Annotated in this window: 58 protein-coding genes (1 of these 58 only partly in view); 25 read left to right on the plus strand and 33 right to left on the minus strand. The window is 63.8% G+C overall.

The features are described 5' to 3' along the window. From DBIPINDM_RS25995 to DBIPINDM_RS26010, 4 genes are all read right to left on the minus strand, one after another. A protein-coding gene (locus tag DBIPINDM_RS25995; RefSeq protein WP_258581877.1) for a hypothetical protein crosses the window boundary here: on the minus strand, nucleotides 1-637 show its start. Its footprint begins 1,442 nt before the window's first position; 637 of the gene's 2,079 nt are visible here — the first part of the coding sequence; its start codon is at nucleotides 635-637; its stop codon lies off the left edge, out of view. Nucleotides 638-700: 63 nt separating this feature from the next. Further along, nucleotides 701-3,520, minus strand: coding sequence for a DUF4159 domain-containing protein (locus DBIPINDM_RS26000; protein ID WP_258581878.1), 2,820 nt, complete (start codon nucleotides 3,518-3,520; stop codon nucleotides 701-703). Continuing rightward, nucleotides 3,517-4,473, minus strand: a complete 957-nt coding sequence (locus DBIPINDM_RS26005; RefSeq protein WP_258581879.1) for a DUF58 domain-containing protein — start codon at nucleotides 4,471-4,473, stop codon at nucleotides 3,517-3,519. Before DBIPINDM_RS26005 ends, DBIPINDM_RS26000 begins: the two co-directional genes overlap by 4 nt. Beyond that, a complete protein-coding gene (locus DBIPINDM_RS26010) occupies nucleotides 4,473-5,477 on the minus strand; it encodes an AAA family ATPase (protein WP_258581880.1) in 1,005 nt (334 codons plus the stop codon). Before DBIPINDM_RS26010 ends, DBIPINDM_RS26005 begins: the two co-directional genes overlap by 1 nt. Before the next feature lie 141 nt (nucleotides 5,478-5,618). On the opposite strand from DBIPINDM_RS26010, the gene DBIPINDM_RS26015 reads away from it, so the two are divergent. From DBIPINDM_RS26015 to DBIPINDM_RS26025, 3 genes are read left to right on the plus strand one after another with little or no spacing between them, the layout of a single operon-like run. Continuing rightward, nucleotides 5,619-6,248, plus strand: coding sequence for a DUF1285 domain-containing protein (locus DBIPINDM_RS26015; RefSeq protein WP_258589344.1), 630 nt, complete (start codon nucleotides 5,619-5,621; stop codon nucleotides 6,246-6,248). Then, nucleotides 6,248-6,880, plus strand: coding sequence for a CoA pyrophosphatase (locus DBIPINDM_RS26020; protein WP_258581881.1), 633 nt, complete (start codon nucleotides 6,248-6,250; stop codon nucleotides 6,878-6,880). Before DBIPINDM_RS26015 ends, DBIPINDM_RS26020 begins: the two co-directional genes overlap by 1 nt. Next, nucleotides 6,877-8,139 carry a CCA tRNA nucleotidyltransferase gene (locus tag DBIPINDM_RS26025; RefSeq protein WP_258581882.1) on the plus strand — a complete coding sequence of 421 codons (1,263 nt, stop codon included), beginning with the start codon at nucleotides 6,877-6,879 and terminating at the stop codon, nucleotides 8,137-8,139. Before DBIPINDM_RS26020 ends, DBIPINDM_RS26025 begins: the two co-directional genes overlap by 4 nt. A gap of 35 nt (nucleotides 8,140-8,174) precedes the next feature. Here DBIPINDM_RS26025 and DBIPINDM_RS26030 read toward each other — a convergent pair whose 3' ends face one another. The 4 genes from DBIPINDM_RS26030 to hemF form a co-directional block, all read right to left on the minus strand. Beyond that, nucleotides 8,175-9,140, minus strand: a complete 966-nt coding sequence (locus DBIPINDM_RS26030; protein ID WP_258581883.1) for a S8 family serine peptidase — start codon at nucleotides 9,138-9,140, stop codon at nucleotides 8,175-8,177. Between the two features lie 97 nt (nucleotides 9,141-9,237). Beyond that, a complete protein-coding gene (locus DBIPINDM_RS26035; RefSeq protein WP_258581884.1) occupies nucleotides 9,238-9,816 on the minus strand; it encodes a hypothetical protein in 579 nt (192 codons plus the stop codon). 299 nt (nucleotides 9,817-10,115) lie between these two features. Continuing rightward, on the minus strand, nucleotides 10,116-10,301 hold the full coding sequence (locus DBIPINDM_RS26040; RefSeq protein ID WP_202352913.1) for a DUF1059 domain-containing protein: 186 nt from the start codon (nucleotides 10,299-10,301) through the stop codon (nucleotides 10,116-10,118). A gap of 171 nt (nucleotides 10,302-10,472) precedes the next feature. Then, nucleotides 10,473-11,387 (minus strand): oxygen-dependent coproporphyrinogen oxidase, encoded by a 915-nt coding sequence (gene hemF / locus DBIPINDM_RS26045; protein WP_258581885.1) that lies wholly within the window; start codon nucleotides 11,385-11,387, stop codon nucleotides 10,473-10,475. A 169-nt stretch (nucleotides 11,388-11,556) separates the two neighbouring features. Here hemF and DBIPINDM_RS26050 point away from each other — a divergent pair, with 169 nt between their 5' ends. Continuing rightward, the gene (locus tag DBIPINDM_RS26050; protein WP_023770299.1) at nucleotides 11,557-11,814 is read left to right on the plus strand and encodes a hypothetical protein; all 258 of its coding nucleotides are present in this window, start codon (nucleotides 11,557-11,559) and stop codon (nucleotides 11,812-11,814) included. Between the two features lie 6 nt (nucleotides 11,815-11,820). Here the strand turns inward: DBIPINDM_RS26050 and DBIPINDM_RS26055 are convergent, their stop codons facing one another. From DBIPINDM_RS26055 to DBIPINDM_RS26065, 3 genes are all read right to left on the minus strand, one after another. Continuing rightward, entirely contained in the window at nucleotides 11,821-12,021 is a 201-nt protein-coding gene (locus DBIPINDM_RS26055) for a hypothetical protein (protein ID WP_258581886.1), read from the minus strand. 32 nt (nucleotides 12,022-12,053) lie between these two features. Then, entirely contained in the window at nucleotides 12,054-12,497 is a 444-nt protein-coding gene (gene soxR, locus DBIPINDM_RS26060; RefSeq protein ID WP_258581887.1) for a redox-sensitive transcriptional activator SoxR, read from the minus strand. A gap of 161 nt (nucleotides 12,498-12,658) precedes the next feature. Then, nucleotides 12,659-13,117: a tRNA (cytidine(34)-2'-O)-methyltransferase gene (locus DBIPINDM_RS26065; protein WP_258581888.1), complete on the minus strand. Its 459-nt coding sequence runs from the start codon at nucleotides 13,115-13,117 to the stop codon at nucleotides 12,659-12,661. A gap of 491 nt (nucleotides 13,118-13,608) precedes the next feature. Between DBIPINDM_RS26065 and DBIPINDM_RS26070 the strand changes: the two genes are divergently transcribed. From DBIPINDM_RS26070 to DBIPINDM_RS26090, 5 genes are read left to right on the plus strand one after another with little or no spacing between them, the layout of a single operon-like run. After that, nucleotides 13,609-14,004: a hypothetical protein gene (locus tag DBIPINDM_RS26070; protein WP_258581889.1), complete on the plus strand. Its 396-nt coding sequence runs from the start codon at nucleotides 13,609-13,611 to the stop codon at nucleotides 14,002-14,004. Between the two features lie 28 nt (nucleotides 14,005-14,032). After that, nucleotides 14,033-15,931 (plus strand): ABC transporter ATP-binding protein, encoded by a 1,899-nt coding sequence (locus DBIPINDM_RS26075; protein WP_258581890.1) that lies wholly within the window; start codon nucleotides 14,033-14,035, stop codon nucleotides 15,929-15,931. Further along, nucleotides 15,928-17,811, plus strand: a complete 1,884-nt coding sequence (locus tag DBIPINDM_RS26080; RefSeq protein ID WP_258581891.1) for an ABC transporter ATP-binding protein — start codon at nucleotides 15,928-15,930, stop codon at nucleotides 17,809-17,811. Before DBIPINDM_RS26075 ends, DBIPINDM_RS26080 begins: the two co-directional genes overlap by 4 nt. Nucleotides 17,812-17,815: 4 nt before the next feature. Next, entirely contained in the window at nucleotides 17,816-18,310 is a 495-nt protein-coding gene (locus DBIPINDM_RS26085) for a GNAT family N-acetyltransferase (protein WP_258581892.1), read from the plus strand. Between the two features lies 1 nt (nucleotide 18,311). After that, a complete protein-coding gene (locus DBIPINDM_RS26090) occupies nucleotides 18,312-18,623 on the plus strand; it encodes a DUF6665 family protein (protein ID WP_258581893.1) in 312 nt (103 codons plus the stop codon). Nucleotides 18,624-18,626: 3 nt separating this feature from the next. On the opposite strand, the gene DBIPINDM_RS26095 is transcribed toward DBIPINDM_RS26090, so the two are convergent. Further along, nucleotides 18,627-18,971, minus strand: coding sequence for a cupin domain-containing protein (locus tag DBIPINDM_RS26095; protein ID WP_258581894.1), 345 nt, complete (start codon nucleotides 18,969-18,971; stop codon nucleotides 18,627-18,629). Between the two features lie 315 nt (nucleotides 18,972-19,286). Between DBIPINDM_RS26095 and petA the strand changes: the two genes are divergently transcribed. From petA to DBIPINDM_RS26115, 4 genes are all read left to right on the plus strand, one after another. After that, the gene (gene petA / locus DBIPINDM_RS26100; RefSeq protein ID WP_258581895.1) at nucleotides 19,287-19,847 is read left to right on the plus strand and encodes a ubiquinol-cytochrome c reductase iron-sulfur subunit; all 561 of its coding nucleotides are present in this window, start codon (nucleotides 19,287-19,289) and stop codon (nucleotides 19,845-19,847) included. 17 nt (nucleotides 19,848-19,864) lie between these two features. Continuing rightward, nucleotides 19,865-21,205: a cytochrome b gene (locus DBIPINDM_RS26105; RefSeq protein ID WP_258581896.1), complete on the plus strand. Its 1,341-nt coding sequence runs from the start codon at nucleotides 19,865-19,867 to the stop codon at nucleotides 21,203-21,205. 27 nt (nucleotides 21,206-21,232) lie between these two features. After that, the gene (locus tag DBIPINDM_RS26110; RefSeq protein WP_095201907.1) at nucleotides 21,233-22,099 is read left to right on the plus strand and encodes a cytochrome c1; all 867 of its coding nucleotides are present in this window, start codon (nucleotides 21,233-21,235) and stop codon (nucleotides 22,097-22,099) included. Between the two features lie 132 nt (nucleotides 22,100-22,231). Then, nucleotides 22,232-22,927 (plus strand): acid phosphatase, encoded by a 696-nt coding sequence (locus tag DBIPINDM_RS26115; RefSeq protein WP_258581897.1) that lies wholly within the window; start codon nucleotides 22,232-22,234, stop codon nucleotides 22,925-22,927. 128 nt (nucleotides 22,928-23,055) lie between these two features. Here the strand turns inward: DBIPINDM_RS26115 and DBIPINDM_RS26120 are convergent, their stop codons facing one another. Next, nucleotides 23,056-23,715 carry a hypothetical protein gene (locus tag DBIPINDM_RS26120; RefSeq protein WP_258589482.1) on the minus strand — a complete coding sequence of 220 codons (660 nt, stop codon included), beginning with the start codon at nucleotides 23,713-23,715 and terminating at the stop codon, nucleotides 23,056-23,058. A gap of 20 nt (nucleotides 23,716-23,735) precedes the next feature. Here DBIPINDM_RS26120 and DBIPINDM_RS26130 point away from each other — a divergent pair, with 20 nt between their 5' ends. Both DBIPINDM_RS26130 and DBIPINDM_RS26135 read left to right on the plus strand, forming a co-directional pair. Then, complete coding sequence (locus tag DBIPINDM_RS26130) at nucleotides 23,736-24,218, plus strand: nuclear transport factor 2 family protein (protein WP_258581898.1); 483 nt, start codon at nucleotides 23,736-23,738, stop codon at nucleotides 24,216-24,218. A gap of 74 nt (nucleotides 24,219-24,292) precedes the next feature. Then, nucleotides 24,293-24,838: an adenine phosphoribosyltransferase gene (locus DBIPINDM_RS26135; protein ID WP_258581899.1), complete on the plus strand. Its 546-nt coding sequence runs from the start codon at nucleotides 24,293-24,295 to the stop codon at nucleotides 24,836-24,838. Nucleotides 24,839-24,957: 119 nt separating this feature from the next. Here the strand turns inward: DBIPINDM_RS26135 and DBIPINDM_RS26140 are convergent, their stop codons facing one another. The 5 genes from DBIPINDM_RS26140 to DBIPINDM_RS26160 form a co-directional block, all read right to left on the minus strand. Next, nucleotides 24,958-25,428 carry a MaoC family dehydratase gene (locus DBIPINDM_RS26140; RefSeq protein WP_258581900.1) on the minus strand — a complete coding sequence of 157 codons (471 nt, stop codon included), beginning with the start codon at nucleotides 25,426-25,428 and terminating at the stop codon, nucleotides 24,958-24,960. After that, nucleotides 25,425-25,895, minus strand: a complete 471-nt coding sequence (locus DBIPINDM_RS26145) for a MaoC family dehydratase (protein ID WP_258581901.1) — start codon at nucleotides 25,893-25,895, stop codon at nucleotides 25,425-25,427. Before DBIPINDM_RS26145 ends, DBIPINDM_RS26140 begins: the two co-directional genes overlap by 4 nt. 124 nt (nucleotides 25,896-26,019) lie before the next feature. Further along, nucleotides 26,020-26,994 carry a magnesium/cobalt transporter CorA gene (corA, locus tag DBIPINDM_RS26150; RefSeq protein WP_258581902.1) on the minus strand — a complete coding sequence of 325 codons (975 nt, stop codon included), beginning with the start codon at nucleotides 26,992-26,994 and terminating at the stop codon, nucleotides 26,020-26,022. A 184-nt stretch (nucleotides 26,995-27,178) separates the two neighbouring features. Then, on the minus strand, nucleotides 27,179-27,805 hold the full coding sequence (locus tag DBIPINDM_RS26155) for an HAD family hydrolase (protein ID WP_258581903.1): 627 nt from the start codon (nucleotides 27,803-27,805) through the stop codon (nucleotides 27,179-27,181). Between the two features lie 88 nt (nucleotides 27,806-27,893). After that, a complete protein-coding gene (locus DBIPINDM_RS26160) occupies nucleotides 27,894-29,228 on the minus strand; it encodes a uracil-xanthine permease family protein (RefSeq protein ID WP_258581904.1) in 1,335 nt (444 codons plus the stop codon). 123 nt (nucleotides 29,229-29,351) lie between these two features. Here DBIPINDM_RS26160 and guaD point away from each other — a divergent pair, with 123 nt between their 5' ends. Further along, nucleotides 29,352-30,716 (plus strand): guanine deaminase, encoded by a 1,365-nt coding sequence (gene guaD, locus DBIPINDM_RS26165; protein ID WP_258581906.1) that lies wholly within the window; start codon nucleotides 29,352-29,354, stop codon nucleotides 30,714-30,716. A gap of 65 nt (nucleotides 30,717-30,781) precedes the next feature. On the opposite strand, the gene ychF is transcribed toward guaD, so the two are convergent. Together ychF and DBIPINDM_RS26175 are read right to left on the minus strand one after the other, a co-directional pair. Beyond that, nucleotides 30,782-31,885, minus strand: coding sequence for a redox-regulated ATPase YchF (gene ychF / locus DBIPINDM_RS26170; RefSeq protein WP_258581907.1), 1,104 nt, complete (start codon nucleotides 31,883-31,885; stop codon nucleotides 30,782-30,784). A gap of 118 nt (nucleotides 31,886-32,003) precedes the next feature. After that, nucleotides 32,004-32,756 carry a tetratricopeptide repeat protein gene (locus DBIPINDM_RS26175; RefSeq protein ID WP_258581908.1) on the minus strand — a complete coding sequence of 251 codons (753 nt, stop codon included), beginning with the start codon at nucleotides 32,754-32,756 and terminating at the stop codon, nucleotides 32,004-32,006. Between the two features lie 169 nt (nucleotides 32,757-32,925). On the opposite strand from DBIPINDM_RS26175, the gene DBIPINDM_RS26180 reads away from it, so the two are divergent. After that, complete coding sequence (locus DBIPINDM_RS26180) at nucleotides 32,926-33,204, plus strand: hypothetical protein (RefSeq protein WP_258581909.1); 279 nt, start codon at nucleotides 32,926-32,928, stop codon at nucleotides 33,202-33,204. 47 nt (nucleotides 33,205-33,251) lie between these two features. On the opposite strand, the gene pth is transcribed toward DBIPINDM_RS26180, so the two are convergent. The 4 genes from pth to DBIPINDM_RS26200 form a co-directional block, all read right to left on the minus strand. Then, nucleotides 33,252-33,974 (minus strand): aminoacyl-tRNA hydrolase, encoded by a 723-nt coding sequence (gene pth / locus DBIPINDM_RS26185; protein ID WP_258581910.1) that lies wholly within the window; start codon nucleotides 33,972-33,974, stop codon nucleotides 33,252-33,254. A gap of 23 nt (nucleotides 33,975-33,997) precedes the next feature. Then, nucleotides 33,998-34,639, minus strand: coding sequence for a 50S ribosomal protein L25/general stress protein Ctc (locus DBIPINDM_RS26190; protein ID WP_096449327.1), 642 nt, complete (start codon nucleotides 34,637-34,639; stop codon nucleotides 33,998-34,000). Nucleotides 34,640-35,054: 415 nt separating this feature from the next. Next, nucleotides 35,055-35,858: an alpha/beta fold hydrolase gene (locus tag DBIPINDM_RS26195; RefSeq protein ID WP_258589345.1), complete on the minus strand. Its 804-nt coding sequence runs from the start codon at nucleotides 35,856-35,858 to the stop codon at nucleotides 35,055-35,057. Between the two features lie 206 nt (nucleotides 35,859-36,064). Continuing rightward, complete coding sequence (locus DBIPINDM_RS26200; protein ID WP_258581911.1) at nucleotides 36,065-37,132, minus strand: ROK family protein; 1,068 nt, start codon at nucleotides 37,130-37,132, stop codon at nucleotides 36,065-36,067. 365 nt (nucleotides 37,133-37,497) lie between these two features. Between DBIPINDM_RS26200 and DBIPINDM_RS26205 the strand changes: the two genes are divergently transcribed. The 5 genes from DBIPINDM_RS26205 to DBIPINDM_RS26225 all read left to right on the plus strand — a co-directional run bounded on the left by DBIPINDM_RS26205 (nucleotide 37,498) and on the right by DBIPINDM_RS26225 (nucleotide 43,588). Then, nucleotides 37,498-40,065 (plus strand): ATP-binding cassette domain-containing protein, encoded by a 2,568-nt coding sequence (locus DBIPINDM_RS26205; protein ID WP_258581912.1) that lies wholly within the window; start codon nucleotides 37,498-37,500, stop codon nucleotides 40,063-40,065. Continuing rightward, on the plus strand, nucleotides 40,062-41,051 hold the full coding sequence (locus tag DBIPINDM_RS26210) for an ABC transporter permease (RefSeq protein ID WP_258581913.1): 990 nt from the start codon (nucleotides 40,062-40,064) through the stop codon (nucleotides 41,049-41,051). The genes DBIPINDM_RS26205 and DBIPINDM_RS26210 overlap by 4 nt, the downstream gene beginning before the upstream one ends. A gap of 50 nt (nucleotides 41,052-41,101) precedes the next feature. Further along, complete coding sequence (locus tag DBIPINDM_RS26215; protein ID WP_258581914.1) at nucleotides 41,102-42,103, plus strand: rhamnose ABC transporter substrate-binding protein; 1,002 nt, start codon at nucleotides 41,102-41,104, stop codon at nucleotides 42,101-42,103. An 85-nt stretch (nucleotides 42,104-42,188) separates the two neighbouring features. Further along, complete coding sequence (locus tag DBIPINDM_RS26220; protein WP_258581915.1) at nucleotides 42,189-42,950, plus strand: glutamine amidotransferase; 762 nt, start codon at nucleotides 42,189-42,191, stop codon at nucleotides 42,948-42,950. Between the two features lie 17 nt (nucleotides 42,951-42,967). Beyond that, entirely contained in the window at nucleotides 42,968-43,588 is a 621-nt protein-coding gene (locus DBIPINDM_RS26225) for a nucleoside/nucleotide kinase family protein (protein ID WP_258581916.1), read from the plus strand. Between the two features lie 65 nt (nucleotides 43,589-43,653). Here DBIPINDM_RS26225 and DBIPINDM_RS26230 read toward each other — a convergent pair whose 3' ends face one another. From DBIPINDM_RS26230 to DBIPINDM_RS26260, 7 genes are all read right to left on the minus strand, one after another. Further along, the gene (locus DBIPINDM_RS26230) at nucleotides 43,654-44,466 is read right to left on the minus strand and encodes a 3-methyl-2-oxobutanoate hydroxymethyltransferase (RefSeq protein WP_258581917.1); all 813 of its coding nucleotides are present in this window, start codon (nucleotides 44,464-44,466) and stop codon (nucleotides 43,654-43,656) included. 10 nt (nucleotides 44,467-44,476) lie between these two features. Continuing rightward, on the minus strand, nucleotides 44,477-45,259 hold the full coding sequence (locus DBIPINDM_RS26235; RefSeq protein ID WP_258581918.1) for a hydroxypyruvate isomerase family protein: 783 nt from the start codon (nucleotides 45,257-45,259) through the stop codon (nucleotides 44,477-44,479). A gap of 1 nt (nucleotide 45,260) precedes the next feature. Then, entirely contained in the window at nucleotides 45,261-45,572 is a 312-nt protein-coding gene (locus tag DBIPINDM_RS26240) for a MocE family 2Fe-2S type ferredoxin (protein WP_258581919.1), read from the minus strand. A 112-nt stretch (nucleotides 45,573-45,684) separates the two neighbouring features. Then, the gene (locus DBIPINDM_RS26245; protein WP_258581920.1) at nucleotides 45,685-46,509 is read right to left on the minus strand and encodes an ATP-binding cassette domain-containing protein; all 825 of its coding nucleotides are present in this window, start codon (nucleotides 46,507-46,509) and stop codon (nucleotides 45,685-45,687) included. Beyond that, nucleotides 46,509-47,510 carry an ABC transporter permease gene (locus DBIPINDM_RS26250; RefSeq protein WP_258589346.1) on the minus strand — a complete coding sequence of 334 codons (1,002 nt, stop codon included), beginning with the start codon at nucleotides 47,508-47,510 and terminating at the stop codon, nucleotides 46,509-46,511. Before DBIPINDM_RS26250 ends, DBIPINDM_RS26245 begins: the two co-directional genes overlap by 1 nt. Before the next feature lie 256 nt (nucleotides 47,511-47,766). Next, nucleotides 47,767-48,747: a sugar ABC transporter substrate-binding protein gene (locus DBIPINDM_RS26255; RefSeq protein WP_258581921.1), complete on the minus strand. Its 981-nt coding sequence runs from the start codon at nucleotides 48,745-48,747 to the stop codon at nucleotides 47,767-47,769. A gap of 97 nt (nucleotides 48,748-48,844) precedes the next feature. Then, nucleotides 48,845-49,864, minus strand: coding sequence for a sterol desaturase family protein (locus DBIPINDM_RS26260; RefSeq protein WP_258581922.1), 1,020 nt, complete (start codon nucleotides 49,862-49,864; stop codon nucleotides 48,845-48,847). A gap of 271 nt (nucleotides 49,865-50,135) precedes the next feature. Here DBIPINDM_RS26260 and DBIPINDM_RS26265 point away from each other — a divergent pair, with 271 nt between their 5' ends. Then, entirely contained in the window at nucleotides 50,136-51,173 is a 1,038-nt protein-coding gene (locus tag DBIPINDM_RS26265) for a LacI family DNA-binding transcriptional regulator (RefSeq protein ID WP_258581923.1), read from the plus strand. 51 nt (nucleotides 51,174-51,224) lie between these two features. Here DBIPINDM_RS26265 and DBIPINDM_RS26270 read toward each other — a convergent pair whose 3' ends face one another. Next, on the minus strand, nucleotides 51,225-51,656 hold the full coding sequence (locus DBIPINDM_RS26270) for a MarR family winged helix-turn-helix transcriptional regulator (protein WP_258581924.1): 432 nt from the start codon (nucleotides 51,654-51,656) through the stop codon (nucleotides 51,225-51,227). Nucleotides 51,657-51,803: 147 nt separating this feature from the next. On the opposite strand from DBIPINDM_RS26270, the gene DBIPINDM_RS26275 reads away from it, so the two are divergent. Both DBIPINDM_RS26275 and DBIPINDM_RS26280 read left to right on the plus strand, forming a co-directional pair. Then, entirely contained in the window at nucleotides 51,804-52,661 is an 858-nt protein-coding gene (locus DBIPINDM_RS26275) for an alpha/beta fold hydrolase (RefSeq protein WP_258581925.1), read from the plus strand. Between the two features lie 241 nt (nucleotides 52,662-52,902). Then, nucleotides 52,903-53,280 carry a nuclear transport factor 2 family protein gene (locus tag DBIPINDM_RS26280; protein ID WP_258581926.1) on the plus strand — a complete coding sequence of 126 codons (378 nt, stop codon included), beginning with the start codon at nucleotides 52,903-52,905 and terminating at the stop codon, nucleotides 53,278-53,280. Nucleotides 53,281-53,415: 135 nt separating this feature from the next. Here DBIPINDM_RS26280 and DBIPINDM_RS26285 read toward each other — a convergent pair whose 3' ends face one another. Then, complete coding sequence (locus DBIPINDM_RS26285; RefSeq protein ID WP_258581927.1) at nucleotides 53,416-54,645, minus strand: MFS transporter; 1,230 nt, start codon at nucleotides 54,643-54,645, stop codon at nucleotides 53,416-53,418. Nucleotides 54,646-54,757 lie beyond the last annotated feature (112 nt).

The raw sequence follows: 54,757 nt of genomic DNA on the forward strand, positions 1-54,757 counted from the left end.
CCGGGCCGGTCTCGTTCTCCGTCGAAATGACGCGGTAGGTCATGTCCAGCGGCTTGCCGACGATGCCGAAACGCGGCGCGTTCTCGAAGCGGATGCGGCGGTCCTTTTCGTGGTCATTGCCGGTGATCAAAGCGTGCAGCGGGGCGTTGAAGTCGGGTGCGCCCGGGGGCGCGTCATGCACCTCGCCATCGGTGATCATGATGGCGCCGCCGATGCGCGACGGCGGCACGTCACGGAAGGCGCCTTCCAGTGCGCCGAACAGCCGCGTTTCGGTCCGCTCCTCGGCGGCGTCGGACTTGCCGGCCTCGACAACGCGGACGTCGAATTGCTTGAAGCGGCCGAGACGCTGCTGCAGCCCGGCCACCGCCTCATCGGTCTGCCTGGTGCGGTCGCCAATGTCCTGGCTCTGGCTGCGGTCGACGATGAGCGCAACGACACTCTTCAGCGGCTCGCGCTCCTCATTGAGGAACACAGGGTTGAACAAAGCGGCGGCAAGCGCCAGCAGGGCGACGAAGCGCAGGACACCGCCGCGCTGGCGAAACCACAGGCCGACAAGCGCAAGCAGCGCCAGCGGCACCAGAACCAAGGCCAGCAACGGCCAGGAGATCAGTGGTTCAAAGGAGATCGACCAGTTCATGTCTTACCCTCCCTCTTGCAGGGAGGGTCGATCCACTCAAGTCGAGCAACAAGGAGCCTCATCCTACTGCCCCAGCCGTTCGAGCAGAATGGGGACATGCACCTGGTCGGATTTGTAGTTGCCGGTCAGCATGTACATCATGATGTTGACGCCGGCGCGCAGCGCATAGATGCGCTGCATCGGGTCGGCCGGCACGGTCGGCAGCAGCGGATCGCCGTTCTCGTCGACCGCCCAGGCGCCGGCGAAATCATTGGCGGTGATCATGATCGGCGAGACGCCGTCTCCGGTGCGCACCGGCCGGTTGTCGGTGTTGCTGGCGTCGAGCGAGGCCTCGACCCAGAGCGGGCTGCCACTGAAGCGGCCGGGAAATTCCGGCAGGATGAAGAAGGATTTGGTCAGCACGTGGTCCGAGGGCACCGGCTCCAGCGGCGGCACGTTGAGGTTGCCGAGGATGTCGCGCAGCCGCTCGGTCGCCGGGCTGGTGGAATCGGCGCCGATGCCGTTGGCGAACTGGTCGCGCGTGTCGAACAGCACCGTGCCGCCCTGCTGCATATAGGCGTCGATGCGGGCGATCGCGGCCTGGCTCGGCATGGGGGCCGCCGGATCGATCGGCCAGTAGATCAGGGGATAGAAGGACAGCTCGTCCTTCGAAATGTCGACGCCGGCCGGTGCGCCGGGTTCCAGCGCCGTCTTCTCGATCAGGAAGCGGGTCAGGCCTTCGAGCCCGGCGCGGCTGATCGAATCGTCGCCCGGCACGCCGGTCAGCACATAGGCGATGCGGGTCTTCGAAATCGCCGTGATGGCCGCCTCGTCGCCCGGCTTGGCATCGTCGGCGCGGGCGAAATCGGCATGGCCGAACAATGCGCCAAGCGCAATCAGGACCGCTGCGGTGGTGGTCACCGCGCCGGCGCGGCGCGGCCGGCGCGAGAACAGGCCGCCCATCCAGAACACCGCCAGCGTGTCGAGCAGCATCAGCACCAGGGCGGCGGTGACCAGCGAACCCTTCAAATTGCGCGATTCATCGAAGGCGTACTGGATGGTGGTGACCGGAACAGTGAATTGCGGGCGGGCCAGCGGCACGAACGTGCTTGCGGCATCGAGCAGGTTATGGGCGAAAACGCCGGTTTCCGAGCCGTAGAGGCCGGGCGGGTTCTCGAAGGTCACCGGCGCGCCGGCTCCCGGCACCAGCGGCCGCGCATCCGGCGTCGGCGGCACCAGCGAGCCGTCTGCCGCGATCATGCGGTAGGGCGCCAGCGATGTGGCGGCGGCTTCGGCATTGGCGATCGCCGCGCCCTGGTTGCGCGACAGCTGGACGATACGGCGCAGCATCTCGACGAAGCTGCCGGATATCGGCAGGTTCGACCAGGTCGCCTCGGGCGTGACGTGGAACAGCACCAGCGTGCCCTTGCCTTTCTTCAGCCCGGTGACCAGCGGCGTGCCATCGGCGAGCGCTGCCCAGGTGCGCTCGACGATGTCGGGTGTCGGCTCGGCCAGCACCTGCCTGCTCACGGTCACTTCGGTCGGCGGCGCCAGGTCCGCGAACGGACCGGCCTTGGGAAATTCGGTGACCGGCTGCGGCGAGGTCCATGACAATGCGCCGCCGAGCGAACGCTCGCCGGTGCGCAGGCGAACCGGCAGCAGATCGTCATCATTGCCGGCGGCAGCCAGCCGCGAGCCGGCGAAACGCACCAGCGTGCCGCCATTGTCGACCCAGTCGACCAGCCTTTGCCGGACCTGCGCCGGAATGGTGCCGATATCGGCCATGATGATCATCGCCGGCTTCTGGTCGAGGATCTGCGGGATGGCGTCGGCGAGATCGGCGCTGGAGGGTTCGACCAGGTCGGCGAAGGGCTGCAGCGCGCGCCTGATGTAGTAGAGCGGCGACAGAAGCGGCTGCGCCTGGTCGGCCTCGGCCTGCGACAACAGCCCGACACGGCGGCGCTTGGAGCTTTCGTCCAGCACGCGCACCGCACCCGCCTGGCGCTCGCCGTCGAGCGCGATCGAGGCGAAGTCGTTGCGCAGCTCGAACGGCACCGCCATCGTACCGGTGGCGGTGGCCTCGCCCGGTGCGAAGGTCAGCGTCGCATCGGCGATGCGGCGTCCCTTGTCGTCGAAGGCGCCGGCGGTGACCTGTTCCGGCGCCGGGTCGCCGGGCGCGCGGATGGCGGTCAGCGCAAAACCGTCGACTTGGTTGTCGGCGCTGGTCAGGCCAGTCAGCGAAAGCCGGTCGGCGGTTGCCCACACGATTCGAGCGGCATTCTTCGACAACAGCGTGTTGAAGGCGGCCTCGTCGCCCTTGGCCGCGAGGCCGTCGGCCAGTACGGCAACGCTGGCGCCGGGCAAGGTCTCCAGCACGCCGGCGACGCGGGCATAGACGGCGGGCCGGTCGGTCGGGATCGGCCTCGGCTTGGCGGCGCGCAGCCGGTCGAGCGCGGCGGCGGCATCGAAGGGGCCGATCTCCGCATTGGCCTTTTCGGCGGTGAAGGCGATGATGACCGGCACGCCGTTCGAGCCGGCGTCCTTGATCAGCCGCTCGGCGGTGGCGACGCGCTTGTTCCAGTCGGCGGCGCTGGCCCAGTCATTGTCGATGACCAGCGCAAGAGCGGCACCCTCGGCCGGCAGTTTTTCGCGCGGGTTGAAGACCGGTTCGGCAAGGGCGGCGACGATGAGGCCCGCCATCAGCAGCCTGAGCAGCGTCAGCCACCAGGGGCTTTGATGCGGGGTCTCCTCGCGCTTCAGCACGCGCGCCAGGATCTTCAGCGGTGGGAAGATTTCGGCCTGCGGCTTGGGCGGCGTCAGCCTGAGCAGCCACCAGATCACCGGCAGCGCCAGCAGGCCCCACAGCACCATGGGGGCGCCAAAGGAGAGCGGCAGCCAGCTCATGCGACCGCCTTCCCGGCACGAGCGGAGGTTGGCCCGGCATGACCAGAGGTCAGCCCGGCATAACCGCCATCAGCGGTCATTGCCATGTGCAGGCGCACCAGTGCGTCGGACGCGAGCCGATCGGTGTGGTTGACGGTAAAACTCCAGCCGAGCCGCTTGCACCAGCCGGCCAGCTCCTGGCGGCGGGCGGTGTAGAGCAGGCGGTATTCGTCGCCGAGCATTTCGGCACGGCCGGCGGTCAGCTTGTCGCCGCTCTCGGGATCGGTGAACTCGGTGCGGCCGGCATAGGGGAAGGTTTCCTCGGCCGGGTCGGCGACCTCGATCAGATGGGCGCGCACGCCGTGGCGGGCGAGCACGTCGAGCCATTCCATCGTTTCCTCGACCGGATCGAGGAAATCGCTGGCGATGACGATGTCGCAGAAGCGCCTGATGTCTGTGAGGTCAGGCTTTGCCGGCAAGTCGCCGGCATGCATCAGCTGAGCGGCGATGCGCTCGGCGCCGTTGCGGGCGGTGAAGGGGTCGGTCAGGCCCGGCCAGGCGATGCGCTCGCCGCTGCGCGACAACAGCTCGGCCATGGCCAGCGCCAGCACCAGCGCGCGCGATTGCTTGGAAACGCTGGCGCCGGTCGATTTGTAGAGCATGGACGGCGAAGGGTCGGCCCACAGCCACACCGTATGAGCGGCTTCCCATTCGCGGTCGCGCACATAAGTATGGTCGTCGCGGGCCGAACGGCGCCAGTCGATGCGCGAGGAATCGCCTTCGACATAGGGCCGGAACTGCCAGAAATTCTCGCCAATGCCGCGCTTGCGGCGACCATGCCAGCCGGCGATCACGGTGTTGACGATGCGGCGCGCCTCGACCAGCAGGTCGGGCACCAGCGAAGCCCGCAACCGGCCGCGAGCGAGCGCGTCTCTCGTCTCCGTCGGTGCCTGGACCTCGCCAATACGCGCCATCAGATACCTTTGGCCAGCTTCGCCACCACATCGCGCACGCTGGTGCCTTCGGCGCGGGCAGCGAAGGTCAGCGCCATGCGGTGTTGCAGCACCGGCTCGGCCAGCGCGCGAACGTCATCGATCGAGGGCGCCAGCCGTCCATCGTAGAGCGCGCGCGCCCTTGTGCACAGCATCAGCGCCTGGCTGGCGCGCGGGCCGGGGCCCCAGGCGACATGCTTGTCGGTCTCGGCATTGCCCTGGCCGGGACGCGCCGAGCGCACCAGGGTCAGGATCGCCTCGACCACGCTTTCGGGCACCGGCATACGGCGGATCAGCGTCTGGATTTCCTTCAATCGCGCCGGCTGCAGCACGTTCTGCGCTTTCGCATCCTCGATGCCGGTGGTTTCCAGCAGGATGCGGCGCTCGGCCTCGATCTCGGGATAGAGGATGTCGACCTGCATCAGGAAGCGGTCGAGCTGGGCTTCGGGCAGCGGATAGGTGCCTTCCTGCTCCAGCGGGTTCTGCGTCGCCAGCACATGGAAGGGTGCTGGCAGGTCGTAGCGGGCGCCGGCAATGGTGACGTGGTATTCCTGCATCGCCTGCAGCAGCGCCGACTGGGTGCGCGGCGAGGCACGGTTGATCTCGTCGGCCATCAGAAGCTGGGCGAAGATCGGCCCGGAGATGAAGCGGAAGGAGCGCTTGCCAGTCTCGTCCTGCTCCATCACCTCGGAGCCGAGGATGTCGGACGGCATCAGGTCGGGCGTGAACTGGATGCGGCGCGAATCAAGGCCGAGCACGACGCCCAACGTCTCGACCAGCTTGGTCTTGGCGAGGCCGGGGACGCCGACCAGAAGCGCATGGCCGCCGGCCAGCAGCGCCACCAAAGTGCGCTCGACGACGGCCTCCTGGCCGAAGATCACCCGGCCGACCCCGTCGCGGATCCTGGAAATGTCGGCCAGCGCCTTTTCGGCCTCGGCGATCATGTCGGTTTCGCTGATCGGGTTTTCCTTGACCATCACGCTCATTCGGCTCGATCCCTTTGGTTGGAAATACCGGCCCGCACCATATCATAGGTTGCCGCGATTCGGCCTCGCGTAGCGCCTATGGTCGAACTTAAATCACAGACTTAGGCTGACAAGCGGAACAACAGTGACTATTTCGTGACGATGACGGAACACTACGAACATCGCGAACAAAGCCTTACGAGCGCTACCGAGGCGCGCGGCCTGGAGGCGCTGATCTCGCGCGCGGCGCGTGCCGGCAAGGGCGCAGCGCCCGTCGAGCGCTGGAATCCCGACTTTTGCGGCGATCTTGACATGGAGATCAAGGCCGATGGCACCTGGTTCTATCTGGGCACGCCGATCGGCCGCATGCCGCTGGTGCAGCTTTTCTCCTCCGTGCTGCGCAAGGACGCGGACGGCAGGACCTATCTGGTGACGCCTGTGGAAAAGGTCGGCATCCGCGTCGCCGATGCGCCCTTCATCGCCGTCGAAATGGATGTTTCGGGCAGCGGCGACGAGCAGATCATCACCTTCCGCACCAATGTCGGCGATGTGGTCGAGGCCGGGCCGGAGCGGCCGCTGCGCTTCGTCGACGAGAACGAGACCGGCGGCCTGAAGCCCTACGTGCTGGTGCGCGGCCGGCTGGAGGCGCTGGTGGGGCGGCCTGTCATGTATGAACTGGTCGGACATGGCGAGGAGATCGAAATCGGCGGCAATACGATGTTTGCCGTGCGCTCGAAGGGCGCTGTGTTCCCGATCATGCCGGCGGACCAGTTGAAACGGCTGAGCGCATGATGGACCAGGTATCACTGGCGCCGTTTTCGTCGGCGGATTTTCGCGCGCGCTTCGCCGCGCAGCCGGACGCGCATGCCGGCGACGACTATGGCGATCATCGCTTCAATCCCGGCCATCCACGCCTCAACCAGGGCAAGCCGCTGCGCAATGCGGCGGTGCTGATCCCGGTGGTCGATCATGATGGCGAGGCGACGGTTCTCCTGACCAAACGTGCCGAAAAGCTGCGCAGCCATTCGGGGCAGGTGGCCTTCCCCGGCGGCACCATCGACCCCACCGACGCCAGTCCGGAGGCGGCGGCGCTGCGCGAAACCTTCGAGGAGATCGGCCTTGGCGGGGACCGCATCGAGATCGTCGGCCGCATGCCCGACTACGTCGCCGGCAGCGGCTACCGCATCGCGCCGGTGCTGGGCATCGTGCAGCCCGGCTTCCAGCTGACTTTGAACGCCGAGGAGGTCGATGCCGCCTTCGAAGTGCCGCTGCGCTTCCTGATGGACCCTGTGAACCACAAGCGCGACAGCCGCATGTGGAACGATCTCGAATGGTTCTTCTACGACATGCCCTATGGCGACCGGCGCATCTGGGGTGTCACCGCCGGCATTATCCGTACGCTCTATGAAAGGCTCTATGCGTGAGTGTTTCGATCGCGGGCAGGGCCGACTGGCTCACCGACAAGCATTTGCAGCGCCTGCTTGCCGCCCTGGCTGAGGGCGGTGAGGAGGCGCGTATCGCCGGCGGCGCCGTGCGCAACACGCTGATGGGCCAGCCGGTCGCCGATATCGACATCGCCACCACCTGCCTGCCCGAGGAAACCATCCGCCGCGCCGAGGCGCAAGGTTTCAAGCCGGTGCCGACCGGCATCGAGCACGGCACCATCACGGTTGTTGCCGGCGGCAAGCCGTACGAAATCACCACCTTGCGCGCCGATGTCGAGACCGACGGCCGCCGCGCCAAAGTGTCGTTCGGCCGCGACTGGAAGCTGGATGCCGAGCGCCGCGACTTCACCATCAATGCGCTCTACGCCGAAGCCGATGGTACTGTCATCGACCTGGTCGGCGGCATCGCCGATATCGCGGCGCGGCGGCTGCGCTTCATTGGTGATGCGGAAGCGCGCATCCGCGAGGATTATCTGCGCATCCTGCGTTTCTTCCGCTTCTTCGCCTGGTATGGCGAAGGTCGGCCGGACGCCGAGGGGCTGAAGGCTTGCGCCCGGCTGAAGGAGGGCCTGGCCCAACTCTCGGCGGAGCGCGTCTGGTCCGAACTGAAGAAGCTTTTGTCGGCGCCTGACCCGTCACGGGCACTGCTCTGGATGCGGCAGGCTGGTGTCTTGACCGCCGCGCTGCCGGAAAGCGAGAAATGGGGCATTGATGCCATCCACGGGCTGAGCAAGGCCGAGAAGGATCTGGGCTGGGCGGCGGACCCGATGCTGCGGCTGGAGGCGATCGTGCCGCCGGATGCCGCGCGCATGAAGACGCTGGCCGAGCGGCTCCGGTTTTCGACCGCGGAATCAGACCGCTTGCGCCACTGGGCACTCTCCACCGCCGTCGAGCCGAAGACGACCGAAGGCGAATTGGCAAAAAGGCTCTATCGCGGCGAGCGGCAAGGGTTTGTCGATCGGCTGCGGCTGTCGCTTGCCGCCGCACGGGTGCGCGCCGTCGAGAACAATGACGCGCTGCTCGAAGCCGGCGGCTTTGCGCGCCTGCTGGCCTTCGCGCTTAAATGGGAAAGACCGGTGTTTCCGCTGAAAGGCGCCGATCTGACGGCGCTTGGCGCAACACCGGGGCCGAAGCTCGGCGAAATCCTCAAGAACCTCGAGACGGAATGGGTCGAAGCGGGATTCGCGCCGGATCGCGGCGCGCTGCTCGACCGCGCGGCAAAGGCGCTGGAAACCTAAAGCGCGTCGCGCTCGTCGAGCGAAATGCTGCGCGCCTATCTGATTGCCACCGGAGCCAGGGCGCGAGAAAGGCTCGCCTCACCCTTGCCGTAGACGGAGGGGTTATAGTTGACCAGTGTATCCGTACGAGCCGCATTGAGCAGATCGTTGGTGATCTGGGTCGGCGTGGCCTTGGTGAATTTGCTGCCGATGATCGCAGCATATCCTGAAATGATCGGCGCGGCGAAGGACGTGCCGTAAAGGCCGGTCTTGTCGCCGGTGACACCCACGACGAGGAAATGGCTCTGCACAGCCGTGCTCGAGCCGGCGTAGTTGGAATACCAGGCAAGCTGGGCCTTGTTCGACGTCGTGCCGTTGGTGGATAGCGCGCCGACGAAGATCGCAGATGGTTTTCCGATCAGGGCCAGGTCGAGATAATCCTGCTGGCCGCCGGTGACGCCGCCCACGGCAACCGAGTCGTTGCCAGCCGCCTTCGAAACAACAGCCATTCCTCTGGTGGCGTAGGAGATGATCGAAGCTTCCTCCGGTGCCCACCCGATCTGGTTTGAGCTGTAGCCCGCTTTGGCGTACATGCCGTAGCTCAGATTGAGCACGTTCAGGCCGCTCGCCAGCGGGACGTATGAACTGGTGGTGAAGTCTTTCGACTTTATGGTCGCCAAGGGCGCAACCATGCTGGCTTCCTCGCGGGTCCATTCACCGTGCCGCTGGGTTTGAACCCCGAGGCCGAAATTGCCGGAAAAGCGCGACGAGCTGCTGAAGTCGTCGACCATGGTGATGGTGACGCCCTTGCCCTTGTACCCTGCTGCCCATGCGGCGCCGACGTCGGGGCTCATCCAGTTCTGTACCGTCTGCGCCGCCGGCGCGGCCGGGATCGTCGCGCTCACGCATATGGACCCGCCACCGTGGCAAAGCGCGGCCATCTCATCGGCGTCGAGGGCCTCCTGCGCCGACGCGAATGGCGCCGAAAGGATGACAAGGGCGACGGCGAGGCCGAACTTCATGCAAGTACCCGACATGTTCTTACTCCAGTCAGACAACAACCAGGATGAGCGATCGCTTTCGGAGCCAGATGAGTTCCCCATTCGCAGCTCGCGGCGATCAGAAAGTAACACGGTAGTTCAGCCAGAGATGCTGGCTTTCCGGTTTAGCATTAACCAGATATTTCAAGGTTTCCTCAGGCGCCATCTGGCTGGCCGCGAGCCGGCAATTGACGCTGTAGGTACCGAAGTCGCCATAGTCGGCTTCACAGGACTTTTCGGTGAGCTTGCCGCCGAAGGTCGTGGTGAACGACAGGGAAAGCGTACTGTTGGGGTTGGGATGCATCTGAGTGAGGAACCCAAGCTTGAGGCTGGGCGCGATCCGATACTTCTCGCCCTCTTCTCCGGTTCCGAAACCCCAAAGGACGCCGGTATCCTCGGTGATCTGGGTCAAAAGGTCCACATGCATGTCGACCCAGCTTGCGCGGTACCACTGGTTGAACGAGACAAAGGTTCCGTTCTGCAGTTCGTAACCGCCATTGCCCAGGCTCCTCGCGCGGTCACTGAGCGGCGAACCCTGGTGGATGTCGACCAACGATGTCGTCATTTCCTGGGCAATGGACGGGGACCCCCCGACGAGCGCGCACAGCAGGAGCGCCGCCATGCGGAAACGCACTCGATTGCCGGACTTTTCGCGCATGCGCGAAACACCTCGCCCCACCGTTCCGGATCAGCGCCTGGTGGCGACGGGCTTCTCAGGCAGCCCACTGTAGCCGGATTGTCCGCGCGACATTGGCACGGGTTCGGTTACCGCAGGGTTTACTTTAGCGGAGGTAAATATGATTTTTGACCTGAAAAATCTGGCTCGCGCCGTGACCGCGATGGCGTCAAACGCGAGTCGCGGGCGGCGCGGCCCAAAGCCGTTTATCCGCTTTCGTCCAATAGTGAGCGCCGGCGCGGTTCGCTTGCCGCCGCCCACGAAGCAAAGCCGGGCAAAACCTAGGCGGCGTCGCGAACCTTCTCGATGCGCGAGCGGATCGCCTCGATCATCGTCTCGCGGATAACAGTCTCGCCATGCGTCTCACGCATATGCTCGACGGCACGGCGCATCACTTCTGCCTCTTCATCGGCACGGGTGTGCCACTCACAGCCGGGTACGAGCGACCCGCAGTGGAATGCCTTCATCGGATTTCTCCTTTTCCTCCGGGGAGCCGGTCGAGGCTCCGCCATATCTTTTCTTGGCCCACGGTCCATATCGGGGTTGAAGCTTCGGGCCATGAGCGGGGCAAAGATCATAACACGCAAGAGGCGGTCTGGTTGCATCAAAGCTCCGTGCGCCTCCCGCAGACCTCATGCTTACGGCCAGCGCACCTCTGGCGGCAGGCTGGACAGGATCGAGGCGACATTGCCGCCGGTCTTCAGGCCGAAGATGGTGCCGCGATCGTGAAGCAGGTTGAATTCGACGTAGCGGCCGCGGCGGATGAGCTGTTCGTCGCGGTCGCCGTCGGTCCAGTTCTCGTTGAAGTTGGCGCGCACAAGGTGACCGTAGACGACAAGGAAGGAGCGCCCGACATCCTGGACGAAGTTGAAGTCGGCATTCCAGCCGCCTTTGTCCTCGGCTGAATGCAGCCAGTCGAAGAAGATGCCGCCGGTGCCACGCGGCTCGTTGCGGTGCGGCAGGAAGAAGTACTCGTCGCACCAGGTCTTGAATTTCGGATGGTCGGCGACGTCGGCGTTCTTCTCGCAAGCGAATTGCATGGCGCGGTGGAAGGCGACGGTGTCAGCGTCGTCCTGGGTGCGGCGGCGGTCGAGCACCGGCGTCAGATCGGCGCCGCCGCCGAACCATTGCCTGGAGGTGACCACCATGCGCGTGTTCATGTGCACGGCCGGAACGTTGGGGTTCCAGGGATGCGCGATCAGCGAAATGCCGGAGGCCCAGAAGCGCGGGTCTTCCTCGGCGCCGGGCATCTGCTTCCTGAATTCGGGTGAGAACTCGCCATAGACGGTCGAGGTGTGGACGCCGACCTTCTCGAAGACGCGGCCATGCATCATCGACATGGTGCCGCCGCCGCCCTTGCCCTGGTCGCGCTCCCAGGGCGTCTTTTCGAAACGGCCCGGCGACCATGAGGCCAGAGGGCCCTGGAGATCCTGCTCGATCTGCTCGAAGGCGCCGCAGATGCGTTCGCGCAGCGCCTCGAACCACAGGCGTGCCTTCATCTTCTTCTCTTCGATGTCGGCGGGCAGGCCAGCGGGTATTTCAGGTCGTTCCAAAGCGCCGTCTCCGGTTGCGGGGCGGTGAGTCGACAAAAGACTCGTCTTTTCCGGGCGCGATCCCTAATCTCTTAGGGAATAGGGTCAAGTCACTTTGGTTTTGCGCATGATCCTTTCCGAAACTCGGTTTCCGGTTTCGGGGCCATGCGCCAGGTGCAAGGAGTGGTTCGTGCGCACCCCGGCAAGACCGCCGCTGGATGGCCTGAAGAAAAGGCTGGACCAAAGCCGGGCCGAACGCGCACGCATGCCGCGCGACGGCTTTTTGCGCGAAACCTTCGTCTTGCCGCGCTCCGATGCGCGGCTCAAGGCCAAAGAATGGTTCGAACGCTTTCCCAAACAGGCCTACTGGACCGAGATCGAAAGCTGGTTCGAACGCCCGGGCGACCTGATCGAATTCACCATCAGGCGGTTGCCGGCGGCGGATTAATTGCTGTCACAATGAGAACAGATCACGCAATCCTGGAGAATCCAAGATCAGGTTCTCGCCAAGCAGCCTGCCGAATTTATCGAACCCCATCTTCCGCGCCTCCTCGAAACTCACTGACGTGTACAGGGTTGGCATGCCGCCGGAGTCGATCCGGTAGATCGTGATGAGCTGCGTCTCTTCCTCGGCCTGGATCAGGTGTCCCGGCACTGATCTACCTCCTTTGTCGCGCTGCATTCCATTCAAGGTGCAATCAACCTTCTCGCGCCGGTGCCTTCCCTTGCCAGCCGGTCGCCCTTGTTCCTGAGCGGGCATTTGTCGATCGACATGCAGCCGCAGCCGATGCAGTCGGTCAGCCCGTCGCGCAGTTTCTTCAACTGGGCGATTTTGTGGTCGAGCCCGTCGCGCCAGGCGGTCGACAAAAGGTTCCAGTCGTCGCGCGTCGGCGTGCGGCCCTCGGGCAGTGATTCAAGTGCGGCACCGATTTCGGCGAGCGAGATGCCGACCTCCTGAGCGACCTTGATGATCGCCACCCGCCGCAGCACGTCGCGGCCGTAGCGGCGCTGGTTGCCTGACGTGCGGTGGCTGCGGATCAGCCCGCGCGTCTCATAAAAATGCAGTGCCGACACCGCGACACCGCTGCGCATGGCCACCTGGCCGACCGTCAATTCCGTTACTGGAGCCATTTCCCATTTTCCGCTTGACCTCAAGTTAAGTTGAGCTTGTAGCGAAGAAACGTTGATTGGGCAAATGACAGGAGAAGGCGATGTGCGCCTGGGTGAGAATGGCTGGAGAAACCGCTGTCGTCGGCGACGGCAAGCGTGGTGTCGTCGACGGGCTGCGGATCCTATCCGAGCTGCCGGACGGCTTCGCCCGCCACCATGGCGACGGAGAGCGCGACATTGATGCTGCGCGCCGCACCTTGCATCGGGATGGTCAGCCGCGCATCCACCGCCTGATGGACCGGATCCGGCACGCCTGCGGATTCGCGGCCGAACAGCAGGATGTCGCCGTCCGCGAAGCTGAAGTTGGTGTAGGGGGTCGTCGCTTTGGTCGACAGCAGCACCAGCCGATCCGCGCGGGCCTTGCGCCACTGCTCGAAGGCGTGCCAGTCGACATGCCGGGTCAGGGCAGCCATTTCGAGGTAATCCATGCCGGCACGCTTGAGCGCTTTGTCGGAAAGCGGAAAGCCGGCCGGCTCGATGATGTCGACGCCAAGGCCGAGACAAGCGGCGAAGCGCAGGATTGTCCCGGTATTGCCGGCAATGTCAGGCTGGTAGAGCGCGATGCGGAGACGACAGTTCATTTCCGCATCCTTCTAATAAGTGGCAGATCGGCCACAGCGGGGTCGTGGTTTTGGAAATTGCTGGACCTGCGGCTGGCCATTTTTTGCGAAGTCGGGTATACGGCCAACATTGTCAACCCGAACCGATGGAGGGGAAACTCATGATGACCATGCACATCCAGCGCCCCTCTCGTGGGCTTACCTGCCTGCCGGCGGTTTCGGTACGACAATTCTCCTGACTCTCTAAGACTTGATCGCACCGATTCCCGCCGAAACACCTTTTCGGCTCTCGAAGGAATCCTGCGATGTTTTTCAAAAAGTCAAAAGGGCTGAACGCCCCACCTGAGTGTGTCCAGACCGACACTTGTCGTGTCCAGACCGATGCCTGGCGTCGTGTCCAGACCGATGCTTGGCGTCGTGTCCAGACCGACGCGATGCATGCCTCCGGCCGAATGCCGGCGGACGACATTGCTTCGCCTTTTCATCTCTATTTTCACACGGAGGACGGACCGATGTTCGATCCCTACAGAATACCTGGCTCAAGAAGCCTGCACGACCAGAAGATGGCGACCTGGGCGCTGCTGATCGGCGACACCTATTCGTCGGCGGTCCATGCCGAGGTCCGCCGCCGCCCGCATCGCGGCATGCTGCCGGATGTCGATTTTTCGCGCGCGGTGCCCGATCCGAGCCGGCCGTCGCTGGTGCGCCGGATCATCCGGCTGATCCGACCGGGTGCGAAAATCCAGCTTGTCGACACCGCACCGTCAGGATCGGCAAACGAGCCTGTCGGCGAAAAGCCCGCGAGCCCCTATATTGCGCGAAGCAGGGCCGACGGTCCGGATGATTCCGGACCGTCGGCCCTGGGCGCCACACAGCCCGGGGACTTCGCACGTTCCCGCGCCGCGTAAGCGGAAAACAGATTTGTGAGCATTTCTCATGTTGTTCAGTTGGTTTGAAAAAAGGCTCAATCCGTTCCCGGCAGAGGAGCCGGTCGAGCCGCCCAAGACGCTGGTCGCCTTCTGCCTGCACTACACGCGCGGCGCCTTGCCCTACATCATTCCGGACGCGGTCCTGATGACGTCGATCGCCATTGCCGAAGTGTGGATGTTCGGCTTCATGGGCCGCATCGTCGACTGGCTGTCGGGGCAGAACCGCGAGACCTTTCTTCAGACCGAGAGCTGGAAGCTCGCCGGCATGGCCTTCATCGTGCTGTTCGCGCTGCCGAGCACGGTGTGGCTGCATTCGCTGCTCAACCAGCAGACGCTGATGGGCAATTATCCCATGCGCATCCGCTGGCAGGTGCATCGCTATCTTTTGAAGCAGTCGATGGCCTTCTATCAGGACGAGTTCGCCGGCCGCATCGCCACCAAGTTGATGCAGACAGCGCTCGCCGTACGCGACTGCGTCATCAAGCTGATCGAGGTTCTCAACTACGTCATTGTCTACTTCCTCGGCATGCTTTTCATCGTCGGCTCGGCGGACTTTCGGTTGGCGGCACCACTCGTGGTCTGGCTGGTCGGCTATATCGCGCTGCTGCGTTACTTCATTCCCCGGCTCGGCAAGGTCGGCGAGGAGCAGGCCAATGCGCGCTCGACCATGACCGGCCGAGTCGTTGACAGCTACACCAACATCCAGACGGTCAAGCTGTTCTCCCATGCGCGCCGCGAAGCCACTTTCGCCAAGGAGGGGATGGCCGGCTTCCTCAGCACGGTCTATCGCTCGATGCGGCTGGTGACGGTGCTCTACGGCCTGCTTTACATCCTCAATGCGCTGCTGCTGTTCTCGGTGACCGCGCTGTCGCTGTGGCTGTGGCTCGGCCAGGTGGTGACGATTGGCGCCGTCGCCGTGGTCATTAGCCTGGTGCTCAGAATGTGGGGCATGTCGCAGTGGATCATGTGGGAGATGTCGGGCCTGTTCGAAAACATCGGCACGGTGCAGGACGGGATTGCCTCGATCTCGCTGCCACGCCTGGTCGAGGACAGGCCGGATGCGAAGGAGATCAGCGTTTCCAGGGGTGAGATCCGCTTCGAGGACATCCGCTTCCACTACGGCAAGCAGAAGGGCGTCATCGAAAACCTGTCGCTGGCGGTGAAGCCGGGCGAGAAGGTCGGCATTGTCGGCCGCTCGGGCGCCGGCAAGTCGACGCTGGTCAATCTGCTGCTGCGCTTCTACGATTTGGAAAGCGGCCGGATCCTCATCGACGGCCAGGAGATCGCCGGTGTGAAGCAGGATTCGCTGCGCGCCCAGATCGGCATGGTGACGCAGGACACCTCGCTTTTGCATCGTTCGGTGCGCGAGAACATCCTTTATGGCCGGCCGGACGCCAGCGACGAAATGCTTGTCGAGGCGGCGCGGCGCGCCGAGGCGCTGGACTTCATCGGCGGGCTTTCGGACCACAAGGGCCGCAAGGGTTTCGATGCCTATGTCGGTGACCGCGGCGTCAAATTGTCCGGCGGCCAGCGGCAACGCATCGCTATTGCTCGCGTTATGTTGAAGGACGCACCGATACTTATCCTTGACGAGGCGACGTCGGCGCTGGATTCCGAGGCGGAAGCGGCCATTCAGGAGAACCTCTACAAGCTCATGCAGGGCAAGACCGTCATTGCCATCGCCCACCGGCTGTCGACCATCGCGGCGATGGACAGGCTTGTGGTGATGGACCAGGGTCGGGTCATCGAGGAAGGTTCGCACGAGGACCTGGTCGCCAGGGGCGGGCTCTACGCGCAGCTTTGGCAGCGCCAGTCGGGCGGGTTCCTGCTTGAGGACATCCCGGCCGACGTCGCCAACGACATCGTTGCCAACGACATTGGCGCAAAGGGCCAAGCTGCCGAATGATGACAGCCGTTTATCGCTGGTTCGAGAACTGGGTCTATCCGTTCAGGGAGCCGGCGAATCTTCGGCCACCGTCGAGCGTCGGCGGGTTTCTCTGGCACTATGTCGGCCAGGCGAAGTTCGCCTTCTTCGCCATGCTGGTCATCGGCGGCATCGCGCCGCTGGTCGAAGCCGGCCTGTTCTACTTCGTCGGGCGGCTGGTCGACATCCTCGACCAGCTTCCCGGCGAGCGCAGCTGGCATGCGCTGTGGACCGCCGCCGGCCCCGAGCTGGTGTTCATGATCGCGGTCGTGCTGGTCATCCGCACCATCGTCGTCGGCCTGTCGGCGCTGGTCGACGAGCAGACGATCACGCCTGGCTTCTACAATCTGGTGCGCTGGCAGGCGCATCGGCACGTCTCGCGCCAGTCCTATGCCTTCTTCCAGAACGATTTTGCCGGCCGCATCGCCACAAAAGTCTGGCAGGCGGGGCAGGCGACCGGCGACCTGATGGAAAGCTTCATCGAGGTCGTCTGGTTCATGCTCGTCTATACGGTGACGACGCTGGCGCTGGTCGCAGGGCTCGATCTCAGGCTGGCGGCGCTGGTGGTGGTCTGGATCGTGGCCTTTGGCTGGCTGGCCAGGCTCTATCTGCCGGCGATCCGCAAACACGCCGAGGCGACCGCCGAGGCGGGCTCGATGATCAATGGCCGCATCGTCGATTCCTATTCCAACGTGCAGACGCTGAAACTGTTTTCGGCCGACGGCGACGACCGCTACATCAGGAACGGTTTCGACATCTATCTCGATGCACTGCGCCCGTTCACCCGCCGGCTGACCGGCGTGCGGATGGCGCTGACGACGCTGTCGGGCATCATGATCACCGCGATCGGCTGTTTTGCCGTCTATCTCTGGGTCGAGGGCTCGATCACCGTCGGCGCGGTCGCCTTCACGCTGTCGCTGGTGCTCAGGCTCAACATGCTGCTTGGCCGGCTGATGATGCAGCTCAACGGCATATTGCGGAACCTTGGCGTGCTGGAGAACTCCAAGGCGCTGATCTCGCAGCCGCTCGGCCTCATCGATGCGCCCGATGCCAGGGAGCTCGTCGTGGCGGGTGGGCGTATCGACGTGAAAAATGTCGAGTTCCACTACGGCAAGGGTTTCGGCGTGCTGAACGGCATCGACCTCGTCGTCAAGCCGGGCGAGAAGGTCGGTCTGGTCGGGCCGTCGGGTGCCGGCAAGACGACGCTCGCCAATCTGATCCTGCGCCTCTACGATCTTGAGAGCGGCAAGATCCTGATCGACGGACAGGACGTCGCCGATGTCGCGCAAAATTCGCTGCGCGCCAATATCGGCGTCGTCAGCCAGGATACGGCCCTGTTCCACCGTTCGCTGCGCGACAACATCAAGCTCGGCATGCCGGACGCGACCGACGCGGAGGTGATCGCGGCGGCGAGGAAGGCCGAGGCGCACGAGTTCATCCTGGGCCTGCGCGACAACAGGGATCGCGCCGGCTACGAAGCCTTTGTCGGCGAGCGCGGCGTGAAACTGTCGGGCGGCCAGCGTCAGCGCGTGGCGATCGCGCGTGTCTTCCTCAAGGATGCGCCGATCCTGATCCTCGACGAGGCGACCTCGGCGCTCGATTCCGACATCGAGGCGGCGATTCAGGAGAATCTCACCCGGCTGATGGAGAACAAGACGGTCATCGCCATCGCCCACCGGCTGTCGACGATCGCCGCCCTCGACCGCCTTGTCGTGCTGGACGGCGGCCGCATCGTCGAGCAAGGCACGCATGACGAGCTGGTGGCGCTCGACGGGCTTTATGCGCGGCTGTGGAAGCGGCAGTCCGGCGGCTTCCTCTATCACGAGGAAAGCGTGCTGGAAGAGACGCGGCCGGCGGAGTAGGCGCATGGGTGGGACGCCAGAGGTCAACCCGGAGATCGGCTATCTGCTCAGGCGGCTCCGGCCGACCGCGCCGGCCTTCGACAGGCTGAAGGACGAGAGCCGGCTGGAAGGCTACTGGATGCTGGTGCGCCTGGCGGATGGCTGGGCAAGCGGGCATAACTCTGGCGGCCGCAACAAGTTCCTGAAGCGGGGCGAGGCGCTTTACGGGGCATGGCATGGCCGGGAGCTCGCCGGTGTCTGCGGGCTGAACATCGATCCCTATGTCGAGGGCAAGGATCAGGGTCGGGTCCGGCACCTGTTCGTCAGCGCGCCTCACCGCCGCGCCGGCCTTGGCCGCATGCTGGTCGAGACCGTCATCGATAGGGCTCGCCAGTATTTCACGGTGTTGAACACCCGCGCGCCGCCGGAAGCCTTCGGCTTCTATGAAGGGCTTGGCTTTCGGCGCGTCGCAGGCGAAGAATTCGTCACCCACCGCTTCGTGCTCGGGAAGGGGAACTGAAATGTCCTTGCGTCCGCCATCTCATCTTGCTGGCTCGTCGGCCGCCGAAGCGGCCTTCGACGCGCTCGGCCATGAAATCCTGGCCGAGAAAGCCGCGGCACTCGGCCGTGCTGGCCAAAAGGTCGAGGAAACGCTGGCTCGGCTAAGCGACAATGCAGACGAGGAACTGCGTCCCCGGCTTCTCAAGGAGGCTGCTGTGGCCGTGCACGCCTATTTCATCCAGCGCGAACTTTGCGGCCTGCGCAGGCACGAGGCCGTCATCCGCGAGTATGGCATACCCAAGGCGGTGCTTGTCCGGTTGGGGGCGATGTAAGGATCATTCGAGCCATTCGGTGATGAACTTGCCGTTCTCGTGAATGTCGGTGGTTTCCAGGGGACCCGGACCGAGATTGGTGAATTTGTGCGGCGTGTGGGGCGGCACGATGACAATCTGGCCGGCGGAAGCCTCGATTTCCTGGTCGCCGACGGTGAACAGGCCGGTACCCTGGCGGATGATGAATATCTCTGCGTAAGGGTGGGCGTGCAGCCGCGGGCCGCCGCCGACATCGGGCAGGTAGTTGAAGATCAGGCAGGAGTTGGAGCCGTAGGCACCGCATTGCAACTCGCCCTTCCAGTGGTCGGAGCGAACTGCCCATTCCTCACGGTCTATGACGTGTGCCATGCCTGGGAGGATAGATCACACCAACGCCCCGTGTCGAGGCAAGCTACAGGCTCGGATTTTGCTGATATTTCCCGGTTGTTTAGCCGCCTTTTGCGGCCATTCGCCGTCCCGCCAGGCAATAGGGGATTTTGTCCCCGCGACAATCTGCCCTTGTGCCTTGACCCGTCTGGACAAAAACGGGCTTCACGCATAAACCGAAGTCCAAATGCCGGAGGAATTCGCTAGCCTGTTCGCCATGCGCTGTCGGGTTGGCGTGATTGAGCGGGGAACAAGGCTCGGCCACCGGCGCGGAAGAGGCGAAAGGATCAGGCACCCGTGAGCGCAACCGACATCCACGATCCCAATCGTCGAGATTTTCTTTATGTCGCCACGGGCATGGCCGCTGTGGTCGGGGCCGGTGCCGTCGCCTGGCCGTTCATCGACCAGATGCGTCCCGATGCCTCGACGCTGGCGCTCGCTTCAGTCGAAGTCGATGTCGCCTCGCTGACGCCTGGCATGTCGCTGATCGTCAAGTGGCGCGGCAAGCCGGTCGTGGTGCGCAACCGCACCGAAAAGGAAATGAAGGACGGCGAGGCCGTCAACCTTTCCGATCTGAAGGATCCGATCGCCCGCAACGCCAATCTGCCGTCCGACGCGCCGGCGACCGACGCCAACCGCACCACGCCGGGCAAGGAAGCCTGGATGGTGATGGTTCAGGTCTGCACGCATCTCGGCTGCATTCCGCTCGGCCAGGAAGGCGATTTCGGCGGCTGGTTCTGCCCGTGCCATGGTTCGCAATACGACACCGCCGGCCGCATCCGCAAAGGCCCGGCGCCTGAGAACATGGCTGTGCCGTTATTCAAGTTCATTTCCGATACCAAGATCCTTATCGGTTGAGGCAGGGGGATATTTCGATGAGCGAGGGACACTCGACCTACACGCCCAAAACCGGTATCGAACGCTGGTTCGACGCCCGCATGCCGCTGCCGCGGCTGGTCTATGACAGCTTCGTCGCCTATCCGGTGCCGCGCAACCTCAACTACATGTGGACCTTCGGCGGCATCCTGTCGATCATGCTGGTGGCGCAGATCCTGACCGGCATCGTGCTGGCCATGCACTACACGGCCGACACCAATCTCGCCTTCGGCTCGGTCGAGAAGATCATGCGCGACGTGAATTCCGGCTGGCTGTTGCGCTACATGCATGCCAACGGCGCCTCGTTCTTCTTCATCGCCGTCTACATGCACATCTTCCGTGGCCTCTATTACGGCTCCTACAAGGCGCCGCGCGAACTGCTCTGGATCCTCGGCTGCATCATCTATCTCCTGATGATGGCGACCGGCTTCATGGGCTACGTGCTGCCATGGGGACAGATGAGCTTCTGGGGCGCCACCGTCATCACCGGCTTCTTCAGCGCCATTCCGCTGGTCGGCGAGTGGATCCAGCAGTTGCTGCTCGGCGGCTTCGCCGTCGACAACCCGACGCTGAACCGCTTCTTCGCGCTGCACTACCTGCTGCCGTTCATGATCACCGGCGTCGTCGTGCTGCACGTCTGGGCGCTGCATGTCGTGGGTCAGTCGAACCCGACCGGCATCGAGGTCAAGTCGAAGACCGACACCGTCGCCTTCACCCCTTACGCGACCATCAAGGACGCGTTCGGCATGATCGTGTTCCTGTTCATCTTCGCCTATTTCATCTTCTTCCTGCCGAACTATCTCGGCCATCCCGATAATTACATCGTCGCCAACCCGCTGAAGACGCCGGCCCATATCGTGCCGGAATGGTACTTCCTGCCGTTCTACGCGATCCTGCGCGCCATCACCTTCAACATCGGGCCGATCAACTCCAAGCTCGGCGGCGTGCTGTGCATGTTCGGCGCCATCGTCATGCTGTTCCTGGTGCCGTGGCTCGACACCTCCAAGGTGCGCTCGGCGGTCTACCGGCCCTGGTACAAGCTGTTCTTCTGGCTGTTCGTGGCCGATGCCATCCTGCTTGGCTGGCTTGGCTCGCAGCCGGCGGAAGGCGGCGGTCTGTTGACCCTCCTGATAGGTGAGTTCGTGGGCAACTACGTTGGCTACGCTCAAGCGGCGACGCTGTTCTATTTCGCCTTCTTCCTGATCGTACTGCCGGTGCTTGGCCTGATCGAGACGCCGCGCAGGCTGCCGAACTCGATCACCGAGGCGGTGCTCGAGAAGAACAAGGGTGGCAGCGGGCATCCGGCGGGCGCCACGGCCGCGCCAGAGACCAAGGGCTGAGCGGTAGAGAATCTAAGGGGATTTGGCATGAAAAAGATTCTCACCTCGCTGGCGCTGATCGGCCTTGTGGCCGCCGGCACCGCCGCCTTCGCGGCCGAAGAGGCGCACAATGCGGCAGCGCCGACGCATTTCCCGATCAATGAGCCGAAGGAGATGAGCTGGAGCTTCACGGGTCCGATCGGTACCTATGACAAGGGCCAGCTGCAGCGCGGCCTGAAGGTCTACAAGGAAGTCTGCTCGGCCTGCCATTCGATGAATTTGGTGGCGTTCCGCACGCTGGAAGGCCCAACGGGCCTTGGCTATTCGGATGCCCAGATCAAGTCGCTGGCGGCCACCTACACCATCCATGACGGCCCCAACGATGCCGGCGAGATGTTTGACCGTCCCGGCAAGCCATCGGACTATTTCCCGGCGCCGTTCGCCAATGTAGAGGCCGCCGCGGCCGCCAATGGTGGCGCGGCGCCGCCCGACATGTCGCTGCTGGCCAAGGCGCGCGGCGTCGAGCGCGGCTTTCCGCAGTTCGTCTTCGACATCTTCACCCAGTATGATGCCGGCGGCCCCGACTACATCCATTCGCTGCTGACCGGCTACGACCAGACGCCGCCTGCCGGCATGGTCATCCCCGAAGGCACGCACTACAACCCGTACTTCATGTCCGGCGTGTCGCTGAAGATGCCCAAGCCGCTCTCCGACGGCCAGGTGACCTATGATGATGGCGCACCGCAGACGGTCGACCAATATTCCCGCGACGTCGCTGCCTTCCTGATGTGGGCGGCCGAGCCGCACATGGAAGCCCGCAAGCATACCGGCATCAACGTGCTGTTTTTCCTCCTGGTGTTTGGTGGATTGGTCTACCTGGTCAAGCGGAAGGTGTGGGAAGGCGTGGCGCACTAAGCAGCGCCAAGGCAACATATGATTACGAAAGGGCGCCTCGAGGCGCCCTTTCGCGTTTCCGGTGGCGGTGTGTCACATGGCCGTCACTGCACATAGCGATCCTGCGTCATTCCGAACAAAAGGATCGCACCCATGAAGAAATACGCATCGCTGGCGGCTGGTCTGCTGCTGCTGGTCATTGGCTCGGCCGCCCAGGCCGAAGACGCAAAACCCTTCGTCACCAACAAGGACATCGACCTGACGATGATCCTGCCGCCGCCGCCGGCAAACGATTCGGCTGAGACCAAGGCCGAACTTGGCGAGGTGCTGGCACTGCAGGTGACGCGCACGCCCGAGATGGTGGCCAGCGCCGTTGCCGATTCCGAGGAGAATGTCTGGCGCTTCGCCAATGTGATGGGGCCGAATTTCACCAAGGAGAAGCTGCCGAAATTCAGCGCCTTCTTCGATCGCGTCGTCGAGACCGAAGGCGCTGTCGTCGATCCGGCCAAGGATGTCTGGAAGCGCCCCCGTCCGCACCAGCTCAGCGATCTCGTCAAGCCGGCGGTCAAGCTGTCGAGCTCCGGCTCCTGGCCGTCCGGCCACGCCACCGTCGGCACCATGATGGGCATCATCCTGGCCGACATGGTCCCGGAGAAGCGCGCCGAGATCATGGCGCGCGCGGCCGAATACGCTCACAACCGTGAGGTTGGCGGTATCCACTATGCGTCCGACGTCGAGATGGGCAAGATTTCCGGCAGCGTCATTGCCGCAATCCTGCTCAACCGGGACGACTTCAAGGCCGAATACGAAGTGGCCAAGGCCGAGCTTCGCTCCGATCTCGGCATGTAAGTCCCAAAGCGTCGCGTCGAAGCGGATTCACGCGACGCGCTTGGGTGCTTTCTGCCCGCGCCAGCCGGGACGTCAATTTGTCTTCGTTCTCGAGCAGCGGGCTCCAGGAGACTGAAGCCGGCAACAGCTCACTGCGTCGACACTTGCACCGATATTGGAAAGGCAAAGTACAGGTTGCAGGCAAGAAGCTCGATACCTCGTTTTCCTTTGCGAGCGAGAGGCTCAGGCGCCTCAACGCCAACAGTTGCGCTGCCTTTGCCCTTCGTCTGCAGTGCGACGAGAGCATCATAGACTACGCGACGCTCGCGGACGGATGCCTGCTTCGGATTTTCAGGGTAATAAACGGGGATCGTCAAAATCAGATAGTTCATCCGACAGCGCGGCGCCGAAATCGCGATTGCCTTCCTGCGCAGAGCGATCTCGAACGCGCCGGACCGTTCGTCGAATCCAGTGATCCATTGTCGACGCGTATGCAATTGTCCAAGCGCGTCGCCGACCACGAAATCTGTCGGGCGTAGCACGACCGTCCAACTGGCCCGCTCGGCAGCGGAGACGACTGCCGGCGCCCAGCTCAGGAGCGAGGTTGCCATGATGACGGTCAGTATTTTTCGCAGAAGATGGGTCATGTAGCGACCATGGTTCGACCGGAAGGGGCGCTTCAGGCGCCCCTTTTTTACCTCTATGCGAGAGTTCGGCAACCAGTCCTTTGGCATAGCGCGGCGCTCAAACAGATGCGGATCGAGATCGGACGGCTTATGAAGCTGATGGGCTGCAATTCGATCGGACAAGTGTCGCGTGCCAATCTCCGGTGCAGGCGGCCGAACGGAAGGAGCGGATCATGGCGAACGGAATGGGTACGGACGAGGACGTGATACGGGCCGTCATCGACCGGCAGTTTGCCAGCCTTAGCTGGGATGAGAGTATCGCCCCAGGGTGGGATGATTTCGTCGGCGATTTCCTGGACGGCGCCAGCCTCTATCCGGCAGCCCGCCCGGCAAGACGCATCAGTGTTGTCGATTTCGTCGAGCGGATGCGTGGTCTGTCACGCACGTCGCTGCGATCGCTCCAGGAGACCGTGCTCGGTACCGATATCTGTGTCTTCGGCAACATCGCGATCGCGGCGGTCGCGGCGGAGATGATCGAGAACAGTGCCGAGACCAGCCGGTCCATGGAAATGCTGTTGCTGGTGAAGAGCCAAGGGCAGTGGAAGATCGTCGCGCAGGCATGGGACAGAGCGAACGAGGCCAATCCCTTGCCGGATGCGCTTGTCTCGGGCGTCACATCGCGCTAGCCGTTGTCGGTCGCGTCGGGTTTGGTCCCTGCGCCGTTTGCACTTGCCAGCTGGATCACCCGGAGAGCCGCCTCATGAAACCTTCGCTCGAAGACACGCTGCTGGCGTCGATCCGCACCATTCCGGACTATCCGAAGCCCGGCATCCTGTTTCGCGACATCACCACGCTGCTCGGCAATGCGCGCGCCTTCCGCCGCGCCATCGACGAGCTGGTGCATCCCTATGCCGGGCAGAAGGTCGACAAGATAGCAGGCATCGAGGCGCGCGGCTTCATCCTTGGGGGCGCCGTCGCCCATCAGCTCTCGGCCGGCTTCGTGCCGATCCGCAAGAAGGGCAAGCTGCCCTATGAGACGGTGCGCGTCGCCTACAGCCTGGAATACGGGCTGGACGAGATGGAAATGCACAAGGACGGCGTTGCCCCTGGTGAGAAAGTGATCCTCGTCGACGATCTGATCGCCACCGGCGGCACGGCGGAAGCGGCGGTGAAGCTGCTGCGCCAGATCGGCGCCGATATTCTTGCCGCCTGCTTCGTCATCGACCTGCCGGATCTCGGCGGGCGCGCCAAGCTTGAGGCGCTGGGTGTGCCGGTGCGGACGCTGATCGGGTTTGAAGGGCATTAGTGAGTGGTGAATAGTGAATAGTGAATAGTGAAGATCGGCGTTCGGTAACAGGCGTAACACCCACTACCCACTACTCACTACTCACTACTCACTACTCACTACTCACTACTCACTACTCACTACTCCACCTTCACCAACACAGCGCTCTCGAACTCCAGCACCTTGTCGCCGGTCGAATCGAAGGCTTCCGAGTGAAGCGCGAGCAGCCGCCAGCCGGGGCGCGATGAGATTGGGCGATGGGAAACCGCCTTGCGCGTGAAGGTGACGGTCTCGCCGGCATGGACGGGCTTCAGCCATTTCAGGTTCTTGAAGCCAGGCGAGGGGCCGAATTCGGGCATCGGGCCGGGGCCGTTCCAGCTGGCGCCACCGGCGTCCATGCGGGCTTCGAGGTTGAGCTTCATCCAGGTGGCGGCGGTGTGCCAGCCGGAGGCGCAGAGGCCACCGAGCACGCTCTTCCTGGCGGCTTCCTCGTCGATATGGAAGATCTGCGGGTCGTATTTGCGGGCGAACGCCTTGATCGCCTCGGCTTCGAATGTGTGCGAGCCCAGCGTCACCGTGGTGCCGATGCGGAAGAATTCGTCGAGGGTCATGCCGCATTCCCCGCGGCATCACGCGTCAGGAACATGACGGAATTCTCAAGCTCGAAAACGCTTTCGCCACGCTGGTTGACCAGCTCGCTGCGCATGGTGACGAAGCCGAGTTGCGGCTTCGATTTCGACAGGCGCTTGGCGAGGACAACCAGGCTGCCTTTCAGCGTATCGCCAGCCAGAACCGGTTTCTTCCACTTGACCTGATCGACGCCGGGCGCGCCCTGGCAGGTGGAGTCCAGCAGGAAGGCATCGCACAGCATGCGCATGAACATGGCGCAGGTGTGCCAGCCCGAGGCCGATAGGCCGCCCAGGATGCTGGCCTTGCCGGCCACCTCGTCGAGGTGCATCGGCTGGGCATCGAATTCGCCGGCGAATTCGACGATCTCGGCCGCGCTCACTTCTTTCGTGCCGAGGTCGAACGAGGCGCCCTCGACGAAATCCTCATAGGCCCATGTCTTTGCGGTCATGGTCTGGCATCCCTGCAGAACGCGCGATCCGCATGGATCGGCGAACCCGGATGCAGGCAGCGCGCGATTTGGTCAAGTCCTTTCTGGTGAGCCAGCGTGAGGCAGCCGGCACCGGCGGCAGCGGTCAGAGCCAGCCGCGGCGGCGGAAATACCAGAAGGGCAGGATCGCCGACAGGATCATCAGGCCGATGGCGAAGGGATAGCCGAGCTGCCATTTCAGCTCGGGAATGATGTCGAAATTCATGCCGTAGATCGAGGCGACCAGTGTCGGCGGCAGGAAGATGACGGCGGCGACCGAGAAGATCTTGATGATGGCGTTCTGCTCGATCGAGATCATGCCGAGCGTGGCATCGAGCAGGAAGGAAATCTTCTGCGACAGGAAGGTGGCGTGGTCGGCGAGCGACAGCACGTCGCGCGACAAGGTCTTGATGCGGGCGCGGACGTCCTTGCTCATCTTGGTCTGGGTGGCGACATGGGCGAGGAAGCCGGCCAGGCGCTGCAACGAGATCAGGCTGTCGCGGACGGACGAAGCGATGTCTTCCTTGCGGCCGATGGCTTTCAGCAGCTCCTGGAAGTCGCGGTTGCGCTTCGACACCTTGGTCGAGCGTGCCTCGAATATGTCGCGCGATATCGCCTCGATGTCGCGGCCGGCGCGCTCAAGGATGTCGGCGAGACGGTCGACGATCGCTTCCAAGAGGCCGATCAGGATGGTGTCGCCGCTGGTGCAGCCGGTCGCCACCTTCTCGGCGCGCAGCGGGAAGGTCTTGAACGCCTTCGGTTCGTGATAGCGAATGGTGATCAGCCTGTTGCCGGCGAGCGCGAAGGTGACCGGCGACATCAGGGGATCATCGACCTCGGTCTGGGCCGGCAGAGTAGCGGTCATGAAGTAGGCGCCGTCCTCGATGTAGAGACGGCTGGAAATCTCGATCTCTTCCATCTCCTCGCGGGTCGGGATGGCGACGCCGAGCCAGCCTTCGATGGTGGCTTCTTCCTCCTTGGTCGGATTGATCAGGTCGGCCCAGACGACCCTGTCGCCATCCGCCAGCAGGTCGTCGACGACGCGCAGGCGATCATTGTCCACGACAAATGCCTTGATCATCGCCAGATCTCCCCTGCCAGATAAGGTTTGTTCAGATTGACGCTGGTGTCGGATTGCGCAGCGCTTCGTGGCATGCGCCGAGCGTGTGCCTGCCGCTTAGACCTGTGGCATGACAAAATCAAGACAAGCCCGGGTCGGGCGGGGACAGCGCTCCGGGCTCGGAAGACGCGTCAATGGATCGAATCTAGAGACTGGCGAGAGTGACCTCCAAGTCCTCGTATGCGCTGACGAGGGCATCCGCGCCATGTCGCGACAGAGCATCGCCATGAGTGCCCGTACAATGATTGCCAGCGGTAAATCCGATCACGCGCATACCCGCTGCCTTGCCCGCCAGGACGCCGTTCACGCTGTCCTCGACCACGATGCACTCCGCTGGATGGACACCCATCGTACCCGCCGCGTGCAAGAACAGGTCTGGTTCCGGCTTGCCGTTGACGACCATGTCCGATGAAAAGATATGAGGATCGAAAAGGTCGACAAGGCCTGTGTGTTCGAGTTTCCAACGCAATCGGGCGAGCGGCGTGCTTGACGCGACACATCTCGATGCCGGGAGCCGGCTAATCACATCCCGTGCATCGGGTAAGGCGGCCAGATCCTTCCGCAAGCGTTCGTTGGTGTAGCCGGCAAGCTGTTCAAAAAAGCGCGGAGAGAGCGGCTTGGCTCGCTCTTGGCCGATTGCTTCGAGCTTCGACTGCCACATAGCGGGAGATAATCCCATGAAGGCTTGTGTGTAGGCGCTCGGTTCGAACGTGATGCCCGCCGCCGCCAGATATTCAAGCTCGGTTGCCTGATATATCTCCTCGCTGTTCACAAGGACGCCGTCACAATCAAATATTATCAGCTTTATAGGCGACACTTTGGGCCTGATATCTGGTGGCTAGCTCATGTCCGTGGCGCGCCTATCGGGCGTTCGGCAGAATCTGGTGCAGCACGATGGCCCAGACGGCGCCGAAGGCGATGGATGAGCCCAGAATGTACTGCACGATATCCGGCAGCGTCTTGACGAAGTCCGGCGGCGCCAGCGTGGCAAACAGCGCCATCAGGATCGGCAGGCCGATGACCAGCATGTTCCGCTCGGTCAGCGGCGTGCCGCGCACCACGCGAAAACCGTTCATGGCGATGACGACGCAGAGAACACCGAAGACGCCGCCGATGACCGGCCCGGGGATCGAGGCGATGACCGCCGACAGCTTGCCGATCAGCCCGAACAGCACCAGGAAGATGCCGGCGGCGGCAAAGGCGGCGCGGCTGGCGATGCCGGTGATGGCGATGATGCCGGCGTTGGACGAGTAGCCGGTGACCGGCGTGCTGCACAGCAGCGCGCTGATCAGGCAGCCGAGGCCTTCACCGGTAGCGCCCCTGTCGAGCTGTTCATCCGACAGCGGCTTGTCGATGACGGCGCCGACCGCGAACCAGGTGCCGGTGGTCTCGGCGAGAACGACGATGTAGACGATCAGCATCGTCAGCGTCGCCGACAGCGAGAAGGTCACGTCGAGGTTGAGGAAGGCGATGCGCGGCAGGGAGAACCAGGTCGCGGCGGAAACGCCCGTCATGTCCAGCTGGCCCATGAAGGCGGCCGCGACGCTGCCGGCCACAAGCGCGATGATCACCGAAAGCAGGCGCAACCAGGCGCCTTTTGCGCCAAGCGTCATGCCGGTCAGCATGCAGCCGACAAGCACCGCCGCGGCGATGAAGGCGAGGATGATGTTGCCGCCGACGGTGGCGGTGCCGTGGACGGCGAACACACTTTCCTTGAGCGCCACCGGCATCAGGGCGACGCCGACGACGATGATGATGGCGCCGCCGACGATCGGCGGGACGAAGCGGTTTACCAGGCGGTGGAAGAGCTTGGTCGGCGACCCGAGCAGCATCACCAGTATGGCGCCGGGAATGAGCGCGCCGATCACGGCGGAAAGGCCGGCAATGCCGCCGCCGGCGCCGAAGGCAATCGCCAGCACCGCGCCGATCGGGACGAAGGACGGCCCTTGCACGACAGGCAGCCGCATCAGCAATTGCGACTGGATCAGCGTCGCGATGCCTGCCGCCACGAAGGCCGACTGGATGAAGGCGCCGGCGTCGCCGACGCTGAAGGCGAGCACCGACGCGATGATGAACGGCACGATATAGACGTCCATCGCCAGCACGTGCTGGAGGCCGAGCAGGGCGGCCTTGCCCAGGGGCAACGGATCGTCCGGCTGGGCGATCAAAGTGATTTCTGGCGCAACGCGTTCCATGATGTCCCCTCTGGAAATTCTCGCCCGATCATGGGATCAGTCGGCTCCAAAAGACAGCGGCCGAAATGGTTGCCAACTGTTTTTTGCAGACCAAGCAAACTGTTAGCCGAACCGGAGCCGCCCATGACGACACAGCCCTTCACGCTGCTCGGCACCGCCTTCCACACACCGGAGCGCGGCCGGCTGGAGGTGCTCAGGGATTATCTGTTCAGCATCGACGCGCAGGGGCGTATCGCCGAGATTCTGGCGCCCGGCCATCCGGACTATGCGGCGCGGGAAAGCGATGCCCGCCAGGCGGGCACGTTGGTACGGCTTGCCGATGGTCAGTTCCTGCTGCCCGGCCTGGTCGACCTGCACATCCATGCGCCGCAATGGCCGCAGATGGGCAAGGCGCTGGACGTGCCGCTGGAAGTCTGGTTGCAGAAATACACGTTTCCGCTCGAGGCCCGCTATGCGGATGTCGATTACGCCCGCGAGGTCTACGCCGATCTGGTCGACAATCTGCTCGCCAACGGCACCACCACGGCACTCTACTTCGCCACCGTCCATGTCGAGGCGAGCCTGGCGCTTGCCGGGATCTGCCTCGAAAAGGGCCAGCGCGCCCTTGTCGGCAAGGTGGTGATGGACGATCTCGAGCAGTGTCCGCCCTTCTACCGCGATGCCGATGCGGCAAGTGCGGTTGCGGACAGCAGGCGTTTCATCGCGGCGGTCAGGTCCCTGGATCCGGGCGAGAGGCCGCTGGTCCAGCCGGTGATCACGCCACGCTTCATCCCGAGCTGCACGGATGCGGCGTTGCAAGGGCTGGGTAAGCTCGCGACCGAATTCGGCTGCCACGTGCAGACACATTGCTCGGAGAGCGATTGGGCAAAGCAGTTCGTGGAAGAACGTTTCGGCCGCACCGACGCGGCAAGCCTGGACAGTTTTGGCCTGCTGACGCGCCACACCATCCTGGCGCATTCGAATTTCATCGACGGGCAGGACATGGACCTGATCAAGGAGAAGGGTGCCGGCGTCGCCCATTGTCCGCTCTCCAATGTCTACTTCGCCAACGCCGCGTTTCCGCTGCGCGCCGCATTGGACCGGCACATGCATGTCGGGCTCGGCACGGATATTTCCGGCGGCTACAGCCCGTCGCTGTTCGACGGCTGCCGGCATGCATTGTCGGCGTCGAGGACACTGCAGAGCGGCGTCCACGCCGGCCTGCCGCCGGAACAGCGCGGTGCGCCCGGCGAGCCGATTACGCATCAGGAGGCGTTCTGGCTGGCGACTGCCGGCGGCGCGGAAGCGCTCGACCTGCCGACAGGTAGTTTTCGCGTCGGGCATGAATTCGACGCGCTGCTGATCGATACCAGGGCGAGCGCGTCAAACATCCACATCAACGTGGCCGACGACACGCTTGACGATGTCTTCCAGAAGATCGTGCTCAATGCGGCACGGGCGAACATCGCCAGGGTCTGGGTGAGCGGCCGGACGGTGGCCATGCAGTAGCTGGTTCGTAGGCGTCTGCGAAAGATTGGAAATCACGCCGCCATGGCGGCGTGACCTCGATCAAATCAAGTGTTGAACTTGAACAGCATGACGTCGCCGTCCTGGACGACGTATTCCTTGCCTTCGTCGCGCGCCTTGCCGGCTTCCTTGGCCGGTACTTCGCCGCCCAGCGTGACGAAGTCATTGTAGGCGATGGTCTGGGCGCGGATGAAGCCGCGTTCGAAATCGGTGTGGATGACGCCGGCGGCTTGCGGTGCCTTGTCGCCCTTGTGCACGGTCCAGGCGCGCGTTTCCTTCGGCCCGGCGGTGAAATAGGTGATGAGATGCAACAGATCGTAGCCGGCGCGGATGACCTTGTTCAGGCCAGGCTCATCGAGCCCAAGCGAGGACAGGAATTCCATCTCTTCTTCATCGCTGAGCTGGGCGACTTCGGCCTCGATCGCGGCCGAGATCACCACGGTGCCGGCGCCCTGCGCGGTGGCCATCTTTTCCACGGCCCTGGTATGCTCATTGCCGGTGGCGGCGTCGGCCTCGGCGACGTTGCAGACATAGAGGACGGGGTGCGAGGTCAAGAGGTTCAGTCCCTGCAGGATGCGCAGATCCTCCGCCGAGATGCCCTTGAGAAGGATACGGGTCGGCTTGCCGGCCTGCAGCAGTTCTAGTGCGGCCTCCATCATCGGCAGGACTGATGTGGCTTCCTTGTCCTTGGTCGAGGCGCGTTTGCGGATCTGCACGATGCGGCGCTCCAGGCTGTCGAGGTCGGCGAGCATCAGCTCGGTCTCGACCGTCTCGGCGTCGGCGACGGGGTCGATGCGGCCCTCGACATGGGTGATGTCGTCATCCTCGAAGCAGCGCAGCACATGCACGATGGCGTCGACCTCGCGGATATTGGCGAGGAACTGGTTGCCCAGCCCTTCGCCCTTCGAGGCGCCGCGCACAAGGCCGGCAATGTCGACAAAGGAGATGCGGGTCGGGATGATCTCCTTCGACTTGGCGATCGAGGCGATCATCTGCAGGCGCGGATCGGGCACCGCCACCTCGCCGGTGTTCGGTTCGATGGTGCAGAACGGATAGTTGGCGGCCTGCGCCGCCGCCGTCCTGGTCAACGCGTTGAAGAGCGTCGACTTGCCGACGTTGGGCAAGCCAACGATGCCGCATTTGAAACCCATTGTGTCCAGTCCTATCGGGAAAAGCGAAATTTGATGAGGGCTATGGGCGATAGGGGTGATCAACGTCAAGCCCCCAGCGGGACGGGCGGCCCGGCCGAGGCGAACCCATGGCCGGTGATCAGCCTGCCAGGTCCCGCAATCTGGCGAGGCGGCGGGGGTCCTGGCCGGCGAAGGCTGGGTCGTTCTCAAGGACGGCGAGGGCGCGGCGCGCGCTGAAGCGTGCGCGTTCCATGTCGCCGAGCCCGGCATGGCACTCGGCCAGTTCCTCGTCAATGTAAGGCGCCTGATCGCCATCGGCTTCCGCCGCGCTGGCCACCTCTTCGGCAAACAGCCGCGCCTCGTCGAGGCGCTTGAGCGCGCGCAGCGTCCTGATGACGGCGTAGCGGGCGACGCGCAGTTCCCGGGCCTGGCCGTCCGACCGCCGCACATCCACCGCCTGCTCGAAGACAGGCAATGCATGCTCGAACCGACCGGCATCGAAATAGGACCAGCCGAGATTGTTGAGCAACGGCCCGCGCCATCGGTCGGCCTGTGGGTGTTCGCCGACATAGGCAAGGCCGATCGCGGTCCATTCGACGGCGTCGTCGAGCGTTCCGACGATGGCGAGCATGTGGGCCGCGTCGGCCGCCAGCACATGGGCCCGCGCCTCTCGCGCCAGCCGCCATGTCTCTTCAAACAGCGGCCGTGCCAAATCCCGCTGTCCAGCGGAATTGTACAGCCGGCCGCGCTCGATGGCGCATGTCGCACGCCCGGCGGAATCGTTGCCGGCAAGAAGCTTGGCCCGGTCGATCAGCTGATGAGCCGTCCCGAAATCGCCGGCCAGGCCCAGTTGCCTGGCTTGTGCGGCCAGGTCAGAAACAGTGTCCGCCATTCCAATGCCACCTGCCGCCGACGCTGGGTGAACTGCTAGCCTGGGGCATCGCCTGCCGGCAAGGCGCGCCGGCCGCCGATCACGCGTTCGTCAATACGGCGTGATTCGCGCGTGAGCTAATTTTAGCGATGTCGCATGACGGCAGTTTCACCAGAGAGGGAGTTCTGAAATGACCGAATTCAAGCTTTCCCATCGTGACAGTCTGCGCAATATCGCCGTGCTCGGCATGGCTGGAGCTGCCATTGCCAGCAGTGCAACGGTTCTTTCGACCAGCACGGCCAATGCCGCGCAACCGCATATGAGCACGGCGTTGTCCGATCTCCAGGCCACGCTCAACCAGCTTCAGGCCGCCTTGCCCGACAAGGGCGGCCATCGCGTCAAGGCCATGGCGCTGGTCAAGGACGCGATCGAGGAGACGACCAAGGGCATGGCCGTCGGCGCGATGTAGTTTTGCATGGTCGGCGCTGCCTGTATGGTCAGGAGGTGCCGGTCGCTTCAGTCTTTTCCGAACAGCTTTTTTAGCATGGCGGCCATCGGGCCGGATTCCGGCAGTTTGGCGGGCGCCTGCTGCGGGCGCGCCTGGCGGATATGGCTCTGCTGTTTTGCCGCCGGCTGCTTTTGCGCCGGCTTTTCCGGCTCGGGCGCGGCCTTGCCCTGGACGGCAAGGGCGGCCTTGTTCATGAAGCCGGATTCGTCGCCCTTGACGATCATGGCGGCGTTGTCGGCGATCGCGTCGAGTAAGGGATCGAGCCACTCGCGGTCGGCCTTGGCAAAGTCGCCGAGCACATGATGCTGGACCATTTCCTTGACGCCGGGATGGCCGACGCCGATGCGCACGCGGCGATAGGCGTTGCCGACATGGCCGTCGATCGAACGGATGCCGTTATGGCCGCCGGCGCCGCCGCCGGTCTTGATGCGCAGCTTGCCTTCGGCAAGATCGATCTCGTCATAGAAGACGGTGAGGGCGGAAAGCTCAAGCTTGTAGAAGCGCAGCGCTTCGCCGACCGATTGGCCGGACAGGTTCATGAAGGTCTGCGGCTTGATCAGGATGATCTTTTCGCCGCCGAGCGTGCCTTCTGAAATCAGGCCCTGGAATTTCTTCGACCAGGGCGAAAAGGAATGGCGGCGGGCGATAGCGTCCGCCGCCATGAAGCCGACATTGTGCCGGTTATCAGCATATTTCGCGCCCGGATTGCCGAGGCCTGCAAAAACAAGCATCGTCTGCTCCGGGCGGGAAAGAGTTACTTCTCTTCGGCGGCAGGAGCCGCTTCAGGTGCAGCCGCTTCGACCGTCTCTTCAGCCTCCGGCTTCATCGCCGACGAACCGGCAATGGTCGCGATGGTGAAGTCGCGATCGGAGATGACCGGCTTGACGCCGGCCGGCAGCTTGACCGCCGAGATGTGGATCGAATCACCGATGTTGGTGCCGGTGAGATCGATGGTGATGAATTCCGGGATCGCATTGGCCGGGCAGTGGAACTCGACTTCGTGACGCACGATGTTGAGCACGCCGCCGCGCTTGATGCCGGGCGACTTGTCCTCATTGATGAAGTGGACAGGCACGTCGACATTGACTTCGGTGTCCTTGCCGATGCGCAGGAAGTCGACATGGACAGGGAAATCCTTGACCGGGTCGAGCTGGAAGTCCTTCGGCAGGACCTGGATCTTCTTGCCGTCGACATCGATCGTGGCGATCGTGGTCAGGAACCCGCCGCCATGGATCTTGTAGTAGATGTCCTTGTAGGTGAGAGCGATCGCCAGGGGAGGCTGCTTGTCACCATAGATTACTGCAGGCACTTTACCGTTGCGGCGAACTGCACGGGCGGACCCCTTACCGACCTGTTCGCGCGCTTCGGCCTTGAGCTCGTAAGTATCGTGGCTCATGGCTTTTCCTTTCGCGTGTTATGGAGCGTTTGCGGCAGGCAATGTGCCCAAGCCGTAAACGTCGAAAGCCGCCAGACCTCGATGTCCGAATGAGGGCTACCGCTTTGAGACGGAGCTTTGTTCGGGATCACAAGGGAAGGCAGCCTTCCGCCGCGTTGCCTCCAAGGGTGTCTACGCGGGTGGCGGCTCTATAGCGGAAGGCGGCCGGAGGTGCAAGCCGGAGGCTGGAGGCGGTTGCGGGCACGTCCTGCGGTTCAGCATTCCCGGCCGGCCAGTCGGCTTGGGGGCGCGCCATTCGGACGAGCCGCCCTGAGGCGGTCGAATTCCACACCGCCCCAGACCCAGTCAACCTCTAGTTCCTTGTTTGGGCGCAATTCCCAAGGGAATAGCGCTACGCGCTTTTCCTGGAATTGCTCTAACTGAGCTGCCCCGCGGCTTGCGAGATCAGCTGAGTGATCTCACGCGGGTGAGAGATCAGCGACAAATGGCTGGCCTTCACCTCGATGGTCCTGGCGTTCATGCGTTTGGCCATGAAGCGCTCGAGATCCGGGTTGATGGTGCGATCCTCGGTCGAGACGGCATACCAGCTTGGCTTCGAGCGCCAGGCCGCCTGGGTTGTCTTTCCGGAGAAAAGCGTGTCCGAGATCGGTCCCTGGACGGCATAGAGGATGCGTGCCTTCTCGCGAGGAATGCCACCGGCGAAATCCCGCAGGAAAGCCTCCTCGCTGAGCTTGCCATAGCCCGCGGACCAGACAAGGCCCGCCGAGGCGGGCGGCGCCGCAAACGTCTTGGCCAGCGCCGTATAGTCTTCACCGGCATCCGGCGCGCGCGCCGCGACATAGACGAGCGAGGACACCTTTGGATCCATCCCTGCTTCGCTGACAATCATGCCGGCAAAGGAGTGTCCGACAAGGATCGTCGGTCCATCCTGCAGAGCGATCGCACGGCGCGTTGCCTCGACGCCCGCCTCCAGCGTGGTCAGCGGATGCTGGACGACGGTTGCGTTGAAGCCGGCCTGCTGCAGCAGGCCAACCACCTCCGACCAGCACGAGCCATCCGCATAGGCGCCATGGACCAGCACGACATTGCGAACCTCGGGGCGAACCTCGGGGCGAACCTTGGGGGCCGTCTGGGCTCGCGCCTTGGCAGAGCCGGCCAGTATGCTCGTCGCCACCCCGGCGACGAGCGCGGTGGAAAAAGTACGCCTATTCAACATGATCATGAATTCCTTGAGAGGTTGGCGGATCGCGCCCAGACTTCCGTTGGACACGCCGCAAATGCTTTGCCCGGCGCCCATGTCCAGTCTTCGCGGCCTACTGAGCCTTCGTTACGGTCGTCACCGCTTCGTGATCGCAAGCCTCAGCCTTGCCGCCGGAGCAAGATGGCTGCGCGGGACGGGCTGTGGGTGCCGTCTGCGCCTGGCACTCAGTTTCCAGCCAAAGTCGAAAGCGCGCTCAGCAGTTTCGTCCGGTCCTTGCCGATCATCAGCACGCCGCTGTCGGGAGCCAGCAGCGCCGAGAATGGCAACATGGCGGCGCCGATCGAAGAGGCCTCGGGGCCGAATTGCCCGGGCACGATCTCCGGCGCCACAATGCCGATGGCGCTGGTCCGGTTGAACTGGGTCTGCACCCTTGCCAAGAGTTCGAGATGGATCGGCCGCGGCAGAATGCTGTCGAGAACGATGGCCTCGATGTCGATGATCGAGGTGATGGCGATGATCGCCTCGACCAGCGCATTCGCGCAATCATCGATCCATTCGAACAGCGGCTCGCGTGCGCCCGGCGGCAGCGGATCGAGCTCCCGCACACGATTGATCACCACGCCTCGTGATTTGAGATGATTGACCAGCACGTAGATCGAGGCGCGGTGCAGCAGGCTCTGGTAGCGCGCCGGCTTGGCGGCCACCGAATCGAGACTTGAGGGCGAGACCGGCAACGGGCCGAGCGCGGCACTGTTGCCGTGCGGCCCGGTATGGACCTTGCCGCCTTGTACGAGGCCGCCGCCGACGAAAGTGTCGATCGAAATGTGCATGAAGTCGCGGAACCGGGCGCCCGCGCCCTGGACAAGTTCGGCCAGCGCCGCCGAGGTGGCATCGTTTTCGACGAACACCGGCGTCTTTGGCGGTGTGGCAAAGCATGTCTCCAGGTCGATGGCCTCCCAGCGGCTGCCGAGATCATCGGGGAAGCCGAGTTCCTCGCTCCAGCCGCCGAGGAAATACGGTGAGGCAATACCGACGCCGACGATGCTGGCATCGCCAAGCCCGTCGACCAGTTTTTCGAAATTGGCCAGCGACATGTTGCCGGCCTTGAGCACCAGATCAGGATCGGGGAAGCGGTATTCGTGCGACTCGCGGGCGCGGATTTCGCCGGCGAAGTCGACGAGTACGGCTTCCAGCGCGCGCCGGCCGATCTTGATGCCGACGCTGTAGATGCGCTCCGGTGTCAGCCTGTAGAGCGTGGAGGGCGATCCGCGTTGTCCGAATCTTTTTCCCACTTGCTTTACGAATCCTGAGGATTCAAGCCCATCGACAATGACCGCCACCGCCGCCGGCGTAAGACTTGCCGCACGCGCCAGATCGGACTTGGACGCTTCCTTCAGGCGGCGGATGGCATCGAGGACAAAGCGCTCATTATAGTGCCGAACTTTGACAGAATTGCTGCCTTTCCCCGACAAAACCCGCATCTCCCCAATGTCACCTTCCGCCGCGAGGGGCTATAATCCCCTGCGGTCGAGGCACCCTGCGGCGCCTGTTCATCAGGCGACAGTGCGCGCGAGCTCCGTGGAAGTCAATTTTACCGTTGCGCCTTTGAGCTATTTAATATAGCAAATTGAAAAAATAACTAGATCAGGGAGGAGATGTGCTGCACTCGGGCACACAAGGCGAAGCCGACGCTGCGGTGGTGCGGGATGTTGCTGTTCCCGTTGCCCTGGTTCAGGCGACGAAGGCTTTCGGCGGTACGATTGCGCTCAAGGACGCTTCCTTCGACCTGCGCTCCGGCGAGGTGCTGGCGCTGCTTGGCGAAAACGGCGCCGGCAAGAGCACCTGCGTCAAGCTTTTGGCCGGCGTGCATTCTCCCACCAGCGGTCACGTCGAGGTCGACGGCAAGGCAATAGTCTTCCGATCGCCGCACGACGCGCAGGCCGCGGGCATTGCGGTCATGCATCAGCATCCCGGCCTGTTCCCGGATCTTTCGGTGGCGGAGAACATCTATCTCGGCCACATGCCGCGCGACCGCTTCGGCGGCATCGACAACGCCGCCATGCTTGCCGGCGCCCGCAAGGTGCTGGCGACGGTGGGTCTCGATGTGCCGGCTGCAACGCGGTTGGGAACGCTGCGCACCTCCGAACAGCAACTGGTCGAGATCGCTCGCGCGCTGTCGCTGGATGCGCGGGTGCTGATCATGGATGAACCCACCGCCGCATTGTCGCAACGCGAGGTCGAGCGGCTGTTCACCGTTGTCGCCGATCTCAGGCTGCACGGCGTGGCGATGATGTTCGTCGGCCACCGCATGGACGAGATCTTCCGCATCGCAGATCGGATCGCGGTGCTGCGCGACGGGCGCCTGATCGGTGTCGAGCCGAAGGCCGAGCTTGGCCGCGCTGCCGCCATCAGCATGATGGTCGGCCGCGAAGTGACAGACCTCTATCCGGAACGAAACCACGCCATCGGGGCGCTGGTGCTGGAGGCGAGGGGGCTTTCGCGCGCCGGCGGCTTTTCCGGCATCAACCTCAAGCTCCACGCCGGCGAGGTGCTGGGCCTTGGCGGCCTGGTCGGCAGCGGGCGGACCGAGATTGCGCGCGTGCTGTTCGGCATCGACGGGCCGGATGCCGGCGAGATCCTGATCGATGGCAAACCCGTGCATTTCGCCTCGGCGCGCGACGCCATGGATGCGCGCATCGCCTATGTCTCGGAAGACCGCATGGGCCAGAGCCTGGTGATGGATTTCTCCATCCTCGACAATGCGGTGCTGCCGGTTCTCGACAAAGCGGCGCCCGCCGGCCTCTATGGCACCGACCGCGCCATCGACCTGGTCGCTGACTGGCTGAAGCGCATGAAGCTGCGCTTTTCCGGCTACGGACAGCCGGTCAAGGAATTGTCGGGCGGCAACCAGCAGAAGGTGGTGCTGGCCAAATGGCTGCGCACCGAACCGCGTGTGCTCATCCTCGACGAGCCGACTCAAGGCATCGATGTCGGCACCAAGGCGGAAGTGCATGCGATGATCGCCGACCTTGCCGCGCAAGGCATGGCGATCCTGCTGATCTCGTCCGAAATGCCTGAACTGATCGGCATGTGCGATCGCATCGTCGTGCTGCGCGAAGGCCACCAGACGGCCGAGTTCGCGCGCGGCGAAGCCACTCAGGAAAAAGTCCTGGAAGCGGCGACCAGGACCGATGAACGCGCCGACCAGGCACTGCACCTGGAGCGCGCCGTTCGCGAGGAGAAGACAAACGGACCACTCGATTTCCTGAAGCGGCGGGAGTTCGGCCTGCTCGCCGCAATGCTGGCCGTCGCCATTCCGGTCACCATCATCAACCCGCGCATGGTCAGTGCGGCAAACCTGACGGCGGTGTCGATGGACGCAGCACTGCTGGTCGTCGCGGCCCTCGCGCAAATGCTGGTGCTGATCACCCGCAACATCGATCTTTCGATTGCCGCCGTGATCGGTCTTTCGGCCTATATGGCGGCCAGCATGGTGCAGGCCTATCCGGGGTTGGACATCGGCATCGGCCTGATCACCGCCTGCGCGGTCGGCGGCTTTGCCGGGCTGCTCAACGGCCTTGTCGTCACCAGGGGAAAGATCCCGGCCATCGTCGTCACGCTGGCCTCGATGTCTATCTTTCGCGGCTTCAATTCGATCTGGGCGGCCGGCGACCAGATCAGCGCCGACGAAGTCACGCAAGCCTGGCTCGACATGACCGGCCTGAAGGTGGCCGGCGTGCCGCTAATCGTCGTCATCGCTATTCTCATCCTGTGCGGCGGCTATGTGCTGCTCTATCGCACGGCCACCGGACGCGAGCTGTTCGCTACCGGCTCCAATCCTGATGGCGCGCGTCTCATCGGCATTCCTGTCGACCGCCGCATCCTGCTGGCCTTCGGCATGGCCGGCCTGCTCGGCGGCCTGTGCGGTGCGCTCTGGGCATCGCGCTATGCCACCATCGATGCGCGTGTGGCGCTCGGCTTCGAACTCACCGTGATCGCCTCGGCGGTGGTCGGCGGCGTCGCCATCCGCGGCGGTTCGGGCACGCTGCTCGGCATCATCCTCGGCGCGCTCACTCTGTTGGTCATCAAGAACGGGCTGACGCTGGTCCGCGTCGACCCGCTCTGGCTACAGGGCGTCTACGGCCTGGTGATCCTGGTCGCCATCGGCATCGACACTTTCATCGTGCGGCGCGCTGAGCAGGCAAGACAGGCGAGGGCGAGATGAAGAAGTTTATCCGCTCGATCGACTTCTGGGACCTGCTGCTGGCGACCGCTTGCCTCGCCGTCTTCCTCTATGCGGCGGTCTTCGTGCCGAATTTCGTGTCCGGCTTCAACCTGTCGCAACTGGCGGCGAGCGCCTCGGAAAAGGCGTTGCTGATCCTGCCGATGACGCTGCTCATCATCACCCGCGAGATCGACCTGTCGATCGCCTCGGTACTGGCGCTGACGTCCGTCGTCTTCGGCCTGCTCGTCCAGGCCGGAGTGCCGACATTGGCGGCCATCCCGCTGACACTTGTCGCCGGCGGCCTGCTCGGCGCTTTCAACGGCTATCTGGTTTCGGGGCTCGGGCTGCAGTCGCTGGTCGTGACGCTCGGCACCATGGCGCTCTATCGCGGCATTGGCTACATCCTGCTTGGCACCGGTTCGGTCAACATATTGCCGCCCGCGGTCGTCGATTTCGGCATCAACAATCTGCCGGGCACCGAGATACCGTGGACCATCGTGCCGTTCCTGGTGCTGGCGCCGGTCTTCGCGGTCGTGCTGCAGAAGACGCCGACCGGCAAGCGCATCTACGCCCTCGGCGGCAGCCCGGAAGTGGCGCGCTATTCCGGCATCGACACGCGCAAAATGGTGCTGAAGCTGTTCGTCATCTCCGGCGTCGTCGCGGCCATCGCCGGCATCGTCTACACGGCGCGGCTTTCCAACGCCCGCGCCAACAATGCGCTGGGCATGGAGCTCGACGTCATCACCATCGTCCTGCTCGGCGGCGTCAGCGTCTTTGGCGGCAAGGGGCGGCTCACCGGTGTCATGCTGGCGCTGCTGCTGATCGCCATCATCCGCAACGTGCTGGCGCTCAACCAGATCGGCGGCGACGCGCAAGGCATGATCATCGGCCTGCTTCTGATCGGCTCGCTGCTGGTCGGCAATTACTGGCGCTCCCTGGAGGAGCGGCTCTCAAGATCGCGCGTTCTGCGCGAAACCAAGGGGTGATCTCGGGCCCCTTCCTTCAAGCCCGAATGTTCTGACGGAGGAGTTCACAAATGAAAGCGTTTAGATTAGCCCTGCTCGCATCCGCGGTTCTGCTCGCACCAACCTCGCTGGCTCTCAGCCAGGAATGCGCCAAGGAACCGGTAACGGTCGGCTTCCTGCCCAAGCTCGACACTGATCCCTATTTCAAGGTCGCCCAGCAGGGTGCCGAGGAGGCCGCCAAGGAAATCGGCGGCAAGGCGATCCAGGTCGCACCCTCACAAGCGACGGCCGAAGCGCAGATCGATTTCATCAACAGCCTTGTCTCGCAAAAGGTCGGCGTGATCGCGATTTCCGGCAACGACGCCAATGCCGTCGCTCCGGCCTTGAAGCGCGCGGCACAGCAGGGCGTCAGGGTCGTCTCCTACGATTCCGACGTGGCCGGCGACGCCCGCTCGATCTTCGTCAACCAGGCCAAGGGCGACAGCCTGGCCGAGATGATGCTGGAGAGCGCCTACAATCTGACCGGCGGCGAGGGCGAGTTCGCCATCCTGTCGTCGACGCCGACGGCCACCAACCAGAACGCCTGGATCGACTTCATGAAGAAGAAGATGGCGGCAGAGTCGAAATTCGCCAAGATGAAGCTGGTCCAGGTCGCCTATGGCGAGGAGAGCGAGCAGATCAACCAACAGCAGGCGCTGGCGCTGGTGCAGGCTTTCCCTGATCTCAAGGCGATCATCGTTCCGGCCGGCATCGGCCTGCCCGCGGCGGCCCGCGCGCTGGAGGAAGCCGGCCTGATCGGCAAGGTCAAGCTGACGGGTCTGGCGCCGGCGACGCTGATCTCGAAATACATCAAGGATGGCGCCGCCCAGGACATCTGGTGGAACGTCTCCGATCTCGGCTACTTGACCTACCAGGCGGCCCAGGCGCTTGCGCAGTGCAAGATCACCGGCAAGGAAGGCGACAAGTTCAGCGCCGGCCGGCTCGGCGAATACACGATCGGCGCCGGCGGCGAACTGATCCTCGGCCCGGCCAAGATCGTGACGCCGGAAAACCTGGCCGAGTTCAAGTTCTGATCCCGGGTGGTTGAAACCAGGCGGCGCCGGTTTCCAGCCGGCGCCGCCGTCCAACGTCTTTCAATCGAACAGCGCGAGGGCGACGATGAAACTCTTGCTGGCAGGCGAGACCTTCGCGGCGACGACTTCGGTCGCTGCCGGCGGTGACGTGCTGACAAGCGCGACGTGGGTAAATGGCGCGACAGCCTTCAATGCCGCGCTCGCCGCCGAGGGCATCGCGGTCACGCAGATCGGCGGCGATCGCTGCGCCGCCGAGTTTCCCTTCGACCTCGATGCGCTCGCTGAGTACCAGGCGGTGGTGATCTCCGATGTCGGCGCGCTGACCTTGCTGGTCACGCCGGATGCCCGCGCCGGGCGTGTCGGTGTCAATCGCCTCGAGGTGCTCAAAGCCTATGTCGAAGCTGGCGGCGGGCTGATGCTGGCGGGCGGCTATATGGGGTTTCAGGGCATGTTCGGGACGGCGCGGTTCTACGACACCCCGGTCGAGGATGTGCTGCCCGTGCGCTGCCTGCCGTTCTGCGACGGCATGGAGGTGCCGCAGGGCCTGCAGGCCTCCATCCTGCAGCCGTCGCATCCGATTTTTGCCGGCATTGACGGGCCATTGCCGCCGATCCTCGGCATGAACAAGCTGGATTTCAGGAGCGACGGTTCGTCCCGGCTTCTGGCGACGTGCCACCACCGCGGCGCGGACTGGCCACTGCTTGCCGTCCGCAATCACGGCCGCGGCTGCACGGTTGCCTGGGCAACCGATATCGGCCCGCACTGGCTGTCGCAGGATTTCCTGGGATGGCCGCTCTACGGCAAGCTGATGGCGAACATCGTCCGCTGGCTGGCAGGCAACGATTAGAAAGCCTCGGGCAGATCATGAACGACTGGAACGATCTCGTATCGCGCATTCGCAAAACCGAGGCCGGCGGTGTCCGCGTCATGATTGCGATTGGCGGCCCGCCTGCCGCCGGCAAATCACACATATCCGAGCGATTGCGGGCGGAACTGGCATCGGAAGGCGCCGAGATCCTGCCGATGGATGGCTTTCACTACGACAATGCCGTGCTGGATCAGCTTGGGCTGCGCCCTCGCAAAGGGGCGCCCCAGACATTCGATTTCGACAGCTTCGAACTGACCTTGCGCCGCGTGCGTGACAGCGAGGCCACGGTTGCCGTGCCGACCTTCGACAGAAGCCTGGACCTGTCACGCGCCGGAGCGAGGCTCATCGCTTCGCCAACCCGGTATGTGATCGTGGAGGGCAACTATCTGCTCCTCAACCGCGCGCCATGGTCTGGTCTGGCACGGCTGTTCGACCTGACAGTGTTCCTCGCAGAACCGCGCGCCGAGCTGGAAGAGCGGCTGCTGAAAAGGTGGACCGACCTCGGCTATTCAAAGAGGGATGCCGAGGCCAAGGTGCATGGCAACGACATGCCGAACGTCGATATGGTTCTCGAGCAGAGTTCGCCACCCGATATCGTCTGGCATTCGGCCAACTGATCGCCGTGCGGTCATTGTGGGCTCGCGCCATGACCGCCCCATGATTCCATTCAGGCCGGGGGAAATCAGAGGCCCAAGGCGACCTTGAACGCGGAAAGCTCCTCGTCGGGGATGGCGACCACGTGCTGCGGTTCGGGATAGGCGCCCGTCCGCACGTCGGCGATGAATTCGCGATAGGCGGCGATGCGCTCGCGCTGCAGCCGCTCATACTCGGCGGCGAAGTTGCGATAGGTCTTGGCGTGACGCGGTCTGTGGCCGGCGGTGTGGCCGAGCACATCCTCGCTGAACAGATACTGCGCATCGGCATGCGGCCCGGCGCCCATGCCGAGCATGATCATCTGCGTGCTCCTGGTGATCAGTTCGGCGACCCGGTCGGGCACCACTTCCAGCTCGGCGCCGAAGCAGCCGATGGCCTCGAGGCGCTTGACGTGGTCCCACACCGCACGCGCGCTCTCGGCGGTCCTGCCGACCGCCTTGAAGCCGCCGGTCCAGGTGCATTGCGAGGGGATCAGGCCGACATGAGCGACGACCGGCACGGCATTGTCGCAGAGCGCCTTCTGGATATCGAGCGAGGCGGCGCAGTAGAAGCAGTCGCCACCGACGCGCATGAAGTGGTAGGCGGTTTTCAGATAGTCCTCCGCCGTGACCAGATTGCCGGCGGGACCATAGGGAAGCCCGACCTGCACGAAGCAACGGCCGGCCGCCTCGCGCATCTCGGGCGAGAAGAAGCGGCCCTCGATCGAAAGCATGTCGACGCCGGCCGCGTCCGCTGCCGCCGCCTCTTCGAGCGAGGTGACGTACAGCATGGAAATCTTCTGACCGCGACCCTTCATGGCGCGGATGTCGGCGACGGTCGGGCGGCTGCTCTTGGTGACCATTCTTGTTCCCTCAGACTGTGAAAGCTTCGCGGAAGGCTAGCAAGGCTGCCTCGGGATCGCCGGAGGCGAACGCCTCCATGCCCACCGGCCCGCGATAGCCCATGCCCTTCAGCGCGTGGGCAATGCCCCGGTAATTGATCTCGCCCGTGCCGGGCTCCATGCGTCCGGGCACGTCGGCCACCTGAACCTCGCCGATCCAGGGCAGACAGGCGCGGCACAGCTCGATCAAATTCCCTTCACCGATCTGCGCGTGATAGAGATCGAGATTGAGGCGGAGCCCCGGCCGGTTGACGCTCGATACAAGCGCAAGCGTATCCTCGGCACGCCCAAACGGCACGCCGGGATGGTCGACCGGCAGGTTCAAATTCTCCAGCGTGAAGGTCACGCCTTCCGCCTCGGCGAGGTCGGCAATGCGGTTCAGCGTGTCGCGCGCCTTGAGCCACATCGCGCCGGTGACGGTCTCGCACGGCGTGACCGGCAGGCCGCCATCACCCAGCCCGGTGCCGTGCAGATTGAGCCGCGCGACGCCGAGGCGCTTGCCGACCGCCGCCGTCTCCTTCGCCGTCTTCAACAGTTCGGCAGCGCCCTCGTCATCGGTAAGCCTGCCGCTGAGATAGCCGTTCATGATCGAGAAGGTGGCGCCGGATTTCTCCAGCATTGCGAGATCGTGCTCGGGCCAGTTCCAGAGGCCGATCTGGAAGCCCATTTCGGTGAGGCGCTTGACGCGCCATTCCATCGGCCGGTCGCGCCACAGCATTTCGACGCAAGCCGCAAGGGTGAAGGTATCGGACATGTCAGACCTCGATGTACACGCGGCCGTCCTCGACCTTCGTGGTGTAGGTTTTCAGGTTCACGCAGACCGGCGCGCGCAGCGCTTCGCCCGTCCGGTAATCGAACACGCCGCTGTGCTTCGGGCATTCGATCCTGTGTTCCATAACCAGCCCTTCGCTCAGATGCACCTTCTCATGCGTGCACAGCCCGTCGGTGCAGAAGAAAGCATCGTCGGGGCTGCGGTAGATGGCGAACGTCCGGCCTTCGTGATCGAAGCGGATGACGTCCTCTTCCTCGATGTCATCGGTCGCGCACGCGTTGATCCACTTTGCCATTTCTGGTTCCTGCAAGCCTGTCTTTGGTTGGTTGAAAAAGGGCGGCCGGCGGACCACGCATTCCGCCGGCCGCACAGGAAGATGCCCGGGAGGAGATGGGCGTCTTCACTGGTCACGCATGGCTCGCGCCGCGCGGCGCATGCCCGTCATCAGCCGCCGAGAAGTTCTCGATCTCGGCTTCGAGCTCGGCCATCTGCTCGCCGCCCGCCATCAGGTCGGTGATCGCCTCGCGGCTTTTCTCGCCCTTGCGGAAGTCGGCAGCCTTGGCGCCTCTGATGAGGACGGCGAAGTGGTCGCCGACGGTCAGCGCGTGGACGACATTGTGGGTGATGAAGATCACCGCGATGCCCTTGCGGCGCGCCTGGAGCACAATGCGCAGCACGTGCGCTGCCTCCTTGACGCCAAGAGCAGCAGTCGGCTCGTCGAGGATCAGCACGCTGGCGCCGAAATGTACGGCGCGCGCAATCGCCAGTGCCTGGCGTTCGCCACCGGACAGTCCGCCGACGAGGCGGTCGCCATCGTCGATGCGGGTGATGCCGAGCTGGCGCATCTCGGTGACGGCGATCTCGTTGGCCCGCTTGCGGTCGTAGATGGTCAGCGGCCCCCAGCGTCGCGTCGGCTCGGCGCCGACGAAGAAGGAGCGGCCGATGCTCATCAGCGGGAACGTGCCGCCGAACTGGTGGACGGTGGCGATGCCATGGTCGCTGGCGTCGCGCGGGCTGTCGAAGGCGACGGATCTGCCGTCCATTTCCATCGTGCCCGATGTCGGTTTGTGGACACCGGAGAGGATCTTGATCAGCGTCGACTTGCCGGCGCCATTGTCGCCGAGCAGGCACAGCACCTCGCCTCTGTTGACCTCCAGCGAAATGTCGTGGAGCACGTCGATCGGACCGAACGACTTGTTGATTCCAGTCAGCCTGAGCAGGGGCGTCGTCATCAGCTTGCCCTCGATTTGGCACGTGGTGCGTAGGTCAGCGCCATGGTGCGGAAGGTGTTGTTCATCAGCACGGCCGCCAGCAGCAGGACGCCGATGATCAGGCTTGCCCAGTTGGCGTCGAAGCCGGTGTAGAAAATGCCCTGGTTGACGATGGCGAAGGTCAGCGTGCCCAAGACGATGCCGACCACCGACCCGTAGCCGCCGGTCAGCAGCACGCCGCCGATGACCACCGCGATGATCGAGTTGAAGATAAAGGACTGGCCGGCGGCCACCTGGGCGCTGTTGTAGAGGATCGCCTGCGACATGCCGACGAAGGAGGCGCACAGGCCGCTGCTCATGAACAGCGCGATGGTCACCCGGTCGGTCGGGATGCCGGCATTGCGGGCGCTGACGGCGTCACCGCCCATGGCCAGGATCCAGTTGCCGAAGCGCGAGAAATTCAGGATGAAGCCGACGATCAGGATGGCGGCGATCCACCAGAACAGCGTCACCTCGAATTTGCCGCCGAGATAGTCGCCGAACAAAAGCTTGGCGGTCGGTCCGCTCTTCAGCGCCACGCTGGTGCTGCCGGACAGGATGACCGAGAGGCCGAGCGTCAGGCCGGCCAATGCGAACAGCGTGGCGAGCGTCACGACGAAGGACGGCACCTTGGTGCGGATCACCAGCACGCCGTTGATGAAGCCGACGGCGAGCCCAAGGCCAAGTGCTGCGAGGATGCCGACGATGATCGGCAGGCCGTAATGGCCCGACAGGATGGCAATGGTCATCGAACTGGCGGGGACCATCGAGCCGACGGAGAGATCGAGATGCCCGGCGATCATCAGCAATCCGATGGGAAGCGCGATGATGCCGAGTTCCGAGGCGACGTTGAGCCAGCTCGCGGCACCCCCGGCCGACATGAAATTGGCGCCGCCGAAGATCGAGAAAAAGACCAGAACGGCGATCATGCCGATCAGCGAACCGACCTCGGGCCGGCGCACGAGGCTGCCGATCGAGGGCATCGAAGAGTGCTGAGGGGGTGGCGCGGTGGCCGCCATCGCGGATTGGTGGTGGGCTTGGGATGTCATCGAAATGTCCCTGGCGTTGTAGCTTGAAACGCGGCTCCCCCTTCTCCCCTTGTGGGAGAAGGTGTCGCCGAAGGCGACGGCGAGGGGTGCTCCAGCTTGGCAGCGACGGCATTCCGTCACGCGCCCCTCATCCGTCCCGGCTCTGCGCGCCGGTCCACCTTCTCCCACAAGGGGAGAAGGCAAGGTGGCGTTAGCGAGCGCCGGCTGCGGCACCGGCCATTGTCGCGTCGACATTGGCGGCGTCGACGATCCCCGGTCCGGTCAGCACCGGCTTGGTCGGCAGGTCGAGCCCATAATTGACGAAGCCGTTCAACAGCGACACCGCGAGATAGCCCTGCAGATAGGGCTGCTGGTCGACAGCGAACATTTGTGTGCCAGCCTTGATGCGCTGCAGGCCGGTCTCGTCCATGTCGAAGGAAGCGAGCTTGACCTTGTCGCCGGCATTGGCCTGGCTGATCGCATTGGCGGCGCTGTTGGCGTCGCCGGCGCTGATGGTGATGACACCGTCGATGCTGTTGTCCTTCAGCACGGCGGCCTTGATCGCCTCGGCGACCGCGGTCGGGTTGCCGAAGCTGGACGAGGGCAGCGGCAACTGGCTGGATTTGCCGCCGCTCTTGGCGATGGCGTCGGCAATGCCCTTGCAGCGGTCTTCGGTGTTGGTGGCACCCGGCAAGGTGTTGACGCACAGCACGTTCTTGGCGCCATGGCTGCCGTAATAGGCGCCGCCGCCGAGACCAGCGGCGTATTCTTCATTGCCGACATAGTTCATGGCGCCGAGCCGCTTGGCCGCGTCCATGCCGCCGGAATTGTAGATGATGAGCGGCACGCCGGCGGCAACGACTTCCTTGAAAGCGTCGTCCATGGCCTCCGGCACCCAATCAGGGCCGACAATGGCGCTCGGCTTCTGGCTGAGCGCGGTGCGGATCAGCTTGGCCGCGTCCGGGCCGAGATTGTCGTAGTTCTGCGGACCGAGCCAGGTCACCGAGCCGCCCGTCAGTTCGGCGACCTTGCCGGCATCGTCGGCGCCCTTCTTGACCTTCGACCAGAACGGGTCGTCGGCCTTGCCGCCGATGACGAAGATCTTCGCCCCGTCAGCCATTGCCGAGGTGGCCGATGTGGCCGCCACGCCCGCAAGCATGATCGCCGTCAGCAGTTTCGTGATCGTTTTCATTTCATTTCCTCCCGGTTGCCGTCGTCAGACGGGTTTAGAAAAACTTGAATTCATCTGCATGCGCGCACCTCTCCCGATTGCGCGCCGCGTCATGTGATCAATGGTTCGCCGCGGCCTTGGCGTTCATGCGTTCCTTCTTTTTCTGGAAGCGGGCGTCCATCATGGCCTCGCCCTCTCGGGTGCCGTCGTGCCAGGTGCCGAACCACCTATCGAGCGGGATCAGCCCGTCGCCGCCATAGTTCACCTCGAAATATTTATGGTGGAGGTAATGCGTGTAGGCGTGGCTATCGACGGCCGTGTCCTCGGTCACTTCCAGCTTGTCGAAGCCGAGATGGCCATTGACGGCGCCGAAGCCGGCAACATGCAGCTGGAACAGCGCGACGATCGGATTGGACGGGATGACGAGGTGCCAGAAGGCGACCGCGTGATAGAGAAACCCTTCCACCGGATGCATCGACAGCGACGACCAGGGCGACGGGTTGATCGAATTGTGGTGGACCGAATGGATCCAGCGATAGAGCGGGCCCCAGTGGATCAGGCGGTGGATGAAGAAGAAATGCACCTCGTGGATGGCCGGCGCGACCAGCACCAGTGCCGCGAGGTAGACCGGATGATCCGACCAGCCGACCCAAGGCACGTAGCCATTGGCAAAGCACCAGAGGAAGACGACTTCGACGACCGTCCACAACGGGATGGTGATGAAGAACGAGCGCAGGAAATTGTCGAGATTCTGGCTCTGGAACCAGAACACGTCGGAGGGCGCATCGCCGGGGAATTTGTGGTTGTATTTGAACCGCGTCGCCTGGGTGCGCTTGATGTAATAGCGCAGCTCGAAAATGCCGTAGAAGACGAGGATCGCCGCCGCGTTGACGGCGTAGAGCCACAGCGCCCAGCCCCAGCCGATGGTCTTCATCGTCTCGACGCTCGGGACGACATAGAACCAGTAGATCAGCGCCGTGGCCATGTGGAAGGCATTCCATGGCCAGATATAGCCGGGCAGCCACGCCAGGATCTTCGGCAGCCTGGGCGGCCAGTTCCACAACGGCGCCCCCTCGATGCGTCCGTTCGGCTTCCAGTCGCCGCGCTTGTCGCGCACGCCGTATCTGAGATCGTCCATGCAGATCCTCCACCCGCCATGCCTGGGATGGCCCGCACGCGCACGCTGCCTCACACCGCCCGAGGGCGGTGGGCGAGAACCTGTCTGCGCTGTGCTGCTGCTATCCCTGGGCTGGCGGTGCTTCCGCCTTGCTTGCTTTCCCTGAGATAAACATCTTGATCCAAAATGAATCAAGAATAGAATGTTTGTTCCAAAATGATTGTGTCATTCATATCAATCTCGCGGGAAGAATGATATCTTTGTATCAATTGCGACAGGCTGATGAGATAAAATGGATCATGGCAAGCGGCCAACGATCAAGGATGTAGCCGCCGAGGCAAATGTTTCGGTGGCCACCGTCAACCGGGTGCTGAGCGGCTCGGGCGCCGTCCGCCAGGGCACGCGCGAGCGCGTCAAGCTGGCGGCCGAGCAGATCGGTTTTTACGGCATGGGCGCGCTGCGCAGCCGCGTGGCGGCGGCCCGGCCACGCTACCGGTTCGGTTTCCTGCTGCACCAGCCCGGCCGCGCCTTTTACCGCAACATGGCCGATGCGCTGCGCCTAGCAACCGAAACGATGCCCGACTGCGAGATAGAGCTGCGCACGGAGTTTCTCGACGACCTGTCACCGCAAAACGTCGCCTCGCGAATGCTGGCGCTCGGCGCCGAATGCGATGCCGTCGGCGTCGTCGCCGCGGTGCACCCTCTCGTCACCCAGGCGGTGGACACATTGCATGCCCGCAACGTGCCGGTGTTCGCGCTGATCTCGCAGATCTCGGCGACCGGACATGTGCGCTATATCGGACTGGACAATTGGAAGGTCGGGCGCACCGCGGCCTGGGTGTTCGAGCATGTCTGCCGCGCGCCCGGCAAGCTCGGCATCCTTGTCGGCAACCACCGCTACCGCTGCCAGGAGATGAACGAGAGCGGCTTTCGCTCCTATTTCCGCGAGCACTCTCCAGGCTTCACGCTGCTCGAGCCGCTGCTGACCTTCGAATCCAGCGCCATTGCGCAGGAGATGACCGAAAAACTGCTGAATGAAAATCCGGATCTCTCCGGCCTGTATGTCGCCGGTGGCGGCATCACCGGCGCCATTGCCGCGCTGCGCTCCACCGGCCGCGCCGGCCGCGTCGTCGTCGTCGGCTACGAGTTGATGGAGTCGACCCGCCCGGCGCTGCTCGACGGCACGCTGACCTTCATCATCTCGCACCCGCTCGCCCGCATCGCGCAGGAAGCGCTGAGCGGCATGGTGCGCGCCGTCGCCAACCCCAATGAGGGCGGCAACTTCACCACCATTCTGCCGTTCGAAATTTATACAAGGGAGAATATCTGACTGGTGATCGCAGCGGTTACGGCATGGGCGCTCGGGAGCGCTGGCCAGCGGCTACTCCTGACCGCCGCTCAACGCATCACGCAGCGCCTGGATCTGGCGGTTCAGCGCATCAAGCTCAGCCAATGTCATGCCCGAGCGCTCGATCAAGGTCTCGTTGAGGCAGTTGCACTGGACCAGCAGCGCACGTCCAGTGGCCGTCAGGTCGACCTGCACCTGGCGCTCGTCGAACAAGCTGCGCTGGCGGGTCACCAGCCCAGCTTGTTCCATCCGCTTCACCAGCGGCGTGATGGTGCTCGATTCCAAAGCGAGCCTCTGCGCGATCGAGCCGACCGACATGCCGTCGGCCTCGCCCAGCGCGTTGAGCACAAGATATTGCGGATAGGTGATCCCCATCTCGTCCAGCATCGGCTTGTAGGTGCGGTTGATCGCCATTGAGGTGGCGTAGAGTGTGAAACAGAGCTGGTTGTCCAACGGGAGAGGCACGACGCGTTCCTTTTGCCGACGTAGGAAATTCAGTACCACGAAAAATGATATCGCGATACATATTTTTGTAGACAAGGGTTCAGAGTTGCGCTAGCCATATCGATATCGCGATATTGTTTATCGCGACAACAATCGAAGGAGATTGAGATGGCTTCGCAGACAAAGTCCGGCTCCGGCAGCGGCACGATCACCACCAAGGACGGCACGCAGATTTTCTACAAGGACTGGGGAACCGGTCAGCCCATCGTCTTCCATCATGGCTGGCCGTTGAGCAGCGACGACTGGGACGCCCAGATGCTGTTCTTCCTGGCACAAGGCTACCGCGTCATTGCCCACGACCGGCGCGGCCACGGCCGCTCGACCCAGACGGATATCGGCAATGAGATGGACACCTATGCCGCCGATGTCGCGGAACTTGCCGCGCACCTCGACCTCAGGAACGCCATCCATGTCGGCCATTCGACCGGCGGCGGCGAGGTGGCGCGCTATGTCGCGCAGTACGGCTCAGGCGGCCGCGTCGCCAAGGCGGTGCTGGTCGGTGCGGTGCCGCCGATCATGCTCAAGACCCCGGCCAATCCCGGCGGCCTGCCGATCGAGGTGTTCGACGGCTTCCGCTCCGCCCAGGCGGCCAACCGCGCCCAGTTCTTCCGCGACGTTCCGGCCGGCCCGTTCTACGGCTTCAACCGTCCGGGCGCCGTGGTTTCGCAGGGTGTCATCGACAATTGGTGGCGCCAGGGCATGATGGGCGGCACCAAGGCGCATTATGATTGCATCAAGGCTTTCTCGGAAACCGACTTCACCGAGGATCTGAAGGCAATCGACGTGCCGGTGCTGGTCATGCATGGCGACGACGACCAGATCGTCCCCATCGCCGACTCGGCGCTGCTGTCGATCAAGCTGCTCAAGAAGGGCGAGCTCAAGGTCTACAAGGGTTTTCCACACGGTATGGCGACCACCCATGCCGATGTCATCAACGCCGACCTGCTGGCCTTCTTCAAGGCATAGGTCACATCAGACATAAAAGCGGCACCCGCCATTGGGCGGGTGCTTCTGTCGGCTTCCGACGAGTGCGCCGAGCTCGCGCGCCTGGCAGCGCTGGCGGGCCTGTCGCAGCCGCACTTCAGCCGGGCGTTGCATTGCGCGCGGCCGTGAACGATAGTTTCTCGACCGGACGGGCGAGAGACATCGGATCGAGCTTTTTTGCGCGATCCGCCTCCTCCGGCATTCGTGACCCGGAAGGTGGAAGATGAACGCGGAATCGACCGACTACGACGGCCTGATGCAGGCTAACCTTGCGCGGGTATTCGGCGAACGCGACGCCGACCGGCGCCTTGTGGCGATCCGCGAACTCTACGCCGACGATGCCGTGCTCTACGAGCCGGATGCTTCGGCAACGGGCCATGCCGCGATCAATCATGCGGTGAATGAGCTGCTGTCGCGCCTGCCGCCAGGCTTCGCCTTCACGGCGATAGGCCCTGCCATCGGCCATCACGGCGTCGGGCGGCTGCGCTGGCAGTCCGGGCCACCCAACGGCCCTGTCGCCGTGACTGGAATCGACGTCGCGCATTTCCACGGCGACCTCATCCACTCTCTTTTCGTTTTTCTCGATCCCGCCGGCGCCTGATGCGCCCGTTCACTGAAGGAGTTGCCATCCCCAAATCCGGCCTTGAAGCCTTGCTTCGCCGGGTGAAGGGCAGGGCAAGGCGGGGCATCTCGTCTTATCGACGCCCACTTTGCCTCTGCCTCTAGCAACGACTGTCTAGGCCTTTCTCGCTTCCTTCATGTTCGGCAGGAACACGGTCAGCAGTCCCAGCAGCGGCAGATACGAGCAGATCTGGAAGACGAAATCGATGCCCTTCATGTCGGCGACGACGCCGAGCACGGCGGCCGCAATGCCGCCCATGCCGAAGGCGAAGCCGAAGAAGATGCCGGCGATCATGCCGACACGGCCCGGCACCAGTTCCTGCGCGAAGACGACGATGTTGGAGAAGGCCGACGACAGGATCAGCCCGATCAGCACCGTCAGCACCATTGTCCATTCCAGATTGGCGTAGGGCAGCGCCAGCGTGAAGGGCAGCACGCCGACGATCGAGAACCAGATCATCGCCTTCTGTCTGTAGCGGTCGCCGAACGGGCCGCCGAGCAGGATGCCCAGCGCCGAGGCGCCGAGGAACAGGAACAGCATTATCTGCGACATCTGCACCGACACGCCGAACTTATGGATGGAATAGAAGGTGTAGTAGCTGGCGAGGCTGGCGATGTAGGCGTTCTTGCTCAGCACCAGCAAGGTCAGCACGATCAATGCGTTCATCACCTTGCGGCGCGGGAAGGGCGAGACGAAGCTTGCCGCCTTGCGGGTGCCTTGCGCGGCGCGCAGGCGGCTGTACCAGCCGCCAACCTGCCACAAAACGACGATGCCGATCAGCGAGCCGACGGCGAACCAGGCGATGCTGGTCTGGCCGAACGGCACGACGATGAAAGCTGCCAGCAAGGGGCCCATCGACTGGCCGAAATTGCCGCCGACCTGGAACAGCGATTGCGCCAGGCCAAACCGGCCACCGGAAGCAAAGCGCGCGATGCGCGAGGATTCCGGATGGAAGATCGCCGAGCCGATACCGATCAGCGAGGCGCCGATCAGGAGCAAATAGTAGTGCCCGGCATAGGCCAGCACGACCAGGCCGATCAGCGACGAGGCCATGCCGTAGGGCAGCGAATAGGGCATCGGCCGCTTGTCGGTGATCATGCCGATCACCGGCTGCAGCAGCGAGGCGGTCACCTGGAAGGTGAAGGTCAACAGGCCGATCTGCCAGAAATCGAGGCCGTAATTCTGTTTCAGCAAGGGATAAATGGCCGATAGCAGCGACTGCATGATGTCGTTGATGCAGTGGCAGAAGCTCACCGCCAGGATGACGGTGAAGGCCGTCGCCTGGGCTGAGGCGTGACTGGCGGTCGCTGGTGGCGCGACGCTGGCGGCTGTCGTATCGGTCAAGGCAGGCTCCGTGGTCTTTTTGGCGGGCACGCCCGCAGGCAATCTGGCGGACGCTCCTGCGGCCGCCTTAGGGACGGATGCCTTATAGGCTGCTTGCCGCGCGACTTCTTTC

The organism is Mesorhizobium sp. AR02 (assembly GCF_024746835.1).
In the GTDB taxonomy this organism is placed as follows: domain Bacteria; phylum Pseudomonadota; class Alphaproteobacteria; order Rhizobiales; family Rhizobiaceae; genus Mesorhizobium.

Bases quoted from the DNA above. Each gene is read 5' to 3' on its own strand.
- DBIPINDM_RS26215 (WP_258581914.1), top strand. From the start codon at position 41,102: ATGAAAGCGTTTAGATTAGCCCTGCTCGCATCCGCGGTTCTGCTCGCA.
- DBIPINDM_RS26250 (WP_258589346.1), bottom strand. From the start codon at position 47,510: ATGCCCTCGATCGGCAGCCTCGTGCGCCGGCCCGAGGTCGGTTCGCTG.
- DBIPINDM_RS26020 (WP_258581881.1), top strand. From the start codon at position 6,248: ATGGACCAGGTATCACTGGCGCCGTTTTCGTCGGCGGATTTTCGCGCG.
- DBIPINDM_RS26265 (WP_258581923.1), top strand. From the start codon at position 50,136: ATGGATCATGGCAAGCGGCCAACGATCAAGGATGTAGCCGCCGAGGCA.
- DBIPINDM_RS26035 (WP_258581884.1), bottom strand. From the start codon at position 9,816: ATGCGCGAAAAGTCCGGCAATCGAGTGCGTTTCCGCATGGCGGCGCTC.
- soxR (WP_258581887.1), bottom strand. From the start codon at position 12,497: ATGGCTCCAGTAACGGAATTGACGGTCGGCCAGGTGGCCATGCGCAGC.
- DBIPINDM_RS26230 (WP_258581917.1), bottom strand. From the start codon at position 44,466: ATGGTCACCAAGAGCAGCCGCCCGACCGTCGCCGACATCCGCGCCATG.
- DBIPINDM_RS26255 (WP_258581921.1), bottom strand. From the start codon at position 48,747: ATGAAAACGATCACGAAACTGCTGACGGCGATCATGCTTGCGGGCGTG.
- DBIPINDM_RS26010 (WP_258581880.1), bottom strand. From the start codon at position 5,477: ATGAGCGTGATGGTCAAGGAAAACCCGATCAGCGAAACCGACATGATC.
- DBIPINDM_RS26105 (WP_258581896.1), top strand. From the start codon at position 19,865: ATGAGCGAGGGACACTCGACCTACACGCCCAAAACCGGTATCGAACGC.
- DBIPINDM_RS26280 (WP_258581926.1), top strand. From the start codon at position 52,903: ATGAACGCGGAATCGACCGACTACGACGGCCTGATGCAGGCTAACCTT.
- corA (WP_258581902.1), bottom strand. From the start codon at position 26,994: ATGATCAAGGCATTTGTCGTGGACAATGATCGCCTGCGCGTCGTCGAC.
- DBIPINDM_RS26175 (WP_258581908.1), bottom strand. From the start codon at position 32,756: ATGGCGGACACTGTTTCTGACCTGGCCGCACAAGCCAGGCAACTGGGC.
- DBIPINDM_RS26190 (WP_096449327.1), bottom strand. From the start codon at position 34,639: ATGAGCCACGATACTTACGAGCTCAAGGCCGAAGCGCGCGAACAGGTC.
- DBIPINDM_RS26065 (WP_258581888.1), bottom strand. From the start codon at position 13,117: ATGAACTGTCGTCTCCGCATCGCGCTCTACCAGCCTGACATTGCCGGC.
- DBIPINDM_RS26085 (WP_258581892.1), top strand. From the start codon at position 17,816: ATGGGTGGGACGCCAGAGGTCAACCCGGAGATCGGCTATCTGCTCAGG.
- DBIPINDM_RS26075 (WP_258581890.1), top strand. From the start codon at position 14,033: ATGTTGTTCAGTTGGTTTGAAAAAAGGCTCAATCCGTTCCCGGCAGAG.
- DBIPINDM_RS26245 (WP_258581920.1), bottom strand. From the start codon at position 46,509: ATGACGACGCCCCTGCTCAGGCTGACTGGAATCAACAAGTCGTTCGGT.
- pth (WP_258581910.1), bottom strand. From the start codon at position 33,974: ATGCTTGTTTTTGCAGGCCTCGGCAATCCGGGCGCGAAATATGCTGAT.
- DBIPINDM_RS26135 (WP_258581899.1), top strand. From the start codon at position 24,293: ATGAAACCTTCGCTCGAAGACACGCTGCTGGCGTCGATCCGCACCATT.
- DBIPINDM_RS26180 (WP_258581909.1), top strand. From the start codon at position 32,926: ATGACCGAATTCAAGCTTTCCCATCGTGACAGTCTGCGCAATATCGCC.
- DBIPINDM_RS26145 (WP_258581901.1), bottom strand. From the start codon at position 25,895: ATGACCGCAAAGACATGGGCCTATGAGGATTTCGTCGAGGGCGCCTCG.
- DBIPINDM_RS26080 (WP_258581891.1), top strand. From the start codon at position 15,928: ATGATGACAGCCGTTTATCGCTGGTTCGAGAACTGGGTCTATCCGTTC.
- DBIPINDM_RS26260 (WP_258581922.1), bottom strand. From the start codon at position 49,864: ATGGACGATCTCAGATACGGCGTGCGCGACAAGCGCGGCGACTGGAAG.
- DBIPINDM_RS26030 (WP_258581883.1), bottom strand. From the start codon at position 9,140: ATGAAGTTCGGCCTCGCCGTCGCCCTTGTCATCCTTTCGGCGCCATTC.
- DBIPINDM_RS26090 (WP_258581893.1), top strand. From the start codon at position 18,312: ATGTCCTTGCGTCCGCCATCTCATCTTGCTGGCTCGTCGGCCGCCGAA.
- DBIPINDM_RS26015 (WP_258589344.1), top strand. From the start codon at position 5,619: ATGACGGAACACTACGAACATCGCGAACAAAGCCTTACGAGCGCTACC.
- DBIPINDM_RS26225 (WP_258581916.1), top strand. From the start codon at position 42,968: ATGAACGACTGGAACGATCTCGTATCGCGCATTCGCAAAACCGAGGCC.
- DBIPINDM_RS26240 (WP_258581919.1), bottom strand. From the start codon at position 45,572: ATGGCAAAGTGGATCAACGCGTGCGCGACCGATGACATCGAGGAAGAG.
- DBIPINDM_RS26210 (WP_258581913.1), top strand. From the start codon at position 40,062: ATGAAGAAGTTTATCCGCTCGATCGACTTCTGGGACCTGCTGCTGGCG.
- ychF (WP_258581907.1), bottom strand. From the start codon at position 31,885: ATGGGTTTCAAATGCGGCATCGTTGGCTTGCCCAACGTCGGCAAGTCG.
- DBIPINDM_RS26070 (WP_258581889.1), top strand. From the start codon at position 13,609: ATGTTCGATCCCTACAGAATACCTGGCTCAAGAAGCCTGCACGACCAG.
- DBIPINDM_RS26095 (WP_258581894.1), bottom strand. From the start codon at position 18,971: ATGGCACACGTCATAGACCGTGAGGAATGGGCAGTTCGCTCCGACCAC.
- guaD (WP_258581906.1), top strand. From the start codon at position 29,352: ATGACGACACAGCCCTTCACGCTGCTCGGCACCGCCTTCCACACACCG.
- DBIPINDM_RS26140 (WP_258581900.1), bottom strand. From the start codon at position 25,428: ATGACCCTCGACGAATTCTTCCGCATCGGCACCACGGTGACGCTGGGC.
- DBIPINDM_RS26110 (WP_095201907.1), top strand. From the start codon at position 21,233: ATGAAAAAGATTCTCACCTCGCTGGCGCTGATCGGCCTTGTGGCCGCC.
- DBIPINDM_RS26040 (WP_202352913.1), bottom strand. From the start codon at position 10,301: ATGAAGGCATTCCACTGCGGGTCGCTCGTACCCGGCTGTGAGTGGCAC.
- DBIPINDM_RS26115 (WP_258581897.1), top strand. From the start codon at position 22,232: ATGAAGAAATACGCATCGCTGGCGGCTGGTCTGCTGCTGCTGGTCATT.
- DBIPINDM_RS26160 (WP_258581904.1), bottom strand. From the start codon at position 29,228: ATGGAACGCGTTGCGCCAGAAATCACTTTGATCGCCCAGCCGGACGAT.
- DBIPINDM_RS26275 (WP_258581925.1), top strand. From the start codon at position 51,804: ATGGCTTCGCAGACAAAGTCCGGCTCCGGCAGCGGCACGATCACCACC.
- DBIPINDM_RS26235 (WP_258581918.1), bottom strand. From the start codon at position 45,259: ATGTCCGATACCTTCACCCTTGCGGCTTGCGTCGAAATGCTGTGGCGC.
- DBIPINDM_RS26005 (WP_258581879.1), bottom strand. From the start codon at position 4,473: ATGGCGCGTATTGGCGAGGTCCAGGCACCGACGGAGACGAGAGACGCG.
- DBIPINDM_RS26220 (WP_258581915.1), top strand. From the start codon at position 42,189: ATGAAACTCTTGCTGGCAGGCGAGACCTTCGCGGCGACGACTTCGGTC.
- DBIPINDM_RS26000 (WP_258581878.1), bottom strand. From the start codon at position 3,520: ATGAGCTGGCTGCCGCTCTCCTTTGGCGCCCCCATGGTGCTGTGGGGC.